We start from the raw sequence: 57,671 nt of genomic DNA on the forward strand, positions 1-57,671 counted from the left end.
CTCCAATAAAATAAACTAAATGTTGATTTGAAATAAATGCAATATCATCGTTTCTTTTAGATGAATATTCCAAGATAGGAATACGCTATCGCATTAACAATTTGACTTTGATCATTTGGGTTAAGTTTAGGGTTGTTAATAAAAGGTATTAATACCATTAAGATAAAATAATATATATTTAATTTCAAAATATTATTATACTCAAAAAAAAAATTAAATCATATTTATAAAATTATTATATATAATATTTTTATTTACAATACACTACACCTTCATCGTCCATTTATAAAAATATTGCCCCTTCTCCTAATTCCAATTAATCTCCTTTCTTTCTATTAGAACATTTACTATCTTCCCATTTTTCATTCATTGGATAAGAACTTCATTTAGATGAGACAACTGTTTATTGCTTTTTCAATTATTGTGATAATTCTAATCGCTAGCTTAAGCTACTTCATTAGTCCATACTTCCTTCTTCTTTGCATTATTTTCCTCCCACTTATTTTCCTTGGAACTTACGATCTGCTCCAGAAAAAACACGCTTTAATGAGAAATTTCCCGCTCTTGGGAAGAAGCAGATATATTTTTGAATGGTTTAGACCAAAGATTTATCAATATTTTGTTGAACCTGACTACGATGGCAGACCTTTCTCTCGAATTAATAGATCCCTCGTTTACGCCAGAGCGAAAAACGAAACATCTACCACTCCTTTTGGCACTCAAATGAACGTTTATGATGAATCTTACGAATGGATGAATCACTCTATCGCAGCTTTAGACCATCATAAAATAGATCACGATCCTAGAGTATTAATCGGTGGCCCAGACTGCCTGCAACCCTACTCTGCCAGCATATTTAATGTATCTGCAATGAGTTTCGGCTCCCTTTCCAGTAACGCTATCGAAGCTCTTAATGGAGGCGCGGCTATAGGAGGATTTGCACACAACACAGGTGAAGGAGGAATCAGCTCTTATCACAACAAACATAATGGTGATTTAATCTACCAAATCGGAACGGGGTACTTTGGCTGTAGAACCGACGATGGAAATTTCGATCCCCAATTATTTGAAAAACGGGCAGCACAGCCAAATGTCAAAATGATTGAAATCAAACTTTCCCAAGGTGCTAAACCCGGACACGGTGGTATACTTCCCGCTTCAAAAGCAACACCGGAGATTGCTGAAATAAGAAATATTGTTGCCGGAAAGGCAGTTCTTTCTCCGCCGTTCCACAAGGCATTTAATAGTCCTATCGGATTACTTAACTTAGTAAAAGAAATGAGAATTCTTTCTAAAGGTAAGCCTATAGGTTTCAAACTGTGCATAGGGCACAAATCTGAATTTTTAAGTATCTGTAAAGCAATGATCAAAACTGGCATTACACCAGACTTCATTTCTATTGATGGCGGAGAAGGAGGAACAGGTGCAGCTCCAGTAGAGTTTTCGAATTCTGTAGGAATGCCATATAAAGACGGACTTTCATTTGCCTATAACGCTCTAGAAGGTTTTGGGTTAAAAGAAAAGATTAAACTGATTGCTTCTGGAAAAATCGTATCTGGATTTGACATCTATAGATCTTTAGCTTTAGGTGCTGACGCATGTTATAGCGCAAGAGCAATGATGATGGCTGTAGGATGTATCCAAGCACTAGAATGCAATAAGAATACCTGCCCCACTGGCGTTGCCACACAAAATCCTTCACTTACGAAAGGCCTTAACGTCGATGATAAAAAATTTAGAGTTGCTAATTACCATAAAGAAACCATACATAGCTTTATTGAACTTATGGCAGCATCTGGCATTCCAGATCTGGATATGATTAATAGATCTTTCATTTATTCCCGTATTTCACCAGATAAGATAGCTAGATATGATCAACTTTATCCATATATAGAAGAAGGTTGTCTCCTTAATGAAGATACCATACCCAAAAGTTATAAAATCCATATGGATCTTTCTGACCCAGAAATATTCATGAAGCATGCTATGCTACAGAAGCTCCATCTTTAACTGGGCTCTCTTCATTAGATCATATACTTGGACCAGCTGGACTTCGTCAAATACTTCAAAGTAAGGGTGTGTTTTCTTAACTCCTTTACATAATAAGTCTTCTGCAATTGTTAATTGCTTCATAGCCTCCTCTGCCTGCCCTGTATTTAGATATGCTTCTCCCATATACACATAAGCCATTGTACAGTTACTATACTTATTAATCGCTTTCTCGAAATCTATGATTGCATCATCTAGGCATTCATGTCTTAGGTTAGCAATTCCTCTATAAACATAGACATATTCAGATGTTCCGCTCTTTTCATGTTCGATACAGGTATCAAATTCTGAAACGGCCTGATCATACATTCCTAGTTGCTTATAAGCAAGTCCTTTCAGATAATTTACATTCTCTCCCCAAACGTAATTCACCCCTTGAGAAATATCATCATAATAATGCAGATCTTCTAATGCCCTCTCATAATCTCGATAGAAAAAAAGCATCTGCCAACTTGTAAAATATAGTGCACTAAGCGGATCTAGTTGTACCGCTTTATCGATCAATGGAAAGCCTTGAGCAAACCTTCCTGTTCTAGAAAACTTGAACGATTTCTTTCGAAAATATTCTTCTTTTTCGTCATTTAAAGCAATTAGCGTATCTAATTTTTCTTGCCGCAATAAACTACCTTCGAATAACCGATTAACTTCCTTGGCTATCCGGACCTCCATGCTATCTCGCTCCTCACTTGTATACATATAATTAAGGCGATATTCAAGTGGTACTTGATTACAGCTCACTAAGATTAACAAGAAAAGACTAAGGATATATTTCATCTATTTCTCCATCTTTTATTCTAAATATCAGAAACTTAAATGCGTCTACCGTTTCATTCCTTCGTTCCCCAGGTATCCAATCGCCAGCTCCATTAAATATATCAACAATCTGATTTCTAATTTGCGGATTTAATGATCTTTCCCTGAAATCTATATCCATCTCTTCGATTTGAAGACGGCCCACTTTTCCTTCACAATTTATAACAAATTTAAGCTTAACTAAACCATTATTCTTCCCAAATTTTATTGGAGTATACCTTTCATCGAATATTTGCTTTAACCGATACAATCCACCATCAAAACTCGGATACTTAAAATAATACCAATCACTTCTATTGTTTTCATAAAGATAAGGATCGCAAACTTGAAACTCTGGAACACTATACTCCTCGGTACTTTGAGCTATTCTTTTGTAGGTCAATGTTTGAAAAGAACTATTTCGCCAAGTCTCTATTTTTAAGGTATCATTCGAAAAATAATGAATCAATTCAAGTGGGAAATAAGGTGTCTCACATTCTTTGAAATTTCCAAGCCTTTGCAAAAATTTAATGCCATTATTATCTAAAATATCCCAGCAAATTTTTTCTTTGGTTTTTAATCTTTTGTTGAATACGATTAAACCATCCTCTCTGAACTCTAACATTTCATCCCCACTAATCCACTGACCGCCTATCAGTTCCGCCTTCATCTCGATTGAATCTTTAGGAATCATTACTGGTTGAACTTTTTTATAATAAAATGGATAAAATTCTCCCATCGCTAATTCATCGCCAACCATAGCAACAGAATTCAATGGATACTTCCGATAGGGAAAATGAATAGAATCTTTTGCTATTTCTATGGGCTTAAAAGTGTCTCTCCAGCCAACTGAAAAAGCCCTAACACATTTTTCGGAATCAATTTCTAAAAAATGGTTAAAAGGGCGGAAAGCATTAATGTCTAGTTTCACCCCACCACCTAGCCAATAACCTGGTAGTAAATCAGCATCGAATGAAGAATCATCAGATTTACATGAAACAAATAATATGACAAAAATCAAGAGGTATCTCAAAGCATGCTAAACTTAATTTTAAGTTATGAATAATTCTTTACTTCATTAATCTTTAGCAGAATATTAACAAAAGTGAATCTATTAATGTAAATTTCGATATGAATACTCAACTAAAAGACATTAATGGTACTAAAATTAACACCATTGAATGGGAAACGAAAAACCCTAAAGGCGTAATACTTATTGTTCATGGTTATGCAGAACATTGTGCTCGTTATGAGCACGTTGCACATTTTTTTAATCAAAATGGATATACTGTTAGATCGTTTGATTTTTCAGGTCATGGAAAATCTGAAGGTACGAAAGCTTTCATTAGCAATTTTGATATTTACGTAGCTGAGTTAGAAGAACAAGCAAAATCAATGGTCAATGATTATCCTAATATTCCAGGTTTTATACTTGGTCATAGTATGGGAGGTGTAGTCACCGGAATAGCTGCTGCTCGCCACCAATTAAGCGGCATAAATAATATCATTTTTAGCAACCCAGGATTAGATATTGTCTCAAACCAACCAGCAATCTTAGTGAAATTAATCAGAATCCTAGCTCCTATCGTTCCGAAATTAAAAACGACTAAACTCAGTAGTGAATTTATAAGCAGAGATGCTGAGGAAAGAAAGAAATATGACAACGATCCACTAAATTACAGGGAAGGAACGCGACCAGGTTTTGCTAATGAATTTGATAAAGCGGGTCAATGGCTTCGTGAAAACGCCCACCAAATAGATCAAAACGTTTATTTGAATTATTCTTTAAGTGACAAAGTGGTATATCCTAAAGCATCAGAGTACTTTTATGAGCAGATTAGTTCTAAAGACAAATCGAAAACACATTATGAAGGATTGTACCACGAGTTACTGAACGAGCCTGAAAAACAAGAAGTCATGAATAATATGCTAAAGTGGTGCAATGATCACCTAAGCAAATAATTGATAGACTAATAAACTTCCCAAATAAGCTAGCGCACTCATATACACAAATTGTATAATCGGCCACTTCCACGATTTTGTTTCCCTCTTGGTTACAGCTAATGTACTCATGCATTGCATTGCGAAAACATAAAAGATAAGTAAGGATAATGAAGTCGCAAATCCATATATGGGTTTGCCTGTGATCGGATCTACTTCAGAGGCCATCCGCTCTCGAATGGTACTTTCATCATCGGTTCCTCCTATGCTGTAGATTGTTGCCATCGTTCCTACAAATACTTCCCTAGCAGCAAATGAAGTAATTAAAGCAATTCCAATTTTCCAGTCAAATCCTAGTGGCTTAATTACTGGCTCTATAAATTTACCCAGATGTCCAGCATAAGAATTTTCAATTTTCAAAGACGCAAGCAGTTGTTCGGATGCTTCATCATCTAACCCTTTAATCGCACTTATTTCGGTTGCTTGTGTTTCAGCCATTTTCATTTTAGCAGCAGGACCATAAGATGCTAAAAACCACAGAATGATCGAGATCACAAAAATAACCTTCCCTGCTTCGACGATAAAAGCAAGCACTTTCTCTTTGACATTATAAAAAATATTCTTCCAGATAGGCGGTTTGTAGATAGGTAATTCCATCATTAAATAGGAGTTATTATCCTTCTTAAGAATAATATTAAATACCATCGCTGAACCTAATGCAGCAACAATACTTAATAAGTAAAGTCCCATAAAAGCAAGTCCTTGTTGGTTAAATCCCATAAAGCTTCCTGCGGGAACTACAAATCCAATTAACACCGTATAAACTGGAATTCTGGCGGAACAACTTATAAGCGGCGCTACCATGATCGTGATCAGTCTTTCTCGCCAGTTGCTTATGGTTCTAGTAGACATAATCGCAGGAATGGCGCAAGCTCCACTTGAAACTAATGCAACAATACTCCTTCCATTCAACCCAAATTTCTGGAACAACTTATCAAACATAAACACTGCCCTGGACATATATCCTACCTCTTCCAACAGCGATATGAGAAGAAATAAAAACAAAATCTGAGGTATGAAAACCATGATACCACCTAAACCAGCAATAATCCCCTCTGTAAGTAACCTAGTAAACCAGCCATCTGGCAGTAAATCTTTCACTGTATTCTCACCCCATGCAAAGGCATCCTCTATCCAAGTCATCGGATATTCTGACCAACTAAAAATAACCTGAAAGACCAAAAGCATAATTCCAAAGAAAATGATCGGCCCGAATACTCGATGTGTAATGACATTATCTATAGCGTCTGTTACACTCTCACTTTTGGGATTTGCCTTCGCTTCTAATTGCCTAACAAATGGAGTGAACTTGGCAAATCGAGACATCGTCTCATTGATCTGAGACTTAATAGACTCAAAGTGTACACCATCAGTTATATTCTTAATATTGATCCGATCGGCAGCAGAAATATGCTTTAACCAGTGATGGTGGTGAGCAACTAAAAGTACTCTATATTTATTCTCCTCTTTCAGAAAAGGCTGCAATTTCTCGATTACTGCTTTATCACTTTTAGAAAAGCTATAAAACTCGTTGCTTTTTGCTTCAATAGGATTACGCAGTTTCTCTAGTGTAGTGGCCTTTAGTATGTCAATGTTTTTTTCTTCTCTACACGAAATAGGGACAATTTTCACCCCCATTTTCTTTTCTAAATATTCGCTATCATATACTAATCCTTCTTTTTCCGCGATATCTGTCATATTTAGAGCTAGAACCATCGGAATCTGAAGGTCGATAAGCTGAGATGCTAAAAGAAGGTGACGCTCCATATTCATTACATCCAGAACATATATAATTGCATCCGGGAAATTAGGATTATCAGGATTCGTTAATATTTCCGTAACTATACGTTCATCCGAAGAATTCGGATACATACTGTAAGTCCCTGGTAAGTCAATGATATCTACAAAATTATTATTGCCTAGGTCTGTAGAGCCAATTTTCTTATCCACTGTTACACCAGGAAAATTTCCCACCTGCTGTCTCAATCCAGTCAGAATATTAAACAAACTTGATTTCCCACTATTTGGATTCCCTATAAGCGCAACGATTTGCTTTTCCTTCTTCGACATTATTCTTTGATTATGATGGTCGCTGCTTCAGAACTTCGGACAGCTACATTTAGACCATTCAGCTTCAGATAAAAAGCACCCCCAAAAGGAGCTTTTCTGATCATGGTAATTTTTGCATCCGGCAAGATACCCATCGTCAGCAGCTTGCATGATAATGAGTCATTACTAAATCGCACTACCACTGCGGATTCTCCCTTCTTTAAATCTAGAATCGTTCTCACTTTTTATTTAGACTGATTTTAAATAGGCAAATATATGCTTTTTATATGGACTCCTAATAATTTTAAAGCACATCATTTCTGTAAAAATTCAATACTTCTAAGTGATTGTATCTCTTGCAATAAAAGTCCACATTATAACAAGATATTCTTATTAATATATAACCTATGGAATCTTAAAATGTTGAAATTTCCCCAATCTAATCCCTTAATATTCATATGGTATAATTTCAAATGTGTAATTAAACTTAATGGAAGAACCCCTCCTATGCATTTCTTAATATATTTGGATCATAAACAAACAAATAATTGACATGAAAAGATTAAAATTAGCTTTTCTTACCCTATTTACTTCTCTCGCTATTTTCACGAATGCACAGATCACTCAGGTCGTTCGTGGTACAGTCGTAGATCAGGAATCACAATTTCCTTTAATCGGAGTTAATGTGGCTATTCCGACTGCAGATGGCAGTTTCTTGGGAGGAACCAGTGACTTAGATGGTAATTTCAGAATAGAGGGAGTACCTTTAGGAAGAATGTCAATAACCTTCTCCTACCTCGGTTATAATGATGCCCAACTAACGGATATCATCGTGAATTCTGCGAAAGAAGTCATTCTTAATATCAAGATGCAAGAAAAGGTCATGGAGTTAGATGAGGTGGTTGTGTACGCGAAAAGAAGTGGTGAAGTTAGCAATGAGATGGCCACTGTAAGTGCAAGGGAGTTCTCTGTCCAAGAAACGAACCGATATGCCGGTTCTAGAGGAGAGCCAGCAAGAATGGCCTCTAATTTCGCTGGTGTCCAAGGAGCTGATGATTCTCGTAATGATATTATTATTCGAGGGAATTCTCCTCAAGGTGTTCTATGGAGATTAGATGGTTTCAATATTCCTAATCCGAATCACTTTTCGATTCCAGGAACGGGAGGAGGGCCAGTAACCATCTTAAATAATAAATTTCTAGCCAATTCTGATTTCTTTACAGGCGCTTTTCCAGCAGAATACGGAAATGGTATTGCCGGTGTTTTTGATCTAAAAATGAGAAACGGTAATAATGCAAAGCATGAATTTAGCGCGCAATTAGGATTCTTAGGAACGGAATTAATGGCTGAGGGACCGCTAGGAAATTCAGGAGCATCTTACCTTGCTACCTATAGATATTCTACACTCCAATTATTCCAGTTTCTAAATATAAATGTAGGAACCGATGCTGTACCAGCTTACCAAGATGCTGCATTCAGACTTAACTTTCCAATGAAAAAAGGAGGAAACTTTGCAATATTCGGTATCGGAGGCTTAAGTAGAATTGACATTATACTAAGTGAAGACATCGAAGTGGACACCAGTACGCTTATCTTCGGATCTAACGACCGGGACCAATACTTCGGATCAAGAATGGGAATTGTAGGTGCTACATACACTCAACCTATTAATATTAACACTTTTGTAAAAGCTGGAGTTTCCGCTTCCCATTCCTATGTAGATGCTAATCACAAGTACTTCGAAAGAAGTATTGTAGACAATAAATATAGAGTAGATACTTTGTTAGATGTTCTTGACTATACCTTCATAGAAAATAAATATTCAGCATACGTTTATACAAACTGGAAAGTAAACAAGAAGCTTTCCCTTAAAGCTGGAGTCAATACAGATATCTATCAACTCAATTACGACGACCAAGTTAGACTTATTGTTCCTTCTGCAACTGGAGGAGAAACTACTTTTCAAAATTGGCAGACTAGATGGGATGCAAGTGATATCAATACTTTAATCCAACCATATGTCCAAATCAAATACAGATTAAATGAAGATCTAACATTGACCTCAGGCTTAACAAGTACTTATTATAGTATAAATGCACAATCTGTATCTCCAGTCGAACCGAGACTAGGGTTATCTTATCAGATAGATCCTAAACAAAAAATAGGACTAGGACTTGGTGTGCATTCTCAGATTCAATCTAACTATTTATATTACTATGGAAACAGAGTTGATAATAGCGGAAGTCCGGAAACATACAACAAAGATATAGGGCTGACGAAAAGTAATCATTTGGTCTTTTCATATGATCGAAACTTAGCGAAGAATATGCGATTAAAATTCGAGACCTACTATCAGTATTTATATAATATACCGGTAGAAAAAGAAAAATCTTCCTTTTCATTAATCAATTCCGGCTCTGGTTTTTCAAGACTTTTCCCGAACGAACTTTCAAATGTGGGAGACGGCAGAAATTATGGTGTAGAATTGACTGTTGAAAAATTCTTCACGAGTGGGTACTATTTTCTCGTAACTTCTTCGGTTTATAATTCTGAATATAGAGGCAGCAAGCAAGTATGGACTAACACTGCATTCAATGGAAATTATGCGATGAATGGCTTATTTGCTAAAGAATTTAACATTAGTGATAAATCATCTATTAATATAGGAGGGAAAGTAACTCTTGCTGGTGGACGAAGATATGGCAATGTAGATAGAGAAGAATCAGCGAGACAACTTGAAATTATTTATAAAGATGATGATGAATTCAACGAGTTACAATTCAAACCTTATTTCAGAACGGACGCAAAAGTAAATTATAGATACAACACGAAGAAAGTGACCCATGAACTAGCAATTGATTTTGTGAATATCTTTAATACGAAAAATATATTGACATTGACCTATGCACCAGATAATCCGCTTGGACCTATTCGAGAAGAATACCAACTTGGCTTCTTGCCATTGTTTTACTACAGAATAGATTTCTAAGAAAATGGAGGCTGTCATCAAACAAAATTCTATGGATTAACAAAACAACTAACAGATCACAGCCTCCGATAACTTGCTACTAGGTAATAACCCCTATAACAAATACGCAGGTTTCGGTGGCTTTGGTTTTCAAAATTCACTTCTGGAAGATAAATATGTCTCCTTAGTGTAAGATGCTATATGACGTGGTCTTTTAGTTTTTGAAGAAATGGAGAAGCGAAAATGAAGTCGTGTAATAAATCACTTTCTGATTTTAATACTTCTTCCTTACTACCTTGCCATCCGATTTTTCCTTCATTTAGAAGCACTATATTTTCACCGATTTCCATAACCGAGTTCATATCGTGTGTATTAATAACCGTTGTAATATTATTCTCTTTGGTAATGGAGGCAATTAATCCATCTATAACAATAGAAGTTGTAGGATCCAATCCCGAATTCGGTTCATCACAAAAAAGGTACTTTGGTTCCAACACAATGGCTCGTGCAATTCCGACTCTTTTCTGCATTCCACCACTGGTTTCTGATGGATATTTATCATTCACCCCTTCAAGGTTCACTATTTCTAGACAGTAATTTACTCTATCTTTTTTCTCCTTCTCAGTTTTCTTAGTAAACATATCCATCGGGAAACGAATATTTTCTTCTACGGTCATAGAATCAAATAAAGCTGATCCTTGAAACAACATCCCTACATCCATTCGAATTTTTCGAACAGCTTCATGATCTAACTCTGTAAAATTGACATTGTCATACCATATTTTACCGGATGTTGGCGTTAATAGACCGACTAGTAATTTTAGTAAAACGGTCTTTCCTGCACCACTTTTTCCAATAATCAAATTAGTTTTCCCCTTTTCAAAAGTAAAGTCAAGGCCCTTTAAAACCTCAACATCCCCAAATGATTTTCTTATTTGCTCTATTCTTATCATACTGTTAGTACTAAGGCGATCACATAATCTGCAATCAGGATTAATATATTTCCGCTAACCACGGCTTGTGTGCTAGCTTTACCTAATTCGATACTTCCACCTTTTACAAAATATCCTTGATAACAAGATACACTCGTAAGAATGAAAGCGAAAACAATAGATTTCACAAACATTATAAAAACGTTATAACCTTCGAACCAAGAACGCAATCCCTGAACAAACTCAGCACTGCTAAACATTCCTGTAGGAACACTTGCTATATAAGCTCCGATGATACTAACGATAGCTGCCACGCATACTAATAATGGTATTACAATTAAGGCCGCAATTATTTTAGGCATTACTAAGTATGAAGAAGTATTCACACCCATAATTTCCATAGCATCGATATGTTCTTTCTGGCGCATTCCACCTATTTCAGCTGCAATGTTAGATCCTACTTTTCCAGACAATACCAGACATGAAATGGTAGGAGCCATCTCAATAATGGTCATATCTCTAACAATGTAACCTATGTAATATCTAGGAATCAAGGTACCTCCCATCTGGTAGGCAAATTGAATAGCTGTTACCGCACCGATAAAAATTGCGATAAGGAAAACAATTATAAATGACCCAATTCCTATATCGTTCATCTGTCTGGAAATTTCTTTCCAGTACATCTTGAAATTCTCTGGTCTTGAAAACACTTTTGGCAGCCAAAGAATGAACTTGCCAAAATCGCTGAATATTTTTGAAATCATATACCGATTTAAACCTTAATACAAACTCTTTTGTTTGGTAAATCTAAGAATATTAATTTCGAGCATCTAAAAAAGGCGGATAAAATATGAATGCAGTTATAACAGGAGGAACAAAAGGTATAGGAAAAGCAATTGCATCACTACTCGCAGAGCAAGGTGCTAATCTCGCAATTTGCTCTAGAAATGGAGAGGAATTAGCGACGATGAAGAAAGAATTCGAGCAAAAATATCCTAAGATTGATTTCATAATCACAGAAACAGACGTCAGTAAGAAAAACGAAGTTGAAAAGTTCGCTGCTGAAATTTTATCTAAATGGTCTCGGATAGACATGCTCGTAAACAATGCTGGCGTATTCTTACCTGGTGAGATTCACCAAGAAGAAGAAGGCAAACTAGAATCCCAAATTGAAACCAACTTATACTCTGCTTATCATCTTACAAGAGCACTGATGCCTACTTTCTTAAATCAAAATCAAGGGCATATTTTCAATATGTGTTCCGTGGCTAGTTTAATCGCTTATCCGAATGGCGGTTCTTACTCCATTTCGAAATTTGCATTACTCGGATTTTCGAAAGTACTTCGTGAAGAATTAAAAGACAAAGGCATAAAAGTGACCGCTGTAATGCCTGGAGCTACTTGGTCTAATTCATGGGCAGGAGTAGAGTTACCTGAAGAAAGGCTGATGAAAGCGGATGACATTGCTCAAGCAATCTGGTCAGCATACAACCTAAGTCCAGCTGCAGTAGTAGAAGAAATTATTCTAAGACCGCAGAAAGGAGACTTGTAATTAAGGAGTGATCCATAGCGCTTCTTTAATATTCTCAAGCTTAACATCTCCATTTTTATAGACTTCCCCTTGGATCTTACCTGATTTCTGGAGGACAATTCCATTCCAGTCCATTCCACAGTCATTGTGCAATCTGGCGTTGTCTAAAATTAGCATACCTCCAGGTTCTACTGTAATCGAGCTTCCTGCTGGCATAGATAACCTGCAAGATATTTTTAACTGGCCTCCGTCTTGAATAATAACATTACCTTCTAGATCTTTGGCCCCTTGAAAGTGAACATTACTTGAAATAATTACATTCTTATTCGGATTCAAAGTACACCATCGCTGCTCTAAAAGATCTCGTTGCTTAGATCCGATTTTAGACATATTCTTCCTCATCTTGCCAATTTGACAAGGCGTAATAGCATGTTGATTACTATTGTAATCCATCATATTATTAGAGGTTACTCCTTTGCACTTTCCTGTGGGTGTAGGTGCCCAGCAATTAGGATGTGGAGGTGTGTCTTCACAGCCATCATTTTTATTCCATGCATGACTTAGTCCCATCACATGACCTACTTCATGATTTAATAATGGACTATGGAGCCACGGTTTATCATCAGGTTTATAGATCGTTCCTAACTTGATACTTTTCCCTAATGCAATACCCGCAGCTGATGCACTGTAAGTCCTTGACTTAATGGAATCTGGATGGTGCACCATATAAAAGACATTGAGCATTGAGTCATTATCAACTTTGTATTTATCGATAACTGTTCTTTTATAATTATTTCGATTTTTGCCTTCATTGACATAAAAACATAAGGCATCATCTGCATGAAAATAAATATCTTCATCTTTTAAAACATACTGATAGAGCGGATCATAAACGGGTGTTGCATTTCCTTCAGGCAAGTTCATTTTTTTATTATAAACTAATTTCCGGTTCGCTTGATAGATTAATTGTTTAGCATAATCTTTACCCGATTCTCCATAGTAGTTACTTTTCCAATCGGAAGTATTCATGAAGTGCATATTAAGTCGGATATACTTAATGTTATCGACATGAGCATTCAGGGTATCTGGAATATAAGCGCTAATATCATTGCATGAGTTAGACTTTTTCTTGGCTTGATCTAAGTTCCATTCTGGAATATTTTCCAGCATAGGAGTAAACTCAGAAACCTGAAAAGGACACTGAAACAAGAATAATATATATAACCCGCTTAGGTATTTAATCCTCCACATACGCTAATCACTTGACCTGTAATGTATTCCGAAAGATCGGATGCTAGGTACAGACAAGTATTAGCTACTTCTAGACCAGTGCCTAGTCTTTTCATCGGTATGTTAGCAAGGAAATTTTCTTTTGTCTTATCATCTAACTCTTCCGTCATGTCCGTTTCTATAAAACCCGGTGCAATCGCATTACATCGAATACTTCGTGTTCCAACTTCTTTCGCAATAGACTTTGTGAATCCGATGATTCCTGCTTTCGATGCAGCATAGTTAGCTTGGCCAGCATTTCCGAAAACACCCACCACAGAACTCATGTTAATGATTGATCCTTTTCGTGCTTTCAACATCGGTCGTAATACGTGCTTTGTCAGATTAAAAACTGATTTCAAATTGACATTAATTACATCATCCCACTGCTCCTCATTCATTCTTAACATCAGCGTATCTTTCGTGATTCCCGCATTATTTATAAGAATATCTATTTTGCCAAAATCTTTAATTACCTCTTCTACTAAGCTCTGCGCTTGTTCATATGAACTGGCATCTGATTGGATAGCTTTCACCATCACTCCGTATTCTCCACTTAATCTTTCAGCAATGGCATTCGCCTTCTCTGCAGAAGATCTGTAAGTAAATGCAATGTTCGATCCTTGTTCCGCAAAACGTTCCGCGATAGCTTCTCCGATTCCTCTAGATCCACCCGTTAAAAGGGTTACTTGTCCTGTCAATAATTTCATTATGCTTTGTTCTTTTTTACAAAGATAAAATTTTTACGATTCCACGATCTTTGCTCCTAATAATTCGTCAGGAATATTAAAAGCGGTTACTAAATTTAGTACTTCTGGTCGTAGTTCTTGGATCAATTTATTTACGACTCTTCTGAGTGCCTTTGTCTTAGAGCCTGTCATGTAGTCATTCTCCAAATACCAACCTTTATGATCTTGGATGGTATTTAATGCAAAAAGTTGACATAATTTTGTCAGAGCAGCTCTACAACCTTCATCATCAGTCCTTTCTATCGTTGCATAAAAACTGTCTAGTATTACTTTTTCGACATATGCTTCGGCCATTTCCTGCATATGAATCTGGCATCTGAGATAAGCTTGGTAAGGGGTAATCCTCCTTTTTAAGTAATTCCTCATCCTTTGTCCAACAGTAATGGTCAGTTTATTCACTCTATAATTAAATGCACTGATATGAAAATCTTTGTCTAAAAGGTGCTCTGCATTCGTATTTCTGATGGTAATCGGGTTAAGTTCGGTTAGGCTCGTTGAAAATCTATCCGCTAGAAACCTAATAATTGCCATATATCCACCGTCATTAAAGTTATCTCTGAACTCTGACATTAGTGATTTAGCAACGAGTTGTAGCAGCACTGTATTATCACCTTCGAAAGTGGTAAATATATCAGTATCCGCTTTTAGATCTGTTAATCGATTCTCCTGCAAGTATCCTTTACCACCGCACGCTTCTCTAGCTTCCTGGACCGTATCTGTACAATGCCAAGTTGCATATGACTTAAGCCCAGCAGCCAGTGTCTCAACTTCTCGCATTTCCCCTGTACCATATTGTTTCGCATATAGCGCTTGCAAATTATGCAATGCAAAGTTCAAAGCATACGTCTTAGCAATTCTAGGTATTAACCTTTTTTGATGAGAAGGATAGTCCATGATAAGCGTCTCTTTCTCATTATCATTTGCTGAAAATTGACGTCGTTTCAAAGCATATTTTACTGCAATAGAGAGTGCAGATTTTGCACCAGTATTTCCAGCAATACCAACACTGACTCTTCCTGCTACAAGTGCACCAAGCATAGTGAAAAATCGCTTCGCTGGATTCTCTATCGGACTTATATAGTTACCATCCTCATCAATATCTCCGTATTTATTGAGAAGATTTTCTTTTGGAATAGTGACTTGATCAAACCATATCCTTCCATTATCGACGCCATTCAGTCCCATTTTATATCCACAATCCAATACTTTCACGCCTGGAAGGAGATTATGATGACGATCTCTTAAAGGTACCATCAAAGCATGCACACCTTCATTTTTTCCATTGACAATTAATTGAGCGAAAACTGCTGCCATTCTCGAATCCATTGCATTCCCGATGTATTCTTTTCCAGCATCGTATACTGGCGAATGAACGGTTATTAGTCCTGTTGAATGATTATATGTTGCTGTGGTTTCTAGGTCTCTAACATTCGAACCGTGCCCTGTTTCTGTCATCGCAAAACAACCTGGCAGTTTGAATGTCATCATATCATTCAAGTACTTTTCAAAATGACGTTCTGTCCCGAGTCCATATATAGCTCCGCCGAAAAGCCCAAATTGAACTCCAAATTTGATCAATAAACTCTGATCATGATAAGATACCGCTTCGAATACAGCAATGCTTTTAGCCACTGCTCCTTTTCCACCATATTTTTCAGGAAAGGCATAAGTACTTGCGCCTTGGTCTGCTAGGTATTGAACTTGTTCAGAAACTCTTTTCCTTTGATCAGCTTTATCTCTCAGAATTTCATAACTGAAAGCTGGATCTCTAAGAAGTTTTTTTACTCGATTGATCAACTCACCATGCTCACCATCAAGTATTGCTTGCATTTTCGTAGTATCGAAACTCCCTTTATTCGAAATCTCGCTGGTCGATTTCCCTGGTTGCAACTTCGTTTCTAGAAGGGTTTTACTTATTTCGCTTCTAATGCCGAGTGCTTCTTCTATTTCTTGCAGTGCTTGCTGCGTCTTAGGTGATTTCCATACTTCATCTTGTCGATATCCTATACTACTTTGGGCTATCTTCAATCCCATTTCACTTAATCCGAGTTTTTCATTTTCATCGAATTCAGGTGCATGTTTCTTTAATTCTTGTATCCATTCTTTGAATTCTTCTGGGCTTGGTGGTTGTGCTGGATTTAACCATTTAACCAACTGGCGTTTATCACTAAATGTTAAAAAATCTAGATCTTGAATTCTCTTTCTGATAATTTTTATTTCAGATGGACTTAGAACTGAATCTGACCATGTGACATAGAAGATTGGCAATAGAGATAATATTCCGGGAGAATACTTCGACTTTGTAGCTATACTCATAATTTTTCTTTGTTCGGTATTGAATTAACAATATAACAACATAGATGTGATATAGATTACGCAGAAGGACAAAAAAGTATGTTAATTATATGATAATCTTCTAATAAGTTGATTTACAATACTTCGACTCCGTCTGATTCTTAGCCTCTAATGATCATCTGAAAAGAATATTCACGATATACGAATCCTCCTTTAACATAAAAAGAGACTGCCTAAGTGAAAGACAGTCTCTTTTTGTATTCTTAAATAAGCAGCTTAAAACTTAAGCAACTTAATATTATGCTTTTCCGTTCAGCTTATCGAACTTAGACTTCGCTTCAACCTTAGGGAAAACATTGTTTTCAGTATTGGTATCAGCTGTTTCCTTAAGTGGATCAAGAACGATGTTCGTTACTTCTTTCTCAAAAGAAAAAGTTTTTGTAATTGATTCTTCGTCCATTCTCCATACTTCTGCTGGAATTCTTTCTATCGTTTTACTTCCGTCTTTGAAAGTAAATTCTAATATAATCGGTGTTACTAATCCACCTTTATTAGCAAACTTGATTGAATAGAAATTTTTCTTAGATGCTTCAGCGATGATTTTACTATCATCTACTTTATTTCTGTATTCACCGTACATTCTAGCATCCGTTTCAGCAAGTACAAATGGTTTCGGTCCTTTAGAAAAATCAGTTGCAGCTTCTGCTTCTTTCTTTTCCTTAGGCATTTCTACCACTTCTTCTACTTTCGATTTTTTCTTTTTCTTCTTTTTCTTCTTCTTAGATGTTTCTTCAACAGGCGTTTTATCAACAGATGCCATTTGTGGCTTAGCACCTATTTTCATCCATCTTACATCTTCTATTTCTACATCAACATGGTCTACAGTATAGAACCATCCTTTCCAGAACCAATCTAAATCAACAGCAGATGCATCCTCTAATGTTCTAAATAAATCTGCAGGTTGAGGTCTTTTGAACGCCCATCTTGTAGCATATTCTTTGAAAGCAGCATCGAATAATTCTTTACCCATGATGGTTTCTCTTAAAATATTCAATGCCGTCGCTGGCTTCGCATATGCGTTCCATCCGAATTGCTTAATCTGCTCAGAGTTCGTCATAATCGGTCTGATCTGATCTTTCGGCATACTCATGTATGGAGTAATATTAGCTGCAGGTCCTCTTCTAGAAGGAAAATCTACATATTGCTCTTGCTCTGTTAAGTACTGTACAAAAGTATTTAACCCTTCATCCATCCAAGTCCATTGTCTCTCATCAGAGTTAATGATCATCGGGAAGAAATTGTGACCTACTTCATGAATGATAACACCGATCATTCCATATTTTGTTCTATCTGAAACTGTACCATCTTCATTCGGTCTTCCGAAGTTGAAACAAATCATCGGGTATTCCATTCCGATAGATGCTGCGTGAACAGAAATCGCTTTAGGATAAGGATATTCAATTGTAAATTTAGAATAAGTCTTCAATGTTGCAACAACTGCCTTAGTAGACTCTTCTTCCCAAAGTGGATTTCCTTCTTTAGGATAGTAAGACATTGCTAGAGGAGCACTATTTTCTAATTGTACCGCTTGAGCATCCCAAATGAACTTTCTTGAACTAGCAAAAGCAAAATCTCTCACCATCTTAGCATCAAAAACCCAAGTTTTATTTTTGCTATCTTTTGTTTTTTCATTTTCAATGGCTTCATCTTCAGTTACAATGATTACTGGCTTATCGAATGACTTCTTAGCCATTTCGAATCTCTTCAAATGTTCTGCAGACAAAACGTCTTTAGGATTCTGAAGTGTTCCTGTAGATGCTACAACATGATCAGCAGGTACCGTGATTGCAACTTTGTAATCACCAAATTCTAAAGCGAACTCACCTCTTCCTAAGAATTGCTTATTCTGCCATCCATTAGCATCATCATAAACAGCTAATCTTGGAAAAAACTGTGCAATGGTGTACAAGTAATTGTCGTCTTTAGGAAAATACTCATAACCACTTCTACCACCTTCACTCATTCTGTCGTTGATATTGTAGTTCCAAGAGATTCTAAATTTGAATTCACCACCTGACTTAATAGGTTGTGGTACATCAATTCTCATCATCGTCTGATTGATGATATAAGGAAGTTTATTTCCTTTATCATCTGTAACAGATACAATATTAAAACCTCTTTCTAAGTCTGGAGTGTCCATATACTGAGAAAAGATCTTAGCTGGAATTGTATCATTTTCTTTTGCTCCACCTACTGCCATTGTTTTGTAAGTATTGGAGTTCTTGTTTCTCATGTTTTGATCTAACTGGATCCATAGATAATTCAGTTGATCAGGAGAATTGTTGTGGTAGTGTATTTTTTCTGAACCTGTAATGGTTTGTTTAGCATCGTCAAGTGTGATTTCCATATCATAATCCACTTTTTGCTGCCAATAAGATTCACCCGGAGCACCGCTTCCTGTTCTGTATTCATTCGGAGTTGGTAAGTTGGTTCCTAATTGTTCGAACTTGCCTTCCCATTCTTTTTGAGCATTTATATTCAATGCAAAAAGAGAAAGTGTCAAAAAATAAAATATTTTCTTCATATCATTGTTTAAATTACTAATAGTTCCGTGAAAATAACCCGAAACTTTATTAACACATAATCTGTTGACATAAAATGAACATTATCCTTTCAATAATAACTTTATTTACATTTCAGCTCCATGAACTTCATCTGAGCATGTCTCATATTTCATATAATGAAGAACATCATCGGATCGAAATTCAGAACCGAATTTTCTATGATGATTTAGAAAAGAGCTTGAGAATATCACTGGATAATGAGAAGTTCGACATCTTAAAACCTGAAGAGAGTAATCTTGATTATGATTCATTATTCCAAGATTATAACAATAGAAATTTTGAAATCGCTATAAATGATTCACCTATTGAATTGTCTTTATTAGAATATGAAATTAAAGATGATGCGATCGTGATGTATTTATTCAAATCAGATGTTCCAAAAATAAACACACTAAAGGTCTTCTCCCATATTTTGTTTGAAATATTCGACGACCAAGACAATGTAGTCTCTGTTCAAGTTAACAAAAAGAGAAAGTCTAAAAAATTTAGTTACGACTCTAAACCCCTAGAAATAGAAGTAAATTAAAAAATTTGAATCTTTTTCATCAAAAAATGTGACTATCCAATCTTTGATCGTCTTAAGGATATAGAACGTGTTTATTATCCAGAATTTTGAGACGAGTGAATTTTTAATGAAGCCTGGAAACTTCTAATGATCATCGGTCAATCTCGATAACAACTAATTGCCTAATGCCATGTCATTTCACACCCTGTTGAATGACATAAGAACATAAAACCATAAAAGTGACCGCAGCGCTAAACTACCTAATTAGCGCTGCTTTTTTTTGCGACTTTTTAAGAAGAAGATATTAAGTATAAATAGTCAACGAAGTCCTAGAATGGCTTTGTAGCTCTTCTTGCTTTTCGATTCTTTATAGATAACATCAAATCAAAATTCGTATTAATAAAATAGACACCCGTAAGCATAACGCCCATGGCTACTAAGGTTTGAAAAGTTATCACTTCATTTCTAATAAACCAACCTAGAAATACAGCTACAATAGGATGAACATAAGTGGCTGTTGCGACTTTTTCAGGAGATACTTTCTTGAGTAAGTAATTAAATGCTGAATAAGCGATAATAGAACCGAAAATGATTAGATAGGACCAACTGTAGTAGATTTTAGGAGCAAGATCTGTTAACACCAAGTCATTAAAATCTCCATTGAAATAGCTTACAATAAATATTAATACTGCCGAAATAAGCATTTGCAAGGCAGCAACCGTAAACATGGACTTTGGCAAATCGGCTTTGCTTATAAATACCGATCCCAGTCCCCAACACAGAATCGAAAATAATATGGCAGAAATGCCTTTAATATCATCTGGACCAGCAACAACTTCTTGCTGGCTAACCAGAATATACATGCCCACCATTCCGATAAAACATCCAATAAATTTTGTCCATTTGGGAAGGGATTTATTAATTGCCCACATAAGAAGGACTACCACTAAAGGTTCTATGGAAATTACCAAGGCGGTTACTCCTGAATCAATAAATTGCTCAGCCCATACCGCGCCAGTTAAACCAATTCCAAGAAAGAGAATAGAAGAAATCGCAAGGTTTCGCCACTGTTTCTTAGTGGGCATTTCCCACTTTCCAATAAGTATCGTGATAAGAAGTAAAATAGCGCCAGCAATACCTATTCTAGACCAAACAAGAAAGAATGGTGGAATGGATTCAATGGCAATTATATTCGCGAGATATGTGCTTCCCCAAACAATGTATACAATAAAGAAGCAAAATAAAATTAGAAACTTCTCAGATTTCAAGTCTACTTCATTTTCGGTCTTCTACGCTTTCCTCCACCTCCCATCGATCGGAAACCTTTTCTTCCCATGGTAGTTGCGGCTTTCGCTTGACCTCTGTTAGAAAATGCCTTATCAAATTGCTGAATTTGCTCTTTAATCTGCCCTTCAGTTACTTTAAGTTTCTTCGCATCATTCAAATAAATCTTAGAAGCGTTCCACTTATTTTTCATGGCATTAATATTTGCCAACTGAAGCAACACCATTGCTTTTTCGTTATCAGTAGGAAGTTTTAATGCTAACGCTTTCTGAAAAAGGTCTTCAGCTTCATTATTCTCTTTCCGATTCATGGCAATAGATCCCTTCATGATATAATAAATAGCTCTATTGGTTACATATAAAAGTTTAGGTGACAATGTCATTCCCAATCTCTTCTCTGCACCATCAAAATCAGTAACTTGAACAAATTTTGCTGCTGAATTCACTGTACCTAGAAGTAAGTAACTTGCAAGTAATCCTAATGAAACAAGGATAAACCAGATGCCGTACCATACGCCAAATGCAGCTGTCAGCCAAATCCCTAATATCATTGAAACAATGATTAGAGCTATCTTTAAGTAAACATTAATCGTTAACATTCTTCTCGTTTAATTTCTCTGCGAAGGTACAATATTCTTATTGAACATCATCTTATTCCCGCTGGTTTGCAGAAAAGATCCTTCTTTAAAAATTTTCTTAAATTTTTTCTCGAAAAAAAAGTCAGCTTTCTTTCGATCCTTTTCATAATGGTATAAATGATTCCAAATTAAGACTCCATCATCCGTCAAGCTTCTCTTCAGTTCTACCATAAATGCTTCTGTCAAAAATTCTTCAGGAATCAAGTCCTCCACAAATACATCCATGGCAATCATGTCATATTTCCGGCTGTTTAATTCCATGAAAAGATATGCATCTGCGGAAACTAATTCAATATTTGAATGAATAAGATCCCCCATGTACTTCTGGTATAAGTAGGTTACTTCTTCATCATATTCAATACCCGTAAATCGAGCATTAACTCCCATTTTCTCAAACATATATGGAATACTCCCAAGTCCAAAGCCAAGGATAAGAACATCTTTGTTTTCGAACTGAGTTAAATCCATTTTCTGGAAGGTGTCCCAGAAATTATCATACTTATCTGCAAAAGAATAGATGGCATTTTCAACACACAATTGATACCGTCCTTTAGATAAACATACATGTAAGCCTTCGTTGACTTCTGAATCAACACTTTCTATATGAACATCCGTAAAGTAACTCAAGCCCCTCTTCCACCATGGTTGCTTCATTTCTCCCAGGATCTATATTTCGCTGAATCGCTATATATGGTTTCGATAATTTCCTTATCTAGCTCATTTAATTTCATTCCGCGCCTTTTCATCACTCGTTCCATTGTATCAAAAGCTTTATCAAGTTTATAGGTTTCATATCCCTTAATACTTCCCCATGCAAAGGAAGGAATAAAATTCCTTGGATAACCAGTACCGAAAATATTAGATGCAACGCCTACTACGGTTCCTGTATTAAACATGATACTAATACCAGACTTCGCATGATCAGCCATGATTAAACCACAAAACTGCTCTCCAGTCTGAATAAATCTTTTCTCTTGGTAATTCCAAAGTTTGATATCCGTGTAATTATTTTTAAGATTAGAAGTCTGGGTATCGGCTCCGATATTACACCATTCCCCAATTACAGAATTACCCATGTAACCATCATGGCCTTTGTTACTATAACCTAAGATAACACTATTATTTACTTCTCCACCGATTTTAGACCATGGACCTACCGTAGTTGGACCATAGACTTTTGCACCCATTTTCACTTTAGAATTCGCGCATAGAGCAAAGCCACCTCTTATCATCGATCCTTCCATTACTTCAGCATCTTTCCCTATATAGATAGATCCATTGTTAGAATTCATTATGGCACCTTCTACGATTGCACCTTCTTCTAAGAAGATTCTACCTGTTCCGATAATCGTATTCGAATGACTAATAGGTTGTGTCGTTCTATCTTTGGTAATCAGACTGAAATCATTTTCGATTTCACTACCATTTAAAGTATAAATCTTCCATAATTCATCTACTAATTGAATAGATGTATCCTTGGAGATATCATATCCTGAAAGTTCGGAGATAGGAAGATCATCTTCTAATAGCTTAAACTGAACATCATCTAAATTAGCAGCTAATAACTCATCGTTATAAATGACAGCTTGATTAGTTTCTAATTGTGAGAACAATTCTACTAATTTCTTAGTGGGAAGCAATGCACCATTAATAACTAGATTCCGATCTGTTATCTGAATTGGATACTTTTTCGAAAGATAATCTTGAGTTATATAAGAGGCCTTCGTATCCAATAGAAGTTCCCATTTCTCTCTAATGGTTAAAATACCAACTCTAAGTTCACACACAGGTCGTGTATAAACAAGTGGAAGCATCCTGTCCCTAGAATCATCATCAAACAATATTAAGTTCATACCCATATTAGTAAAATAAAAAAGCCCTGATGAAAGTTCAGCAGGGCTCTAAAAAGTATACTTTTTTTATCTTTTATTCGGCAGAAGCCTCATCAGCCTGTGCAGCTGTGTCCTTCTTAATTCCGAAATTCTTAAATTTCTTATTGAACTTGTCAATTCTACCTGCTGTATCAACAAATTTCATCTTACCAGTAAAAAATGGATGAGACTGAGAAGAAATCTCCATTTTGATTAATGGATATTCATTTCCATCCGTCCATGTAGTAGTTTCTTTACTTGGAGCACATGATTTAGAAATAAATTCATAGTCACATGAAACGTCTCTGAATACTACTTCTCTATAATTCTCTGGATGCGTACCTTTTTTCATACTTCTTTTTTTTCCTTAAGACTTTAGCCTTAATTTTATTTTGGAGTGCAAAGATAATTTTTTTTCCTAAAAAATAAAGGATTATTTAGAAAAAATCTTACGGCACGAATGCATCTTCCAAATGTTTCAATTGAGGAAGTCGATTTTTACCCATTAATAATGATATTACATCGAATCTTATTTCCCAATCATGATTAATTTTATCCATAAATTTGTATCCAGCTTCCATAAACAACTCCATCTTCTTTTCTGAAACAAAAGACTCTGGTGGACCATATGCTAAACCACTTCTGGTCTTCACTTCTACAAATATCAGGACACCATCTTTTCTTACAATAATATCAATTTCCGCTTTCCGATATCTATAATTCGTTTCTAATACTTCATAATCATTAGCAATCAGATAATCGAGTGCCATTTGCTCTCCTTGCCTGCCTAATTCATTATGACTTGCCATTATATTTTCCCTTCATCCGCAAAACTATAGTAAGAATTACCCGCTATTATTAAATGATCGTACACCGAAATATCCAAGCTCTTTCCAGCATCTACGATTTTTCTTGTAATCTGCAAATCCGCATTACTAGGTACCAAATTACCAGATGGGTGATTATGCGCTAGGATAATTCCTGTTGCTAAAAAATCTAATGCTTTCTTATAAATTACCTTCGGATCAACTATGGTACCTGTCACACCTCCTATACTTATCCTTTGTTTTCCAATAACGATATTTCCTCGATTTAGAAATAAAATCCAAAACTCCTCCACATTTAAGTCCCTGAAATGCAGTTCTAACTCATTATAAGAATCTTTCGAGCAGGTAATTTTACGTCTTTTTGTTACATGGGCAGCTTTTCGATTAGCCATTTCCATTACAGCTTTAATGCTTATTGCCTTTGCAGGTCCTATTCCCTTAATCTTACATAGGGTTTTGATATCCTTCTCTGCTAATAAATTCAGGTTATTTTTGGACTCAGATAAAATATTCTTTGCCAACTGTAAGGCACTAATCGAACGTGTACCCGATGAAATAATGATGGCAAGTAATTCGGCATCTGTTAAATCTTTCGCTCCTCTTCGGTATAGTTTTTCTCTTGGTCTATCTTCTACTGCCCACTCCTTTATATTCATCGCTTTTAATTTAATCTAGCCAAAAAAAACTGGAAGATGTATTGACGAGTGCCAATTTCTCTTCCAGCTATCATTAAATAAACCTTTACATTATTAGTGTAAGAATAGACGAAAACGTTACCTTAAATTTCAATTTATTTTAAAATAGTTTTGAAATGGCTGAAAACATTGACCTAATTTGCCCCAATTGTAAGCATGAAAATCACGAAGGATTTCAATTTTGTGAACAATGTGGTCAAAAGAATAAACCTCTAAAAATCACTTTCTATGGTTTTATTAAGGATTTCTTCGATGTGGTTTTCAATTTAGATAATAGATTCTGGAAAACAATTAGCAATCTTTTTATACCTGGCAAACTAACTAAAATCTTTTTTCAGGGTAAACGGAAGTCCTACTATCATCCTCTTCGGCTATACCTTGTTGCTATCCTTTTTCTATTTACGATTTTTTCACTTCTTAAACTTGATAGTTCTATTATTCAGTCGAAAACAATGAATCTTGGAAATGCTTATCAAAAACAAAAGCTCGTAAAAAATCAAAAAGAAATTCTAAAAAACACGTTGGATTCATTAAAAGATTCAAATGCCTTTTATAAGCAGAACGGAGTAACTGACTCCATTTCTAAGGAATTATTCTTGATTTATCAGCAGGATACTTTTTACATTGACAACAATGAAAAATCTGATTCAACCAGTGTTAATATCTTTGGGCATTATCGTTTCTCCAAAGATGAGCTTTATGAGGAAGACATTGATTCTGTTATTATAAAAAAAGAAGTTACAGGATTCACACGAAAACTGTTAGTCAAGCAGTTCATAAAAGGAGCTAGAGACTTGGGTTCTTTTAACAATTACCTCTTCGCAAATCTAACTTGGTTGTTAATAGCACTTATCCCAATCTTTTCCTTGATATTGAAATTGTTTTATGTCAGGAGAAAGCGATATTACATGGAGCATTTCGTATTTCTACTTCATCTTTTCACGGGAATGATTTTTATTGCTGGGATCTTAATGATCTGCATCATTCCGTTTGGCGATAAATCTCTATTTGGATTAATTATGGCAGGAGTTTCTTTGATCTATCCATATCTAGCATTCAAACTTTACTATGAACAAAGTGTATTAAAAACGCTTATCAAATATGTGGGAATCGGATTTTTCTTTTTATTTGGATTTCTATTTACTTTTTTAATCTTCCTTCTTGTTTCCGGTGCCTTTTTCTAACACCAAATAAACATTTAAGAAGATATTTTCCTCATAGCAATTCTTACGACCACAAAAAGTACAGCAAGAATAATGATTATGTAAGAAAACGGAAATCCTGTAAAAGCTATTATCCTAGTTCGATCGAGTGCCCACATTAACCCAAAAATCACTAGTATGATCACCATCAATGCTGGTAATTTCCCAAAACCTGGTATCTGGTCCAAATTGACATTTTTCTTAACCAAGAAAATAGTAAGAAACATCGATACTAAAGGAAGAATCTGAGTATAGATATTCATCTGACTGATCGGCATTCGTTCAAACAGAAACTGATACACGCTTAAGGTAATTGCAAAGATACCAGGTACACAAGCCAAATAGATTATACCACAATAAAAATACTTCCAAGGTGAAGCATGTCCATCACCTCGTCCCAATAGCCAAGCCAAAAGCGCACTTAATGGCAATGCTATGAAGTAAAACAAAATGATGGATGGGTTCTGACTCATCAGCCCAAAAAAATCACCAAGGGTCATATTCTTTGTTTATAGATCTAACAATAATGTTGTAGGATCTTCTAATAATTCTTTCACCTTTACTAAGAAGGTAACGGAAGAACTACCATCGATCACTCTATGGTCATAAGACATGGCTAGATACATCATCGGCCTGATCTTCACTTCACCATTTATAGCCATCGGTCTTTGTTGAATAGTATGCATTCCTAATATCGCTGATTGGGGCTCATTAATAATAGGTGTACTCATCATAGAACCAAAAACTCCACCATTTGTAATCGTAAATGTTCCTCCCTTCATTTCATCCAAAGTTAACGTGCCTTCTCTTGCTTTAACCGCTAAAACTTTAATAGCCTTTTCGATCTCTGCGAATGAGAGTGATTCAACATTATGAACTGGAGGCACAACTAATCCTGTAGGAGTAGAAATTGCAATAGATATATCTACATAATCATGGTAGATTAATTCGTTACCATCTATCTGTGCATTAACTTCTGGCATTTCTAATAATACCTTAGCACAAGCTTTAGCGAACAAAGACATAAAGCCAAGCTTCACACCATTCTTCTCAACGAATTTTTCTTGATATGCTTTTCTTAACTTCATCACTTCCGTCAGATCAACTTCGTTAAAAGTCGTCAACATCGCTGTGTTGTTTTTCGCAGAAACTAAACGTGTAGCAATCGTCCTACGCATTCTACTCATTTTCTCTCTTCGAATACCTCTACTGAATGCTGGTCTTGCTGCATCATTCGAAGCAGGTGCACTTTCAGCAGCTTTTGCTGGTTGAGCTGATTTTGATGACGCTGCTTTTACCGCATCTTCTTTAGTGATTCTTCCATCTTTTCCGGTGCCTGAAACAGAACCTGAATCGATGTTTTCTTCTCTTAGTATTTTAGCAGCAGCAGGAGACGGATGACCTGTTGCATATGTTTTATCATTTGATTTCGGAGCTTCTTTTACTTCCGCTTTCTCTTCTACCGCAGGCTCACTTTTCGCAGGAGTAGCTTCTTCAGCCTGCCCACCACCCGGAGCAGCTACACTCGTATCGATTTTAGCCACTAAAGCACCTATTTCTAAATCATCATCTTCCGCAGCAACATAGATTAACTTACCTGAAGCTTCTGCTGGAAATTCTAAGGTAGCTTTGTCCGATTCAAATTCACAAATCGGTTCGTCTAAATTAACATACTCCCCATTTCCTTTTAACCATTGAGACAATGTTACTTCTGTGATCGACTCCCCGATAGTCGGGACTTTCATTTCTACGATACTCATATTTAGACTAGTTTAAATATTATTTTAATGTGACTTAAATTAAAAGTAATTCTTATTCAAATATGAACTTTTTTTTTTACATTCCGAATACAAAGCTTGCCTAGTTTTAAATATAATTATCTATAACTCACAATAAAGGTCACAGGATTCTATTAGTTTTTCTTGAAATTATGAATAGCTCAATAATCAATATGCAATAATACATTTGAATTTTAATGAGTTAAAGAGTTAATGGGGTAATATGTTAATGAGATAATTAGTGATTACATGCCAACTAATAATTTCTTGTTTATATCAATATTTAGTCAATTTAAATGCAGGTTGATGCAATCTTATAAAATGAATTCCACCTCCCCCTAGACTTACAGCGAACGCATCTATCATTACCACTTTTGGTCAAGAATAACAGATAGCAAAATTTGAGCTACCTCTAGATCTTCATTATTGAATTTCTCAGGCATTCCTTCTCTCCAACAAAGGTGACCTACTATTACCTTGATAGAAATAATGAAATTGAGATAACTTAGTGCCCCATCACCAAAGTTTCTCCAACTGGAATAGTACCTCCATTTTTATAATCGAGCGTTTCAATGAATTCATACACATAATCACCTGGATCCAATATCGAAAAAATTGTTACTGGAAGAGACATACATCGTTTTGTAATTCTTCTTTTACTGACAAATAAATGCATGAAATTTCAGCTTTTTTATTGAGATGTTCGTTATAAGTATTGAGTTGAAGAGCAATTATTATTCCGATGACTACAAGCAAGATTTCACCAATAGCGTAAATTAGATATTTCGAAAATTTGTTTCACGGATTAATGTCTGCCGAATTTTTCTTAAAAAATTTTATCATTGCGATAAAAAATTTGTTAATCAAGCATTATTATTAGTTTCCATTTCACAAGTACAACTGTCTATCCACCATCTACCATTTTCAAAGTGTAGCTGTATGCTGTTTAATCCTCTTAAATTTGACGCTACTTTGGGATCAGTTCTTATTTCAAATGCACTCCATACTTGAGCCATATTACCAAATTGACTTACAACACGTTTATTTCCTTTTCAAAAAAATTCCTGCTTTGGAGTCAAAAGCAAAGGAATATATTCCACTTCCAATACATGTGAATCAGCTATCCCATTTTCATCTAATTTCGTGATGACAGCATTTTTAGAATGGATGTATTTTATCCCTTTCAAATTGCCAAGGTTCACTATTTGAGCCAAAAACTACCTCATAATATGCATTTTTAATATGCTCTATTGATTCTACATCTTTGGCATATTTTTCCTTGAAGCTTTGCCCAAAATTTGGAGAACAAAACTAAATTGCAAATACTATAACAATTCAATTTGAATTTTTCCTATTTGTCAATTTTAAGGTGGTTAATAATCAAAGGTGATGAAGCATTTTATCAAATCGTGCTTACCAAATAATAGAACACAATAATTAGAAGCAATAAAAGTTGAATTCCTAAGAGCCTTATAGCCCATTTCACATTCTCAAATTTCCACGCTGAAATTTTCGAAATGACAAAGATCTGTTCTCCCATTTGCTGAAATAATCTTTCTTCATCCAAGCTGACTTCATAAAATGTTTTACTGAAATCTTTTACACTACCGAATTTTGAGATCACATCTCCAAAAAACAGGATGTTTTTATCAAATTTTCCTTCGATTCTTGGAATAAAACACTGAATGCAATAAAAAATAGAACTTGCGGTAACACAAAACCAAAAGCCCGCTAAGACGTATAAGATTACATCTATAGACTTCCCAGCAAACAGAGTTTCAACACTTTTAAAAATAAAATTGAGCAGTATTCCATAAAATGACAGAATCAGTCCTGCTTTTAATTCTGAGGCTTTGATAAGGCTGGTAATATAATTGATACTTCCCCAATAATGATCCACCATGTCCTCTGCATGGCTATCTCTCTTAATCGACAATTCATTTAATTTATCCTCTGGGTTTATGTGTTCCATATTGTACAAATTAGTATTTATAATTATTCTAGAACTTCAAATACTGATAAAGGAAGGGCTTTGTTCTTCAAATTTATCTCACCTACCTTCTTGCATTTAAAGGATTCCTTTACTTTTTCATAACATTCTTCTGATATGATAATTTGGTTTTCTTTAGCAGCATCCTGTAATCGAGCAGCAGTATTCACCGTGTCCCCGATTACGGTAAAATCCAACCTTCTTAGACTTTGTGAACCGATATTTCCACAAACCATTTCACCACTTTTGATTCCAATAGAAACCTTAGGCTTATACTGTAAACCTTCTTTCACAGCTGGTAAAGAATTCACCTTTGTACATACTGCCAAGGCTGCATCTATAGCTCGATCTAAATGGTAGTCGCCTCTAAAAACAGCCATTATAGCATCACCTATAAATTTATCGATGTACCCATCTTGAGCCATTATCTCTTTAACCATTTCATCGAAATAAGAATTTATCATCGTAACTACCGTATCGGGAGGCGCATTTTCACTAATGGTCGTAAATCCACAGATATCTATAAACATCACTGTACCTTCTATGGTCTCATTGGCCATTATGATGGATTCATACTCTTTTTTATTCATAAAATTAAGCACGTTCTCATCCACATACATTTTCAATATGTTATTTTCTTTGATGGCTTGTAATGTCTGTTTTATGTGTTTCGCATGTTTTAGAGTCTTTTCCATGGTCACGGTTAGGTCCTCAAAATTGATAGGCTTAGTTATAAAATCAAATGCGCCTCGGTTCATCGCCGTTCTTATGTTATCCATATCTCCATAAGCAGATACGATCACGGATTTGATAAGTGGACTGGACTCACTTAACTCAGACAGCAAGGTCAAGCCATCCATCTCTGGCATATTGATATCGCTCATCACTATGTCAATTTCTGGTTCCTTAACAATCTCTTCCAATGCATGTCGGCCATTTTCAGCAAAATAAAATTCGTATTCGCCTCCACGGATTTGCTTTCTAAATTTCTGTTTGATGAGTATTTCTAGATCAGACTCATCATCTACTACTAATATTTTTGCCATAATAAATTAATTACTTAGTAATTTTTGTTTCAGCATTTTAAAATCAACCGGTTTGGTTAAAAAATCATCTGCTCCTAGACTTTTTGCTGTATTAAAATTTTCATCGTCGCCATAAGCCGTAACCATCATAACTACGGGCGGTGGAGCAATATACTTGGATTTAATCCGCTTCAATAATTCAAGTCCACTCATGCCAGGCATGTTGATGTCACTTAGGATTAAAACTGTCTCATGCTGCAAACCATCTAATGTCTTCAGTGCTTCTTCTCCAGAAAAAGCAAATACAAATTTCAGTTCTCCCTTACGAATTTCTTTCCTGAATCTTTGTAGGAATAAATCTTTTACATCCATTTCGTCATCAACTACTAAAATTTTCATAATTATATTTTTGGTAAGGTTATAGTGAATGAGGTTCCTTCGCCCTCTTTAGTGTCTACTTTTAATTCTCCTTGGTGGCCTTTGGTTACAATTTCATAACTCATGCTTAGCCCAAGGCCTGTTCCTTCGCCTGTAGGTTTGGTCGTGAAAAAAGGTTGATAAATTTTGTCAACTACATGTTTCGGAATTCCAATGCCATTATCTTTCACAATAATTTTCACTTTATTGTTTTCTGCTAATGTTGAAATAGAAACAGTTGGAGTATATGGTTTTAAATCATCATTTGTTGAATTTCCATGACCTGCAATGACTTTTTCCTGTGAAAGCTTTTTTTCATTGACCGCATAAAAAGCATTGGTAATCAAGTTGAGAACTACTCTGCCAATATCTTGAGGAATTACATTTACAAGACCGATGGATTTATCAAAATTGGTTTCTAAATTCGCATTAAAAGATTTGTCTTTTGCCCTCCGTCCGTGATAAGCTAGGCGCAAATATTCATCTGCCAATTTATTGATATCCGTTGCTTCTTTTTCTGCTGCGTTTTTTCTACTGTGCTGTAACATCCCTTTGACAATTGCATCTGCACGTTTACCATGGTGGTTTATTTTTTCAAGGTTTTGTTTGATGTCCTCAGCAATAAGTTTAGCTTCATCGAGGTCACCGTTTTCCATTTCTTCATTCATTTCGTCGATCAATTCATTGCTCACTTCACTAAAATTATTGACAAAATTTAATGGATTCTGAATTTCATGAGCAATGCCTGCGGTAAGTTCACCGAGAGATACCATTTTTTCAGATTGAATGAGTTGGGCTTGCGTTTCTTTGAGTCGTGCCAATGTTTTCTGAACTTCTGCTTTCTGGGAAGCCAACAAAATATTTGCTTTTTGTTTTTGCCGAAAACTGCGAAAAAGGATAAGCCCTAATGCACTTAAAACCGCCAATATTCCTAAGAAAGAATAAGTTCTGAATTGACTCTCACGTTGTATTCGCTTCTTTTCTTCCCAGCTAGCCTTCTTCTCTCTATTGAGCAGCTCTTGCTGAAATGCCGCCATTTGTGCAATCCTTTTCTCTCTTAGTTCAATACCTTTTTTATTAGCAAGTTGTAAATACATTAGGGTGCTGTCTGGCTGGCCTACTTGAATAAAGTGCTCGTAAAGTTGTTCATACACTCCTGCAATATCGAATTCGAGAATTTGCACTTCTTCCATAATTTTCATAATCTCCAGCGAATTCATAGCATACAAGTAGCTGGAATCTGGCTTGCTTAGTGCAGTGTAGGTCTTCGCTAAACCATAGTAGGTTAAGGCTTTGCCGGTATCATTATTCCTTTTTGTAGCATCAGATAATCCACGTGAGAACGAATGCTTAGCAGCAGCATAGTTTTTAGACATATATTCAATCATGCCATCAAGAAAAAGCATGGTAGAATAATTATAGCCGATCTGGTCGGCAGGATAGAGCAATGTCTTCTTAATGGTGAGGCTTGCCGAATCCAAAGCATTGTTCTCCATATGAATGAGTGCAATACCAGTTAAACCATAAGTAGTATTAATTGCATCATCCCATCTAACTGCAATTTCATAAGCTTTTAAATAATTGAATTTTCGTTCTAAATCATTCCCAGTAGCCCCCATAAGGTGACCATAATTAAAATATAAATTGGCAAGGCTGAAATAATAGGACCTTTCAATTTGCGAATTTTTAGTCTTTTCAAAAAGGCTCAACATTTCCTTGGCTTCCCAGAATTCAAATGCTTGATGGTAAGTACGATACGATTCAGCATAACGACCTGTATTATTTGCATTCCAAGCTTTCGAAATATATCTCCCTATAATTCTCTTACCTAGTTTTATTTTCAAAGAATCAATAGAAGCAGCCCTAAATTCAATTGTCAGACTATCTATTTCATGATCTTTATATTCCTGAGGCTGACTAAAACACCAATTGATTCCAAAAGTGACCAGCAATATGAATAGAATTAGTATTTTCTTCATGCTGATCTATTTGGCAAGGTTATAGTAAATGTCGTTCCTTCGCCTTCCTTTGTATCAACCTTAAGCTCTCCGCCATGTGCTTTCTTAACGATGTCATAGCTCATACTCAAGCCTAATCCGGTCCCTTCTCCAGTTGGTTTCGTCGTGAAAAATGGTTGGAATATTTTATCGACAACTTCTTTAGGTATGCCGTTACCATTATCTTTCACGCTAATTTTCAGCGATTTATTTTCTGCCAATGTTGTAATGGAGACCGTTGGTAGGTAGGTCTCATCGCTTTTCGATTTTCTATCATTGACCGCATAAAAAGCATTGGTAATCAAGTTTAAAATGACTCTTCCTAGATCTTGCGGAATAACACTGACCAATCCCAGACTTTCGTCAAAATCAGTTTCCAGTGTGGCATTAAAGGACTTGTCTTTAGCGCGTAATCCGTGATAAGCAAGCCTGAGATATTCATCTGCGAGCTTGTTGATGTCTGTGGGTACCTTCTCAGCAGAACTTGATCTACTGTGTTGGAGCATCCCTTTCACAATGGCGTCCGCTCTTCTACCATGGTGATTGATTTTCTGTAGGTTCTGCTTGAGGTCGCCAGCGATCAACTTTGCTTCTTCGAGGTCACCTTTCTCCATCTCTTCATTCATTTCATCGATCAACTCACTACTCACTTCACTGAAGTTGTTCACAAAGTTTAGCGGATTCTGAATTTCATGGGCAATGCCAGCTGTAAGTTCACCGAGAGAAGCCATTTTTTCGGATTGAATCAGTTGGGCTTGGGTGGATCGTAAATCTTCAAGGGACGCTTTGAGTTCTTTCGTTCTGACATTGACTTTATGCTCCAGAAGCTTATTTTCCTTTGTCAATTTTCTCGCTCGAAATACGATGTATCCTCTGAGAATACCAAGAACGATTAATCCGAAAAGAAGATAAGCCCACCATGTTTTCCACCAAGGAGGTTTGATTCGGAATTGCAGATCTACAGGTGACGACCATAGCTGATTCACTCCCCTAGAAGCGACTTTGAACGTGTATTGCCCTGGTTTAAGATTGTAGTAGTTTTTTGTACTGGTATTGGAATTTGCAAAAGTCCAATCTTCATCGTTTCCATCAAGAATATACCGATAGTTTAGCTTATCAGTGTTATAAATATCACTACTTCCGTAATGAAACCTGAGACTATTGCGATCATAAGGAAGCAAAAGGCTATCCTTATTGGCCAGTTCATCCATAACATAAGTATTCGATATGTGAATTGAACTTAATGTACTATCCAACTCAGGAGCACTATCCAGAATCATGAGTCTAAACTTGATTTCTTCATCTGCAACACCTGACCAAAACTGACCATTCTCTAGAAATGTGGGTGATTCCACCAGATAGTCACTACCCAGAAAGGCATACCCACCATTAAAGTTCACATAGCCTTTTTCTGAAGTTCTAAAACCAGATTTATTTATGGGGATCAAACCATTAACGGTTCCTGCATAGATCAAAGAATCTCTTTCTACGATGTCGTAAATCTCGTCTGGAATCAATCCGTTTTCAGCTGTAAGGTTGGTTAAGGTGTTCTCATCAAAATTTATAACCCCTAAACCTCGCAGGGTCGCAATCCACAGTTCACCATCTTTTGTTAGTCTAATGACAGCAGTATTATTATCACTAAGACCTTCATTTTCACTCAGAAAACTGAGGGTTTTATTTTTCAAATCCACCTTTCCGACACCTTTACCGTTGGTTGTCGCTAGCCAAATTATTTCATTTTCATCGAGTATAAAATTGACTCCAATTCTATTTATTAAGATGTCTGAATTTTCACCAAGCACCAATTTTTCTAACTTATTCAGAGATAGGTTATACCTATATAGCCCTGTCACTGCATACAAATACATCGTACTGTCCCCGACCATTTCCAGATCCCAGACTTCCAATGCTTCATTGGACTTTGATAGATATTGACTAATTTTATTTTTCTTTCGATCATAGATAGAAAAACCACCCGCACCAGCTCGAAATATATATTTATCATCAGATACCTCTTTTATTACTCCTACATTTCCTCCTACTTTATTTTTTAGCAGCTCATTACTTAAAGTTTTTATGGTTTGTTTACTTGGGTCAATTATATTAATTCCACCACTTGTACCAAGCCATAATTCGCCTCTTGAATTTTCTATGATTTCCCACACTTCATCATGAACTAGACCAGAAGATGCATCGAAATAAATTGTCTTTGAAGTGAAACGATTTGCAATTTGAACACCTTTTCCCACTGACCCGAACCATAGGGTTCCGTCCTTTCTTTTGATACCACTTACACGTTCGTTTAACGTGGTCACTTCATTGCTCGTTCGAATCTTTTTAAAAGAAGTAAGTTCCTTATTTAAAATAAAAATGTCATTTAGACCTGCTACCCAGAAATTCCCATCGTCATCCTCTGCTATCGAATGACCGGAATGATCATAGCCATGATCACTCGTGAGGCTAGAAATGGTTTTTTTATCGACGGAAATCTTTACCAGCTTGGTCTCTTCAGCATTTTCAGCATTGTAATAAGAATCAAGGCATATCCATGTGGATCCACCGGTATCTTCATATATATAAAAAACTCCTGTATGCCGATTGCGAAGTCCATCGATTGTTATATCTTTTACCGACTGCCTTTCCGGATCAATGACCATCAGACTGTCCCTCGCCCCGAGCCAAACATTGTGTTGACTGTCTTCGAAAACTCTCGCAGCCAGATTGTCCGTATTTTTAATTTTACGTAAATTTTCAAGCTCAGGGTCGATGGTGTAGAAGCCGCTGCCCCATGCAGCAATATAAATCATTCCCTCATGGTCACACATGACATCCCCGCCGAATAAATTAGTCTCATTATGGGTAATCTTGTATTCAATATTATTTTTAAAATCTAACATGTAAATGCCGCTAGTTCCTGCTGCTAACCATAACCTTCCCTGCTGATCATACGTCATCCCGAAAATTCGATTATAGCTATAGATAGAAGCTTTTTCACCCTCATGTAGAATTAGACCCTCTGCTATCTGGCTACTGCCTGAACCTATCCATAATGATCCATCTTCATTCTCCAGGAAACTTAAAATCCTGTTCGTGTTTAATCCGTTATCTGTAGTTAATTTCAATAGATTCGCGTTCGCATCTTTCACGACTGAAGGTGGCGGCATTCTTATAATGTCGGGCTTTCTTATAGGTGATTGAGTAATCGTATAAGGCACGGAATCATAAGCTAAAGGTGCCTCTATGAAATTCTCCCAGTCGAAATCCTCTATGTTCATTGGCTCCTTCAGCGGACGGAACTGATTCAGATCGAAAGACTCACTCGGAAGAGCATCCACATCTAAGGAGAAGGTAATGGGGGGGAGCAATTCCTCGTTTTCGATCACTTCCCATTTGAAAGGCTCAGGATCTGTAAATTTGAGCGGGATGGTTTCGGGAATCTTGTAATTGCCTACAGCTGTTTCAGATTCAGATTTGCTCGTCTTAGTGCAGGATGACAATAAGAGACATAATATCAAACTTGTGTTTATCGCGTACTTATTTACAATATTTATTTTCATATTAGGCTAATTCTTGGGGTTATCTATTGGTAATTCAATAATAAATGTTGTTCCCTTACCTTCTTCCGTTTTTACTTTTAATTCTCCGCCATGCCCTTTAGTTACAATATCGTAACTCATACTCAGCCCTAATCCAGTTCCTTGGCCTGTGGGTTTCGTTGTAAAAAAGGGTTGAAATATTTTATCCAGGATGTGATTTGGGATTCCGTTTCCGTTGTCCTTCACTATAATTTCAACCTTATTTTCCTTTTGCTGAGTTTTAATTGAAACAATAGGAATGTACATGTCCAGTCCTTCTGACCCTGTATTATTTTCATAATCTGAATTCACTTTTTCTTCAGAAAGTTTTCTTTCTTTCACCACATAAAAAGCATTGGTAATTAAATTTAAAATCACTCTTCCTATATCTTGGGGAATCACATCTATCATTCCGATGGATTCATCATATTCCGTCAAGAGTGTTGCATTGAAAGTTTGGTCTTTTGCTCTTAGTCCGTGATATGCCAAACGTAAGTATTCATCGGCCAACTTATTGATGTCTGTAGGTTCCTTTTCAGCGGTACTTTTTCTACTGTGTTGCAACATTCCTTTTACAATGGCATCTGCACGCTTTCCATGATGGTTTATTTTCGATAAGTTTTGTTTAATATCTTCAGCAATTAACTTTGCTTCTTCCAGATCTCCTTTTTCGATTTCTTCGTTCATTTCCACAATCAATTCATTACTCACTTCGCTAAAATTATTTACGAAGTTCAGCGGATTCTGAATCTCATGGGCAATGCCAGCGGTTAGTTCTCCGAGCGATGCCATTTTTTCGGATTGGATCAATTGGTCTTGGGTAGCCTTTAAGTTTTCCAGTGAATTTTTTAGTTCGCTAGTTCGCTCAGTAACCAAGCTTTCTAATTTCACATTTTGATCTGCTAAAAGTTCCTTTTTTTCTTGAGAAATCATTAAAACTTTATTGGCCTCCAGTTCAGCATCCTTAAGAATTTCTTTGAATCGTACTGCAATGTATAACATCAGAAATATTGGGGCACTTAACAATGAAAACGAGGTAATAAGTTTATCATAATGATAAAAGAAATCAAGCGAGAATTTGTGTACATTGACATAAAATATATTTGCTATTATCGGCATTACTAAAGCTGCAATCACCGCCAACTGCCCAGCGTTAATTGACTTCCAATGTGTGTAAAGAAGATAAGATACATAGACCAACATTACAGAAAATGAGATTCCGAAGGGAAAAGAAATACTAAATATATGCGCAATTGTACTTGTAAAGGTCACCACAATTAAAATCGTAATAGATAGCCAGGTAATCTTTTTTAACAAAACCCATTCTAGAATTAATAAGCCAAAAGTTGCGATAAATGCTTGCAGGGTAATCGTGATAAGAAATCTCGTTTTTTCTTCGTCATAGGAAATTTCGTAAAATGTATTATAGAAAATACCTATTGCAGTTAGCAACACAAAAGTAGCCATTGTGGCTATCATTATAAAAATGGTTTGATTCTGATTAAGCAATACTAAGAACCAAAACAACAGAAACAAAAGGAATGAAATGCCAATATTTAATGTGCCATAAATATGTGTGAGTTTAAGTTGCCTTGTTACAGCATCTGCATATTCTGGACCAGTCAGATTTAGAAATCTTTTTAAATTCTCTTGTTTCAATCTAATTTCACGCTGTGTAAAGGTTGTTTCATAATCTACAAAATGAACTGCAATGAGATATTCTTCGCCAGCATTGAGATTAATGCTTGTAGGGTATTTTAAAATTGGATTATAAGCTTCATACTTTTCATTAGTACTGCCAAAGGAATGATCAAGTTCACCATTTATATAGACATCAGTAGCAGCCCAAAGTTGTCGGTTCAGTCCTAATTCTAAATTAGAGAGTGATGAATCTATTCTAATTCTTATTCTGAACCATCCTTCTATTCTACCACTTTCATCTTCATAATTCGTATTGATTTCACTGATTTTCTTCGGCTTCCAATCACGGGTATTCACTTCGACTTCTCCCCAATCTCGATGATCACCTTTTTTAAATACCCAACCATCTAATGTCGACAAAGGAAGAATCTGGTGAGTTTGAAACATATCTTTTGATAATAAGACAGATTTTTCTTGTGCCATTAAAGTTGACAGCCCCATAAAAATCATTAAGATCGCATATGTAGTTATCGCCTTCATGATCCTTCTACTATTGGTATTATTATGCTAAATTCACTTCCCTCTCCTTCTTTTGTATTCACTTTCAAGTCACCACCATGTCCTTTAGTCACGATATCATAACTCATACTCAATCCTAATCCGGTTCCTTGACCTGTAGGTTTTGTTGTAAAAAAGGGTTGAAATATTTTCTCCACTATGTGCTTGGGAATCCCATTTCCATTATCACTTACCGTAATTTTAAGGGTATTATTTTCTACCAATGTTGCTATAGAAACTGTAGGATTAAATTGATGAACAGAATCTTTAACTTCAGCTAACTTCTCGCTAACTGCATAAAAGGCATTGGTAATTAAATTCAGAATTACTCGACCAATATCTTGAGGGATAACATCAATCAAACCAATAGATTCATCAAAATTGGTTTCTAATGATGCATTAAAGGATTTGTCTTTCGCTCTCAAACCGTGGTAAGCCAGTCGTAAGTATTCATCGGCCAACTTATTGATATCAGTAGGTTCTTTTTCCGCTGAACTTTTTCTACTGTGCTGGAGCATACCTTTAACAATAGCATCTGCACGTTTTCCATGGTGGTTTATTTTTTCTAAATTTTGCTTAATGTCATTTGCTATTAGTTTTGCTTCTTTCAGGTCACCATTTTCAATTTCCTCATTCATTTCATCTATCAATTCGTTGCTCACCTCACTAAAATTATTGACGAAGTTCAACGGGTTCTGAATTTCATGGGCAATTCCAGCGGTAAGTTCTCCGAGGGATGCCATTTTTTCGGATTGAATAAGTTGTTTTTGGGTGGCTTGTAAGTTGCTCAATGCTTCTTCAACGCTTTCTTTAGCCTTCTCTAATTTTGTAAAATCTTCATAGCGTGAATAAGCGATGGAAAATGACTCAGCAAGATTTTTCACCAAATCGATTTGGTCTTCATTCAAAGGTTCTAAGTTCCCAACATACAGCATACCTTGGGCAAATGGAACAAAATGAAGGTCTAATGATTCCGGTGCATCATCTCCGTCTTGATATCCTTCTTTATTTTCGATCTTACCTAAATCTTGAAGTGATGTAGTCCATAAGATAAATTCCTCTCTATTCCAATGTGTTTTGTAAACTTCCTTGTTTCTCCATGAACTAACTGAATTACTTGTTAAGTCACTCGTCGCAAAATCCAGATTCATCAGACCCAATGATTTACCCTTTGGGTCAGAAAGATATACTTGTATGTTTTGGTATACCTCATTTATGATAAATACACCACATCGGAAAAAAGGAACTCCAAGATTGATCAATTCTTGCCATATTATTGGCGTAATCCGATTTAGATCTTCAGTGGATCTCATACTGGCAATTTCGCCGCGAACCCGATCCAAAGATGATTGTTTATTCGCTTCTCTTGCTCTTTTTTCTGATTCTATTAATTCGCGGTACCGTTGATAGGTTAGTCCGAAAACTTTGGCAAATCTTTCATAGATTTTTCCATGCTTATCTGATATTTCATTTATTGTAAATGCGAAAAGTGCACCTTCATTAAACATGAAACAAGTATTAAAGTGCCGACCCTTAGTTATATTTGTGACGGGTAAATTATAATTTAGCTCTCCTCTGATCGCATCGTAATACTCTTCTCCGTCCTTGCCTACTAATTCATATTGGGTTTTAGTTAGTCCTTTTTTCCAACCTTGAAAAACACCTTCCAATAAGGGATGAATCGTCATATTAATTTGACCAGAAACACTAATAATCTGATCTTTTTTTGTAGTCGAAGTGGTCCAGACGTCCATGACTTTATTATCATGTATAATTAAAATGCCACAACGCATGGTTTCTATTTCTAACTTTTCTATCTCTTTAAAAAGGACTGTCGTTGCTTCACCGATATCCTCACTACTACGCATGGACATGGCTTTGGAACGTACTCTTTCCAGTGCGGCTTCGATTTGGGATTCACGAGTCTGCGCTTCTGCTTTTTGCAAATCTAGGAAACGAGTATAAGTTTGATTGAAAACACCAGCAAATCTTTTTAGAACACCAGTTGCTTCATCTGAAAGTGGTTCTTCAGTAAAAGCAAAGAGTATTCCTGCTGAGAAACAAAAGCTAGTGTGGAATTTCCTCGGGGGGAATGTTGCCAAATCTACTTGAAATGGATAATCTGGAGCATCGTTTAATGCGCTATAATATTCTATTACTTCATTGTCATTCAATTCATAGACAAGACCTCTTTTTCTATTTTTCCATGTCTTTTTAATCTCTACCAACAAAGGATGAATGCTCATATCCAACAAACCCATTTTCAGATCAACTTCTCCATTTTCGGAATGAGTAACCGACCAAGTTTCCATATTCTCCTTATCCTGAAGGATTCCTATACCACAGCGAATGGATTTATCCAGTCCTAACTTTAAAACCTCATCGAATAAAGTAATTACAGTTGAACTTACATCCTCACTACTGTGCATCGCCATGGTTTTAGATCGAACTCTTTCTAGAGCAGATTCGATCTGAGCTTCTCTTGCTTGAGCCTCAGCTTTCTTTAGATCAAGAAAACGCACATATGCATGGTCAAAGACTTTTGAAAAACGCTTAATGATATCAATTTCATTTTCTGATAAAAGTTTTCCTTCAAAATCATTGATGTTAAACAATGCGTTCTTAACCGCTACCATAGTAATCGTATAGCTCGGGCTTTCGAATATCATGTTCTTAATATCATCAGGTACATTTCTGATGGCAGAATGTTCAAACAGATATTCATAGAAAGCATTTTTTTCTTCTTTGGAGTACTTTCCAACAAATAAATCCAATTGCTTTTCAAAGGAATAGTATAATTCTCTGGCAATTATGTTTTCGAAAAAAGGAAGACGATAATTACTGATTACTAATCCAGCTTCATTCTCTCCGCATACAAAAGCATTAAAACCTTTTGAACCATCAATAGGAATTGCGATGCCCACCGCTGTTGACGGAATTTGTAATTCTTTTAATTTTTCGAAAAGAATAGCTACTACTTCATTCAATTCATCACTCTTGTTCATCGCTAAAGAACGAGAACGAACTTTTTCCAAGGCATGCTCTAACTGTGCTTCTCTTGCTTGGGCTTCAGCTTTCTGTAAATCTAGAAAGCGAGCATATGACTGTTCGAATACTTTTGCAAAACGCAAAAAAACATGATGCGATTTCGGTGTTTCCTCATAAGTAATGAAAATAATATAACCAAATTTGAAAAAGGCTACATGATCAATTTGAGAGGTAGGAAATGGAATGCCAGCAGCTTTCATTTTTAGTAATTGGCCTCCAACTCCAGGCAAAGTACACAAGTATTCGTAATGTGTTGCACATTCATTTTCTCCAATTTCATTAATCAATAAGCTTTCTCCCCTTTGACCAGCATTATAATAGCGGAGAAATATACCTTCCCTCGGGGTTCGATATTGTGGAAAAACATCTTCGCCATTGCTTCCCCACTCGATGGAACCACCTGGGTCTTCATCATAAATATTAAATGCACAAAACCAGGTTTTGACACCTAGAGCCTGAACCTGTTTTACTAACTCAAGTGATAAGTCTCCCAGTTCTTCACTTTTATGCATTGCCAAAGACTTAGACCTCACTTTTTCCAATGCAGCTTCTATTTGTGCTTCTCTTCGTTGTGCTTCAGCTCGCTTTAAATCTAAAAATCGAATGTATGCCTGTTCAAATACTTTTGCGAATCGGACGAATATCTCTTTATTATCATAAGCCTCTGTTGTAATGACCAAGAGGTAACCGTATCTGAAATAAGCTGCATGCCATTTTTGCCATTTGGGAAAACTAATGCCATCATCCAACATTCCTTGAAATACAGGTTGAACAGAAGGAACCGACAGCATATATCGGTAATGTTCCTCTAATTCTTCGCCCCCTTTTTCAATGGTCAATAGATCTAATTGGTCTAGAAACCCTTGATACATGGAAATATGTGTCGGATCATCAGTATTTGGTATATTTAAATTCGGCAAAACCCCACTATGGTTAACAAACCAAAATTCATCCGTGTCAGCATTTTCCTCACAGAATGCAAAGCCAGTTCCCCATAACTCTCCATCTAAACCAGTTAATTGTTCATACAAAACCAATGCTACCTCACTAATTTCCGCACTTTGTTGCATCGCCATTGTTCGGCTTCGCACCTTTTCTAAAGCAGCTTCTAACTCTAATTCCCGATTTCTCTGCTCTAATTCTGCAGTACGCTCCTTAACGGCATTTTGTAGCTTTTCGTTTTCAGCTTTAAGTGCATCGAAGCCGAACGCCTCTCCTTCCTCTGTTTTAGAATCAGGGAAAGAACCATGCTGGTGCAAAACAATCCAACTCTCGCCATTTTTCTGCATTAATGAAGACAGCCTAATGGGCGCATAAAACATCCATTCATCTTCTGCCTTTACATACAAATCTCCAAGTTCATGAGCCATGAAATAAGGAGGATAGGGAATGACATGCACTTTTTTATTTCGCACCTCAGCATTGCCCACCATCTGATCGATCATCTCTTTTGTATAATCCAGGATATCTTTTTTGCTATTCCAGATTTCTTCTTCGGTGGTGCCTATGTTTTTATAGTCCACAGTAATATAGGACGCCCATTTCTGCAGATTACCTTCAAAATAGGTATCCCAGTAGTTTTGCAAAAATTCCTTTATATCTGTTTCTATTTGGCTATTTATTATCATTTATGTTTTAGGGCGTATGTTATGCTAGGATGTTACTAATCTGAGAAAGAAGCTTAACTTTTCAATTTGATTGAACTTAAGCTTCCATTCTAATTGGAATAATTATTCAAAGGCACTTGGGCGGGTTTGAATTCCATCCCTAATTCATTCTTAGCCAAATCATTGCGGTAGATAACTTTAGGACTCTTTACAGGATTTTCATGATTAAGCATTCGAGTGATATCAGAAATAGGGTAACTTTCACTGGTCAATAAATAATTCTGCCCATGAATTCCCTTTTTAATTGCAGCTTTATAAACTCCTTCAGCAACATCTTCCACATCAACCATTGCAAACTCTATGTCCTTATCATAGAACATTTGAATAAATGGATTCGGCGCCATTTTATTTTTAAATAAAAACTGTAAGCCTCCCGAAGTTGAATCTTCTCTATTGGATAATGATTTTCCCATCACTCCTACTGGTGAAACCGTCGTTATTTCGAAGTTTAGCTTCGGGTGCTGAGCAATGAATTTCTCCACTGCTTGATTCGCAATAAATTTGGCTTGAGCATAAGGATGGCTTTCGTCACTCATGAAAGAGTCTTTCTCATCAATCTGCTCATTTGCATTTTTGTTGCTAGGGAAAAGCGGAAAATCCGTATTGAATGCTGCAACTGATGCTATAAAAATTACTTTTTCTATCTCTGGCATTTCTTGAATGACTTCTAGAAAATTCTCAGTTCCTTGTATCGTTGGATCAAATAGTTCCGTTTTAGGATCTTGAACATCTAATTTAAAGGGTGTACCACCATGGACGACGATATTACATCCCTTTAAAAAATCTACCAGTTGAGTTTTGTTTTCAACATTTAAAGGAACAATTTCTAAATGCTGAGCATTCGGTAATTCTTTTAAATGTTCATATTTATCTTTTTTGGAAATGTCTGTAGCTGAAACTTTTACTTTGAATCCATTTTCAAGAAATTTTCTTGTATTGTAACTCCCAATAAACCCAGAGCCACCTATTATTCCTACTTTTTTCATTATATTTTATTTCTATTTTTTGATTTAATTTTCTTTGTAACCTTCGATTTCTATTTCAATCATGAAATCAGGTAATGCCAGTTCTTTCACCCCTACCCAAGTTCCAGTAGGGAAATGATTTCTATAGATTTCGTCCAGTATTTGCAGAGTGCGACATTTTAGAGAGCATTGCCGCATATAAAATGTTGTAACCAGTTATTTCTGATTCAAATTATAAATAGCTTCTGCAAATTTTTGCCCTAAATCTATGTAGCCGTTGCTATCGTAGTGCCAAGCATCATAGTAATTATATCGTTGTGTACTTCTTACAATCGTGACATTTTGTTCTGTACGTGCAAATTTTTCTTGAGCATACTGAACAAGTTCACTATATCTATACGTTTTACCTGACTTTGTATTCCCCGAATCTGATATTTTTCCAATAACTATAGGCAAGTCATCTCGATGTAGTGCTGCACGTACTAGGTCCATTAAGCGTTTTAAATTTCCGTAATATCGGAAAGCAACCTCTTCTCTATACGCATCACTTTCTCCTTGCATCCATAAGATCCCTGATTGAATCAAATAATCCTCAATTCCATCATTATCGATGTCTTTGACACTCATCGCCATGTTGATCGTTTTCAAAAAATGGTCATATTGATTGATTCCCTTAGTACCTTTATAATCCGGCTCCCATGAACCATATCGTCCAGCTGCTACGCTATCGATTGATGTTCCACCTCTTGAATATTTGATTATTGCTATTTTCTCGTTTGGATAGTATTCTTTTAGTCTTTTTGCAAAAGAAAGTTCTATTCCGAAATACTCTGACAATTTATTTTCATCACCATTGGATGAGAATTCCCAACCATGGCCTGGTTGCAGTTCAGTCCATAAGCCTAATCCTCCATTTGCATCTTCATCAGGGGCAGGATTTCCATGAAATATCCACACATTTTCGAGATTTGATGTTATGGAATCTGGTAATTCAGCATTCAAGCCAAACCCATCCATATTTGACTGACCTCCTAAATAAAAAAGTCTAATTGTGTCTCTTTCGGTTTGCTGACAAATCCCGATTATTGGAAGAAGTAATGCGATAAATGCTAATACTTTTTGGTTCATAATTATCCTTTTAATTATTTACAACTATATGCAAGGGAAGGCACTGACCACATCAAAACAATAAATATTGGCAATAATAAATATCGAGACAAATGAAAGAATTGGGTTTTCATAATTGGGTATTTTAAGGTTATAAAAGTGCCTACTCTATGCGGTTTTCGACATCCCCGTGATTTTTTGGCGTTATTAAATCTTTAATTATTTGTCATAACAATTGATGGTCTAAAACTACAACTTGAAGCAGCTTACGAATAGGAGAAAAGGACTGAGGTCTAGGACTTTTTAGGATTTTAATAGGACAAACTGCGCATCTATAGGATTATCTAGGCTTTTTATTTATTTTCACTATAGTATGAACCCGAAATTCAAAAAATCATTGCTGATTATAGCAATCCTATCTATTTACTTGTGCAGAAACCTTCTAGCTCAAGTAAATAATCAAATTGAAACCATCACCACTGAAGATGGTTTATCCCAAGGAATGATCTATGATATTTTACAAGATCGAGAAGGATTTTTATGGATTGCAACTAAGGATGGGCTAAACAGATATGATGGTTACCAATTTAAAGTATTTACTAATGATCCCAACGATCCTTGGTCAATATCTGGTAATACCATTATTAAATTATTCGAAGATTCCGCAGGACGAATTTGGGCATGCTCTGACAATGCAGGTATTAATATTTATGACAAAAAAACAGGTCGCTTTCATCATATTCGCCAAGATCCTAATGATCCTTTAAGTCTAACTGGAAATTATGTTTCCGCCATAGCTGAAGATACTTCTGGTTATTTTATTACTGCCATTGACAAAGAGGAAATAAATATGTTCCGACTTGAGGATGATTTTTTTACTGCTCAAAAAGCGCCTCAAATCATTCGAATTCCGATACCCACTCATTTAAGCAAAAATAAACCTACAACAAATGAAATATCTCTAGATTTTTATACACTTCGTGGAATTGTTAAAGATACAAAAGATCGAATTTGGGTAGGTGGAAACAATGCCATATATCATTTCAATGCTCAAAAAACAGAACTGACTTTAGCCGTAGATGGTTTTACATTTGAAACAGCTAGTGCACGTGCGGACGGTTCGATATGGGCAAGCAATGGCAGTTATGATTTATTTCTTTGGGATGGAAGTAATACTCCTTCCTTAGTTGGAGAGTTCGCTCATATCCGAGATCTAAGAGAAGATGACCAAGAAAATTTATGGATCGTCACTCTTGATACATTATTTGGATTGAATACTGAGGACCTGATGACTAAACCATCAATAAAGTTAAATTCCGATCTTTGTTTTTATAGCTGGAAACCTGAAAACAGAGAATTTCCTTTCAATTCAATGACTTCAGATCGCTCAGGTATTCTTTGGGTAGGTTCATCAGGGTTTGGAATTTATAAAATTAACCCACAACATAATGCCTTCACTCATCAACTCGAAGATTTGAGTTTTAGAAAAATTGTAGTGGATAGTGATGACGAATTGTTTTTACAAAATTATGCTTTCCAATGGTTTAAAAATGACGGTCCATATTTAAAATATAACCGATTAAATAATGAGGAACCCAATGTAGATGCACTCTTATTTAGCAAATCAGGAGACATTTGGACCAGACTAGAATTTGTGGAGCAATCCTACTTGCAAGTTCAAAGGTTTAACCCAAGTTCGAAGGAAACTCAGGTTTTTGACATCAGCTGGCATCATCATCAATTTCAACCGATGATAGAATGTGAGGATGCTTCCATTTGGATGGCTGGGTATGATCATGTACTGACACAAATTGATCCTAAAACAGGGCAAGTCAAATCATATAATGTAAAAAATGGTCAAAAACTTCAATTAGAAGCGGGTGAAAAACTAAAGCCTTCTATAGCACTTTCAACAGCATTGTATGAAGATTCTGATGGCAACTTGTGGGTTGGTTCAGAAAATGGATTTACAAAATGCATAAGACCTACATATAATCAGAACAATTTACAAGTTAAAGCCTATGTGAATATCCCAGGTGATCAAACTTCATTAAATTATAATCATGTTAGTTCCTTTCTGGAAGACCCCAAAAATCCAGAAAAGTATCTTTGGGTTTCAACAAAAGGTGGAGGGTTAAATCGCCTAAATAAAGAAACAGGTGCTTTTATACACTTGACTCAAGAAGATGGCCTACCAGATAATGTTATTTATGGTATCCTTTCTGATAATGCTGGGAATATCTGGGGTAGTACCAACAAAGGTATTTTTTGTATGAGTCAATCGAATTCCTCAATTGCAGATTCATTAAGTGAATTTAGATTTAGAAATTTTTCTAAGTCAGATGGTTTGCAGGAGAATGAGTTTAATACGGGTGCTTTTGCGAAATTATCAGATGGGCGACTTGCTTTTGGAGGTATAAATGGATATAATGTTTTTGACCCTAAGAAAGTTTTAAATGATGAATTTTCTCCTCCAACTTATATCGTCAACATATTGGTCAATAACAAGCCTGTATTTCCTGAAGATGAAAGTGAAATTTTAGAAAGCACCATTGAAAGTACTAATAAAATAACGCTATCTCATAAAGAGAAAATTCTAACCTTAGAATTTGCATCACTTGATTTTAGTGCACCTGAAAGAAATAAATACAGATACCAGTTAATTGGAGCTGATGATACGTGGATTGAAGCAGGCAATCGTAGATCTGCTACTTTTCTAAATTTACAGCCCAAGGAATATATTTTTAGAGTTCAAGGATCCAATAGTCAAGGAATATGGAGTGAGCATATTGCTGAATTACAAATCAATATCTTGCCTCCTTGGTGGAAGACTTGGTGGGCATATCTCCTTTATATTTCAATGATCGCTGCAGCTATAGGAACGTATTATCGATTTTCAATTAAAAGAGCAAAGCTTCAACAGCAACTTGCATTTGAAAAGAAAGAAGCAGATCGGGTGAAGGAGCTGGAAATGCTTAAGTCGCAACTCTATATGAACATGACTCATGAATTTCGAACTCCTTTGACCATTATTCTAGGCATGGCCAAACAGGTTCAGGACAATCCTAAAAAGCATTTTAGCAGTGGTCTAAATATGATCATTCGCAATGGCCAAAATCTGCTAAATCTGGTCAACAAAATGCTGAATTTATCTAAACTGGAAAGTGGTAAAATGTCCTTGGAATTGGTTCAAGGAGATGTTGTTCACTTTTTAGCGGTTATCGTTGAATCCTTTCGTTCCTTTGCTACCAATAAAGAAATTCAATTGCATTTTTTACCAGAAATTAATTCTTTAGATATGGATTTCGATGGTGAAAAATTACAACAAGTTGTATCTAATTTGATTTCAAATGCTTTCAAATTCACGCCTGTAGGTGGACATATTTATTTTAATTTAAGAGAAGAAAATGATTCCTTGGTCATTCGAGTTAAAGATACAGGTAATGGGATTGCTACAAATGATTTAGACAAAGTTTTTGATCGATTTTATCAAGTGGATAATAGTATTACTCGTCAATATGATGGATCTGGAATTGGGCTGGCACTTTCGAAAGAATTGGTCGCATTAATGCAAGGATCTATTTCTGTACAAAGTCCGCCTGTAGGAGCGAAAAAAGGATCAGAGTTTAAAGTTGTATTGCCAATTCAGAAAAAAGCTGAAAAGAAAAATGCTATTACAACCTTGAAACCTACTGAAAATAAAATAAGTATTCCTCAAGAAAAAACAAAAGAAATCAAAATTCCTGAAAACCCGACGGCAATTAAAACGACTCAAGCACAGACCCAGCATTCACAGCAGCCTTTTATTTTAATAGTGGAAGACAATGAAGATGTTGCATCGTATATAGCTTCATGTTTATCTGAATACCGACTATCGATTGCAGTCAATGGTCAGGAAGGTTTTGAGGTCGCCAGTGAGGTAATACCTGATTTGATCATAAGTGATGTAATGATGCCGATCATGGATGGATATGAATTTTGTCGTAAACTCAAATTGGATAATCGAACTGATCACATACCGGTAATAATGTTGACGGCACGCGCAGATCAGGATAGTAAACTTGAAGGCCTTGAACTTGGTGCTAATGCCTATTTGGCCAAACCTTTTGAAAAACAAGAGTTGCTTTTAACCATTAAAAATTTATTTGATCTGAGGGATAAATTAAGATTGTATCATCAAACAAGTGTAGGTATAGTGAGCAATAATAATTTAGAAGAAGATACACTTTATGGAAGTAAATTAGATGATGCATTTGTTTTGAATGTCAAAGAATACATTGAATCTCACATTAGTGATTTTGATTTAAATGTTGAACAATTAGCGCAAAACTCTCATCTGAGTCATTCTCAATTTGGTCGAAAATTAGATGCTTTAACTGGTTTTTCACCAAACCGTTTTATCCGATTCATTAGACTAAAAAAAGCAAAAGAATTGTTGATGGATCAAAACTCAAGCGTTTCTGCAGTAGCTTACGATTGTGGTTTCAGTGACCCAAGTTATTTTACTCGAGTGTTTAAAAAAGAATTCGGTAAGACACCTCTTGAATGGAGGATGGCAGACTCACCCACATCATAATTCTTAACATTGACCTATATGATCTGCGTTAAAAGTTACTTTTTTACTAACTGACTTGCTAACCTTAGATTATACTTAATGCAATCGGGAACTGAAACACCTGAAATATAAGAGCCACTTAATGTAAATCCAGGTATACTTTCTGCTTGCTTGATCAGTTGAAACTTTAAGCTTTCGTAAGGCTTATTGAATTGAGGAATCCCCTGCTTCCATATCGTCATCTCTTTGTGAATGGGAGCTCCATTAATTTTTGTCAATTTTTGAAATTGACCTAAAACCTTATCCACTTCTCGATCTAAGCGCTCTTTATTATCTAGCCACTTAGCTTTTGGCTTCATAAAAATGGTATAAGAAACCAAATTACCATTGGCTCGAGATGGAAATAAACTTGAATTGTAAATAGCTCCTTTAAGAACTGGAGATTCATACTGACTGCATAAAAAACCAAATGCATTCAACTCCTCTGCTACACTAGACTGGTCAAAGGCTACATGAATCAAAATCATCGGATTATATTGAATTTCGTCCAGGTTTACACTTAATTCTTGATGGCTTTTAAAAATGATGTTACTCAAATTATAAGCAGGAAGGCAGGAAATCAATTGCTTACAAGTTCTTTCTCCCTTTGCTGTTCTCAAGTAAAAAACATCGTCTACCTTTCTGATTTCGAGCACTTCATTTCCTAATTCCAGGTTGGATAATTGAGCAGATAAAGTACGATTCATATGCTCCATACCTCCTTTTATTCCATAAATTTTACGTTTCTGGGTTTTATCTTTTTGCTTCATAAGCCCTCTGATAAGACTTCCAGATTCTTGCTCCATTTGGAAAATATTCCCCATTACAGCTTTCATTTCCATCTTCTCAATATCTCCAGAATAGATTCCTGAGAACACCGCACTGATGATATTCTCTGTAATTTCTTTTCCGAAGTGGTATTCGAAAAACTCCCTGACTGTAGGGTTCGGTATCTTGACCGGTTTCTTAAATAATTCTTTAAGCAAATTCACTTTAGCTCCACTGCTTAAAAATTTAGCGGTCAATATCTTACCTGGATGATTCGAAATATTGTGAATTTCATCATTGACTACGATCTGTCTATTCTTCGCAACCGTACTAGGTTCTACAAGTAAATCCTCGATGTTAAATCGTTGAAAAAAAGTGAGCAATTCCAAATCTACAGCTAAAGTATGTGCAGCTCGATCCCAATAACAATCATCATTATAAATTGATTGTAATACACCTCCCGCCTTATCGCTCTTCTCTATCAAGCTGACTTCCTCTCCCCTAGATTGCAATTCTAATGAAATAGCTAGTCCACTAATTCCTCCTCCCAGAACAATGTAATCAAAATGTGTTTGCTTCACTTAGACTTTTTTTAGGGTCAAAATCTGTGATCCATTGAGCTAGTAAAGCTGCCCATTCATCATCATCATTTAAACACGGAACCATCTTAAATTCTTCGCCTCCATTATGGAGAAACTCTTCTCTTCCCTCCATTTCTATCTCCTCCAAAGTTTCCAAACAATCAGAAACAAATGCGGGACAAACAACCATAAGTTTCTTCACGCCTTCACTCGGTAGTGACTCTAATCGCTTATCAGTGAAAGGCTGTAACCAAGGATCATTTCCTAACCGAGACTGAAAACTGCTCTGGACTTTAGATTCAGGCAATTGCAAATTAGCATTAACAAAATCTGTCATTTTAAAAGTCTGGTGACGATAGCAGAACGCCTGACATGGATGCTCTTTTTCACAACAGTCATCTTCCACCAAACAGTGTTCTCCAGAAGGATCGGTCTTTCTAACATGCCTTTCTGGAATACCATGGTAACTGAAAAGAATTTGATCGTAGTTTTCTGGATGATGTTCACCTATTTTATCACTCAGCAGCTTGATATATGCCTTACTATTATAAAAAGGTGGCATAACTGTTAATGCAACATCATGCCCTATGATCGGCATAGCCTCTCGCACTTTCACTTCCACCGTCTCGTAGGAGCTCATCGCATAATGTGGGTATAGCGGAATCAATAAAATCTCAGTTAAGAACGGATTCTCATCTTTAATTTTCTGGATGGTATCATTGATAGAAGGATTCCCATATCGCATTCCAAGGTATATAGGAATATCTGTCAATGCTTGAGCCTTCTGCTGCAATCTCTTAGAAATAACAATTAACGGAGATCCCTCGTCCCACCATATTTTCTGGTAGGCTTTCGCACTTTTCTTGGGTCTAAAATTGAGAATAATCCCTTTCACTAAAAGTGCTCGTTTCCAATATGGCAGGTCGATTACCCGCTCATCCATTAAAAACTCATCCAAGTATTTTTTAACATCTTTAGTCTCTGTGGAATCCGGCGAACCCAGATTAACGATTAGTGCAACTCTTTTACTCCCCAAGGCTTTATTTTTATGTTTCTGATGGTAAAGAAAGATGAAAGGAGTGACATTTGTTGAATACCAGAATAGTCTTTTACAATTAAATGACACAAAACCATTTGAATAAGGGCTTAATAAGCATATTTTTGCCCATCGTACAATAAATCCAGATTATTTGAATTGGTCAGTTATAGGTATTAATTATCAGAAAGCTAATCTTGAGCAGCGACAGAAGTTTGCCTTGGATGAAGATCATATTCAAGAAACTTATGAATACTTTCTAGCGTCTGGGATTACGAATGCTTTAATTGTTTCTACTTGTAATCGTACTGAATTCTTCATTCCGCAAGATGCTAATGCCAAGGCTCTGGAAATACTTTCTAAGCATATCTATAAAGATTACTATGATGAGCAATTGTTTCACTTCAAATCTGATGCGCAAGCAATCCATTATTTCTTTAGAATTTGCAGTGGATTAGAATCACAGATCGCTGGAGATTTTGAAATCCTCGGCCAGGTAAGAAAAGCGTGTGGAATTGCTAAGGCGAATGGAATGATCACTGGAACCTGGGAGCGAATCATCAATAATGCATTGAGTTCCGCAAAGAAGGCGCGGACGACTACAGGTTTTTATAGTGGTGCCAGTTCCACCAGTTATGCATGCATAGAACACATAAAAACGACATCGCTAGATCTAAAAACAGCTAAATATCTTATCCTTGGTGCTGGAAAAATAGGGAGTCATACCATAGACCACTTATTAAAATTTGCACCTTCTAAAAATATAACCATTACCAATAGGTCTTTCGATAAGTCATTAGCACTTGCGAATAAAAAAGATCTAAAATTGATGCCTTTCAAGCACTTAAGCATGGAGGCTGAACATTATGATGTAATTATTTGTGCGACGAATGCTTCAGAATATATATTGACTGAAAAGATATTTAAGAGTAACAAGAGACACCATATTGTGGATTTATCCGTTCCTATGAATGTAGATCCATCATTGGGAAAATTGGAAAATATAGAATTAATTAATGTGGACCAATTATCAGATAAGGTGAATGCGAATATGCGGAAGCGTGTTGCTGAAAGGAGAAATGTAGAACGTATTATTGCTGAAAGTATCTTAGATCTTAATGCATGGTTTACTATTAAATCGGGGATGCCGATGCTTTCTGAACTAAAGAAAGAATTGCAACAAATCAAGCAAGACGCTTTATCTAATGTTATCGCTGAAGATAAAACACATTCTGCTGCATTTCTTGATGAATACACCGACCATCTCTTTAACCACCTGTCACAACAGTGGATTAAAAAGGTAAGAAATAAAACATTAGATGCTCATTAAAATCGGAACGCGAAAGAGCAAATTAGCACTTTGGCAAGCAAACTACTTAAAAGGGGAAATTGAAAATCTTGGCCTTAAAGCCGAGCTAGTACTCATTGACTCCTTAGGAGATATCGATAAAACTTCAGAACTAGGTAAGCTTAACCAAACAGGCATTTTTACGAAAGCTCTAGATAATGCCCTTCTCGATAAAGAGATCCACCTGGCTATTCACTCCTTAAAAGACTATCCAACCGTGCCACCAGATGGAATTACCATCACAAGCACTGGACAACGAGAAGATCCCAGAGATGTATTAGTGAATAACGATGTAGAAAGAGATATAACAGCTTCAGTATTTAATATTGGAACAGGTTCTATCAGAAGGAAGGCGCAGTGGAAGTATAAATATAAGAATACCATATTTCACAATCTTCGAGGAAATGTACCAACGAGGTTGGAAAAACTGTGGGACTCTGATTGGGATGGAATCATTATGGCGCATGCTGGTCTGAATAGATTAAGTATGCTGAATGATCAATGCACAACTCTTGACTGGATGATACCTGCTCCATCACAAGGAGTTCTGGGAATAAGCTATCGGACTGATGATCCATTTATAGCAAAATTAACGGCTCAGTTACAAGTAGAAGAGGTAGAATTATGCAGCCAAGTCGAACGCAAATTTCTCAATTTATTAGAAGGAGGATGCTCAGCCCCGATCGGAGCACTTGCCAAGATCAAAGGAGACCAAATTGTATTCAAAGGCAGTCTTCATGACCCAAATGGATACGAAGCTTTTTTCGTCGAGAAAACGGTGGATAAAGGTGAATGTTTAAGCCAGGTAAGTGACTGGGTGAATGAAATCTTAGTTGCAGGAGGTGATAAAATAATGCTTAAAATCAAAGCTCAATAATGAATAATAATTTTATTAAGGTTTTAAAGGGAGAAGATGTAGATCGTCCTCCAGTATGGATGATGCGACAAGCGGGAAGGTATCTGCCTGACTACATGAAATTAAAAGCTAAGTATAGTTTTTTTGAGCGAATTGAAACGCCAGAACTCGCAACAGAGATTACCATTATGCCTGTTCACCAAGTAGGTGTTGATGCAGCGATTCTGTTTTCAGATATTTTGGTAATTCCGAAAGTGCTAGGGATCAATGTAGAATTAGTTCCAGGAAAAGGACCACTATTAGAAAGTACCGTAACATCTGAAGCTGAATATCAAAAACTGAATGGCGAAGATATTATCAGTAGAATGCCTACCGTAGAGGCTTGTATTAAAATGATCAAGCATGAACTTCCAGCAGATATTCCGTTGATTGGTTTCGTGGGTTCTCCATGGACGGTTTTTTGCTACATGGTTCAAGGAAAAGGATCTAAGGATTTTTCTGAGGCAAAATCATTTGCTTTCAATCATCCTGAATTAGCCCTGAAAATATTAGATAAAATAACAGAAGCAACCATCACTTATTTAGGTCATCAGATCGAAAGTGGTATTGATGTTTTCCAAGTTTTCGATAGTTGGGGAGGCTTATTAGATAGACAAAACTACCTAGCGTACAGCCTGCCATTTATTCATAAAATCTGCAATGCTTTCCCTGGAATTCCAAGTATCGTATTCGCGAAAGGTGGATGGCACTTGCTGGAAGATCTGAATAAAATAGACTGCCAAGGCTTAGGTCTGGATTGGACGATTAGCGCTGATTATGCGAAGTCTAAGATTTCTTCCGATAAAGCAATGCAAGGAAACTTAGACCCATCTATGCTTTTGTCTTCAGATGAAACACTAGTCAAGAGAACCAATGAAATGATAGAATCTTTCGAAGGGCATCGATACATTGCCAACTTAGGCCATGGAATACTACCGAATATCCCAGTAGAAAAGGCTAAGCTATTTGTGGATACTGTTAAAGCATATCGTTATTAATGATAAAAGAACAATTCGAAAATAAAATAAAAGCGCTCCAAAAGGAGATTGTTCTAGCATTTCTTGAAGAAGATGAGGATTTACAATTACTAGAAGACACCTGGGATCGTCCAGGAGGTGGAGGCGGAATATCCAATATTCTATCTAATGGAAAGTATATAGAAAAAGGTGGTGTGAATATCTCCATGGTTCATGGCATTCTGCCAGATGAAATGAAGAAGAGGTTGAATGCAGTTTCTGCTACTTTCTATGCTTCAGGAATTTCTTTAGTCATTCATCCGGTTAATCCATTCGCACCAACGGTTCATTTCAATATTCGATACTTCGAATTGTATGAAAAGGATGTAATGGTGGACGCTTGGTTTGGTGGAGGAATGGACATGACGCCATATTATATATTCGAGGAAGATGCCGTTCATTTTCATACGACGCTGAAAAATGCTTGTGATCTACATAACGAATCCTACTACTCTACTTTCAAGGCGAAATGTGATGACTATTTTTTCAATAGCCACCGTGATGAGCATAGGGGAATCGGAGGAATATTCTATGATTACTTAAAAGATCAACCACAAGAAAAGTTAGCATTTACTAGTAAAATTGGTGATGCATTTCTGAAAGCTTACTTACCTGTATTTCAGAAAAGAAAGGATACGCCTTACAATGCTGATCAGAAAATATGGCAAGAAATTCGAAGAGGACGATATGTTGAATTTAATCTAATTCATGATCGAGGAACCTTATTTGGCCTAAAAACCAATGGTCGAACAGAATCCATCTTAATGAGTCTTCCACCTACAGTGAGATGGGAATACAACCACCATCCAGAAGCAGGAAGCGAAGAAGCAAAATTATTAGAAGCACTAAAACCCAAAGACTGGGTAACACTAAAATAATACAACATGCCGAATCCATTTTCAAAGAGCGAATCCCTGTTTGCAGCATCTAAAAAGTATATTCCAGGCGGTGTTAATTCACCAGTGAGAGCCTTTAAATCTGTCGGCGGAACACCCGTTTTCATTGACAAAGCTAAAGGTGCATACCTCTATGATGTAGATGGGAATTCATATGTGGACCTCATCAATTCTTGGGGACCGATGATTCTGGGGCATGCACATCCTGAAGTGATCGAGGCTGTAACACAGCAAATAAAGAAGTCTTTCACTTATGGAACACCGACTAGCTTGGAATTAGACATGGCTAAGCTAATGTGCGATATCGTGCCGGGCTTGGAAATGGTTAGAATGGTTAATTCAGGTACGGAAGCTTGCATGAGTGCAGTTCGACTTGCCAGAGGTTATACTGGTAAAAAGAAGATCGTCAAGTTCGCAGGCTGTTATCATGGACATCATGATAGCTTTCTCGTAGAAGCAGGAAGTGGTGCCTTAACACTAGGAAGC

At 36.2% G+C, this 57,671-nt stretch carries 44 protein-coding genes and 1 pseudogene (1 of these 45 running past the window's edge); 12 read left to right on the forward strand and 33 right to left on the reverse strand.

Going from position 1 to position 57,671, the window contains the following annotated elements; genetic code table 11:
• The first annotated feature begins 390 nt into the window (after positions 1-390).
• Positions 391-2,010: an FMN-binding glutamate synthase family protein gene (locus tag L2586_RS07275; protein WP_348535582.1), complete on the forward strand. Its 1,620-nt coding sequence runs from the start codon at positions 391-393 to the stop codon at positions 2,008-2,010.
• Here L2586_RS07275 and L2586_RS07280 read toward each other — a convergent pair.
• Together L2586_RS07280 and L2586_RS07285 are read right to left on the reverse strand one after the other, a co-directional pair.
• Entirely contained in the window at positions 1,990-2,823 is an 834-nt protein-coding gene (locus L2586_RS07280) for a tetratricopeptide repeat protein (RefSeq protein ID WP_235292183.1), read from the reverse strand. The two genes, L2586_RS07275 and L2586_RS07280, sit on opposite strands and share 21 nt — an antisense overlap.
• Positions 2,807-3,874, reverse strand: a complete 1,068-nt coding sequence (locus L2586_RS07285; RefSeq protein WP_235292184.1) for a hypothetical protein — start codon at positions 3,872-3,874, stop codon at positions 2,807-2,809. Before L2586_RS07285 ends, L2586_RS07280 begins: the two co-directional genes overlap by 17 nt.
• 98 nt (positions 3,875-3,972) lie before the next feature.
• Between L2586_RS07285 and L2586_RS07290 the strand changes: the two genes are divergently transcribed.
• Entirely contained in the window at positions 3,973-4,803 is an 831-nt protein-coding gene (locus tag L2586_RS07290; protein ID WP_235292186.1) for an alpha/beta hydrolase, read from the forward strand.
• On the opposite strand, the gene feoB is transcribed toward L2586_RS07290, so the two are convergent.
• Positions 4,792-6,912, reverse strand: coding sequence for a ferrous iron transport protein B (feoB, locus tag L2586_RS07295; RefSeq protein WP_235292187.1), 2,121 nt, complete (start codon positions 6,910-6,912; stop codon positions 4,792-4,794). The two genes, L2586_RS07290 and feoB, sit on opposite strands and share 12 nt — an antisense overlap.
• Entirely contained in the window at positions 6,912-7,133 is a 222-nt protein-coding gene (locus tag L2586_RS07300) for a FeoA family protein (protein WP_235292188.1), read from the reverse strand. The genes feoB and L2586_RS07300 overlap by 1 nt, the downstream gene beginning before the upstream one ends.
• Positions 7,134-7,444: 311 nt before the next feature.
• On the opposite strand from L2586_RS07300, the gene L2586_RS07305 reads away from it, so the two are divergent.
• Complete coding sequence (locus L2586_RS07305; protein ID WP_235292190.1) at positions 7,445-9,880, forward strand: TonB-dependent receptor; 2,436 nt, start codon at positions 7,445-7,447, stop codon at positions 9,878-9,880.
• 176 nt (positions 9,881-10,056) lie between these two features.
• Here the strand turns inward: L2586_RS07305 and L2586_RS07310 are convergent, their stop codons facing one another.
• The gene (locus L2586_RS07310) at positions 10,057-10,812 is read right to left on the reverse strand and encodes an ABC transporter ATP-binding protein (protein ID WP_235292191.1); all 756 of its coding nucleotides are present in this window, start codon (positions 10,810-10,812) and stop codon (positions 10,057-10,059) included.
• Positions 10,809-11,555, reverse strand: a complete 747-nt coding sequence (locus L2586_RS07315; protein ID WP_235292193.1) for an MlaE family ABC transporter permease — start codon at positions 11,553-11,555, stop codon at positions 10,809-10,811. Before L2586_RS07315 ends, L2586_RS07310 begins: the two co-directional genes overlap by 4 nt.
• Positions 11,556-11,641: 86 nt before the next feature.
• Between L2586_RS07315 and L2586_RS07320 the strand changes: the two genes are divergently transcribed.
• Complete coding sequence (locus L2586_RS07320; RefSeq protein ID WP_235292194.1) at positions 11,642-12,343, forward strand: SDR family oxidoreductase; 702 nt, start codon at positions 11,642-11,644, stop codon at positions 12,341-12,343.
• On the opposite strand, the gene L2586_RS07325 is transcribed toward L2586_RS07320, so the two are convergent.
• The 4 genes from L2586_RS07325 to L2586_RS07340 all read right to left on the reverse strand — a co-directional run bounded on the left by L2586_RS07325 (position 12,344) and on the right by L2586_RS07340 (position 19,219).
• Positions 12,344-13,573, reverse strand: coding sequence for a M43 family zinc metalloprotease (locus L2586_RS07325; protein WP_235292195.1), 1,230 nt, complete (start codon positions 13,571-13,573; stop codon positions 12,344-12,346). It abuts the gene before it with no gap.
• Positions 13,552-14,301: a 3-oxoacyl-[acyl-carrier-protein] reductase gene (fabG, locus tag L2586_RS07330; protein ID WP_235292196.1), complete on the reverse strand. Its 750-nt coding sequence runs from the start codon at positions 14,299-14,301 to the stop codon at positions 13,552-13,554. The genes L2586_RS07325 and fabG overlap by 22 nt, the downstream gene beginning before the upstream one ends.
• 33 nt (positions 14,302-14,334) lie before the next feature.
• On the reverse strand, positions 14,335-16,656 hold the full coding sequence (locus tag L2586_RS07335; protein ID WP_235292197.1) for an acyl-CoA dehydrogenase family protein: 2,322 nt from the start codon (positions 16,654-16,656) through the stop codon (positions 14,335-14,337).
• Between the two features lie 277 nt (positions 16,657-16,933).
• Positions 16,934-19,219: a M1 family metallopeptidase gene (locus L2586_RS07340; RefSeq protein WP_235292199.1), complete on the reverse strand. Its 2,286-nt coding sequence runs from the start codon at positions 19,217-19,219 to the stop codon at positions 16,934-16,936.
• 74 nt (positions 19,220-19,293) lie between these two features.
• Here L2586_RS07340 and L2586_RS07345 point away from each other — a divergent pair, with 74 nt between their 5' ends.
• Positions 19,294-19,785 carry a DUF6702 family protein gene (locus tag L2586_RS07345; protein ID WP_317218951.1) on the forward strand — a complete coding sequence of 164 codons (492 nt, stop codon included), beginning with the start codon at positions 19,294-19,296 and terminating at the stop codon, positions 19,783-19,785.
• A 308-nt stretch (positions 19,786-20,093) separates the two neighbouring features.
• On the opposite strand, the gene L2586_RS07350 is transcribed toward L2586_RS07345, so the two are convergent.
• From L2586_RS07350 to radC, 7 genes are all read right to left on the reverse strand, one after another.
• On the reverse strand, positions 20,094-21,032 hold the full coding sequence (locus L2586_RS07350) for an EamA family transporter (RefSeq protein ID WP_235292201.1): 939 nt from the start codon (positions 21,030-21,032) through the stop codon (positions 20,094-20,096).
• Positions 21,033-21,034: 2 nt separating this feature from the next.
• Positions 21,035-21,598 carry a tetratricopeptide repeat protein gene (locus tag L2586_RS07355; protein WP_235292203.1) on the reverse strand — a complete coding sequence of 188 codons (564 nt, stop codon included), beginning with the start codon at positions 21,596-21,598 and terminating at the stop codon, positions 21,035-21,037.
• 57 nt (positions 21,599-21,655) lie between these two features.
• The gene (locus tag L2586_RS07360; protein WP_235292205.1) at positions 21,656-22,339 is read right to left on the reverse strand and encodes a spermidine synthase; all 684 of its coding nucleotides are present in this window, start codon (positions 22,337-22,339) and stop codon (positions 21,656-21,658) included.
• A complete protein-coding gene (locus L2586_RS07365) occupies positions 22,336-23,538 on the reverse strand; it encodes a GlmU family protein (RefSeq protein ID WP_235292206.1) in 1,203 nt (400 codons plus the stop codon). The genes L2586_RS07360 and L2586_RS07365 overlap by 4 nt, the downstream gene beginning before the upstream one ends.
• A gap of 73 nt (positions 23,539-23,611) precedes the next feature.
• Positions 23,612-23,908: a type B 50S ribosomal protein L31 gene (locus L2586_RS07370; RefSeq protein WP_235292208.1), complete on the reverse strand. Its 297-nt coding sequence runs from the start codon at positions 23,906-23,908 to the stop codon at positions 23,612-23,614.
• Positions 23,909-24,005: 97 nt separating this feature from the next.
• Positions 24,006-24,365, reverse strand: a complete 360-nt coding sequence (locus tag L2586_RS07375) for a YraN family protein (protein ID WP_235292209.1) — start codon at positions 24,363-24,365, stop codon at positions 24,006-24,008.
• The gene (gene radC, locus L2586_RS07380) at positions 24,365-25,039 is read right to left on the reverse strand and encodes a RadC family protein (protein WP_235292211.1); all 675 of its coding nucleotides are present in this window, start codon (positions 25,037-25,039) and stop codon (positions 24,365-24,367) included. Before radC ends, L2586_RS07375 begins: the two co-directional genes overlap by 1 nt.
• Positions 25,040-25,194: 155 nt before the next feature.
• On the opposite strand from radC, the gene L2586_RS07385 reads away from it, so the two are divergent.
• Positions 25,195-26,262, forward strand: coding sequence for a DUF3667 domain-containing protein (locus L2586_RS07385; RefSeq protein WP_235292213.1), 1,068 nt, complete (start codon positions 25,195-25,197; stop codon positions 26,260-26,262).
• A gap of 14 nt (positions 26,263-26,276) precedes the next feature.
• On the opposite strand, the gene L2586_RS07390 is transcribed toward L2586_RS07385, so the two are convergent.
• The 14 genes and pseudogenes from L2586_RS07390 to L2586_RS07445 all read right to left on the reverse strand — a co-directional run bounded on the left by L2586_RS07390 (position 26,277) and on the right by L2586_RS07445 (position 46,072).
• Positions 26,277-26,780, reverse strand: coding sequence for a hypothetical protein (locus L2586_RS07390; RefSeq protein WP_235292214.1), 504 nt, complete (start codon positions 26,778-26,780; stop codon positions 26,277-26,279).
• Positions 26,781-26,789: 9 nt separating this feature from the next.
• Entirely contained in the window at positions 26,790-28,040 is a 1,251-nt protein-coding gene (gene odhB, locus L2586_RS07395) for a 2-oxoglutarate dehydrogenase complex dihydrolipoyllysine-residue succinyltransferase (RefSeq protein ID WP_235292215.1), read from the reverse strand.
• Between the two features lie 523 nt (positions 28,041-28,563).
• Positions 28,564-28,734, reverse strand: coding sequence for a hypothetical protein (locus tag L2586_RS07400; RefSeq protein WP_235292217.1), 171 nt, complete (start codon positions 28,732-28,734; stop codon positions 28,564-28,566).
• Positions 28,677-28,814 (reverse strand): hypothetical protein, encoded by a 138-nt coding sequence (locus tag L2586_RS24795; protein WP_348535581.1) that lies wholly within the window; start codon positions 28,812-28,814, stop codon positions 28,677-28,679. Before L2586_RS24795 ends, L2586_RS07400 begins: the two co-directional genes overlap by 58 nt.
• A 646-nt stretch (positions 28,815-29,460) precedes the next feature.
• Positions 29,461-30,030, reverse strand: a complete 570-nt coding sequence (locus L2586_RS07405; RefSeq protein WP_235292218.1) for a Pycsar system effector family protein — start codon at positions 30,028-30,030, stop codon at positions 29,461-29,463.
• Between the two features lie 23 nt (positions 30,031-30,053).
• Positions 30,054-31,094 carry an adenylate/guanylate cyclase domain-containing response regulator gene (locus L2586_RS07410; RefSeq protein ID WP_235292220.1) on the reverse strand — a complete coding sequence of 347 codons (1,041 nt, stop codon included), beginning with the start codon at positions 31,092-31,094 and terminating at the stop codon, positions 30,054-30,056.
• 6 nt (positions 31,095-31,100) lie between these two features.
• Positions 31,101-31,472: a response regulator gene (locus L2586_RS07415; protein ID WP_235292222.1), complete on the reverse strand. Its 372-nt coding sequence runs from the start codon at positions 31,470-31,472 to the stop codon at positions 31,101-31,103.
• A 2-nt stretch (positions 31,473-31,474) separates the two neighbouring features.
• On the reverse strand, positions 31,475-33,469 hold the full coding sequence (locus tag L2586_RS07420) for a sensor histidine kinase (RefSeq protein WP_235292223.1): 1,995 nt from the start codon (positions 33,467-33,469) through the stop codon (positions 31,475-31,477).
• Positions 33,466-37,047 (reverse strand): sensor histidine kinase, encoded by a 3,582-nt coding sequence (locus tag L2586_RS07425; protein ID WP_235292224.1) that lies wholly within the window; start codon positions 37,045-37,047, stop codon positions 33,466-33,468. The genes L2586_RS07420 and L2586_RS07425 overlap by 4 nt, the downstream gene beginning before the upstream one ends.
• 6 nt (positions 37,048-37,053) lie before the next feature.
• Positions 37,054-39,246 carry a sensor histidine kinase gene (locus tag L2586_RS07430; RefSeq protein WP_235292226.1) on the reverse strand — a complete coding sequence of 731 codons (2,193 nt, stop codon included), beginning with the start codon at positions 39,244-39,246 and terminating at the stop codon, positions 37,054-37,056.
• A complete protein-coding gene (locus tag L2586_RS07435; RefSeq protein ID WP_235292228.1) occupies positions 39,243-43,940 on the reverse strand; it encodes an ATP-binding protein in 4,698 nt (1,565 codons plus the stop codon). The genes L2586_RS07430 and L2586_RS07435 overlap by 4 nt, the downstream gene beginning before the upstream one ends.
• A gap of 89 nt (positions 43,941-44,029) precedes the next feature.
• Entirely contained in the window at positions 44,030-44,965 is a 936-nt protein-coding gene (locus tag L2586_RS07440) for an NAD-dependent epimerase/dehydratase family protein (RefSeq protein WP_235292230.1), read from the reverse strand.
• Between the two features lie 24 nt (positions 44,966-44,989).
• Positions 44,990-45,097: pseudogene (locus tag L2586_RS24800) on the reverse strand (RidA family protein); the annotation flags it as partial.
• 63 nt (positions 45,098-45,160) lie between these two features.
• Positions 45,161-46,072, reverse strand: coding sequence for a sialate O-acetylesterase (locus L2586_RS07445; protein WP_235292232.1), 912 nt, complete (start codon positions 46,070-46,072; stop codon positions 45,161-45,163).
• Between the two features lie 352 nt (positions 46,073-46,424).
• On the opposite strand from L2586_RS07445, the gene L2586_RS07450 reads away from it, so the two are divergent.
• Positions 46,425-50,627, forward strand: a complete 4,203-nt coding sequence (locus L2586_RS07450) for an ATP-binding protein (protein WP_235292233.1) — start codon at positions 46,425-46,427, stop codon at positions 50,625-50,627.
• A gap of 35 nt (positions 50,628-50,662) precedes the next feature.
• Here L2586_RS07450 and hemG read toward each other — a convergent pair whose 3' ends face one another.
• Together hemG and hemH are read right to left on the reverse strand one after the other, a co-directional pair.
• On the reverse strand, positions 50,663-51,994 hold the full coding sequence (gene hemG, locus L2586_RS07455; protein WP_235292235.1) for a protoporphyrinogen oxidase: 1,332 nt from the start codon (positions 51,992-51,994) through the stop codon (positions 50,663-50,665).
• Positions 51,975-53,030, reverse strand: a complete 1,056-nt coding sequence (gene hemH / locus L2586_RS07460) for a ferrochelatase (RefSeq protein ID WP_235292237.1) — start codon at positions 53,028-53,030, stop codon at positions 51,975-51,977. Before hemH ends, hemG begins: the two co-directional genes overlap by 20 nt.
• A gap of 154 nt (positions 53,031-53,184) precedes the next feature.
• On the opposite strand from hemH, the gene hemA reads away from it, so the two are divergent.
• The 5 genes in view from hemA to hemL are tightly spaced (at most 6 nt apart) and all read left to right on the forward strand, a layout consistent with a single transcriptional unit that may run on beyond the window.
• Positions 53,185-54,360, forward strand: a complete 1,176-nt coding sequence (gene hemA / locus L2586_RS07465) for a glutamyl-tRNA reductase (protein WP_235292238.1) — start codon at positions 53,185-53,187, stop codon at positions 54,358-54,360.
• A complete protein-coding gene (gene hemC, locus L2586_RS07470) occupies positions 54,350-55,255 on the forward strand; it encodes a hydroxymethylbilane synthase (RefSeq protein WP_235292240.1) in 906 nt (301 codons plus the stop codon). The genes hemA and hemC overlap by 11 nt, the downstream gene beginning before the upstream one ends.
• A complete protein-coding gene (gene hemE, locus L2586_RS07475; RefSeq protein ID WP_235292241.1) occupies positions 55,255-56,271 on the forward strand; it encodes a uroporphyrinogen decarboxylase in 1,017 nt (338 codons plus the stop codon). The genes hemC and hemE overlap by 1 nt, the downstream gene beginning before the upstream one ends.
• Before the next feature lie 2 nt (positions 56,272-56,273).
• A complete protein-coding gene (hemF, locus tag L2586_RS07480) occupies positions 56,274-57,167 on the forward strand; it encodes an oxygen-dependent coproporphyrinogen oxidase (RefSeq protein WP_348535587.1) in 894 nt (297 codons plus the stop codon).
• Between the two features lie 6 nt (positions 57,168-57,173).
• On the forward strand, positions 57,174-57,671 hold the start of the coding sequence (gene hemL / locus L2586_RS07485) for a glutamate-1-semialdehyde 2,1-aminomutase (RefSeq protein WP_235292243.1). The gene runs 780 nt beyond the window's last position; 498 of the gene's 1,278 nt are visible here — the first part of the coding sequence; the start codon lies at positions 57,174-57,176; the stop codon falls past the right edge of the window.

Source organism: Portibacter lacus, assembly GCF_021533215.1.
In the GTDB taxonomy this organism is placed as follows: domain Bacteria; phylum Bacteroidota; class Bacteroidia; order Chitinophagales; family Saprospiraceae; genus Portibacter; species Portibacter lacus.

What these genes read in the sequence shown, in the direction of transcription:
- L2586_RS07275 (WP_348535582.1), top strand. Translation starts at nt 391, where the DNA reads ATGAGACAACTGTTTATTGCTTTTTCAATTATTGTGATAATTCTAATC.
- L2586_RS07280 (WP_235292183.1), bottom strand. Translation starts at nt 2,823, where the DNA reads ATGAAATATATCCTTAGTCTTTTCTTGTTAATCTTAGTGAGCTGTAAT.
- L2586_RS07290 (WP_235292186.1), top strand. Translation starts at nt 3,973, where the DNA reads ATGAATACTCAACTAAAAGACATTAATGGTACTAAAATTAACACCATT.
- feoB (WP_235292187.1), bottom strand. Translation starts at nt 6,912, where the DNA reads ATGTCGAAGAAGGAAAAGCAAATCGTTGCGCTTATAGGGAATCCAAAT.
- L2586_RS07305 (WP_235292190.1), top strand. Translation starts at nt 7,445, where the DNA reads ATGAAAAGATTAAAATTAGCTTTTCTTACCCTATTTACTTCTCTCGCT.
- L2586_RS07310 (WP_235292191.1), bottom strand. Translation starts at nt 10,812, where the DNA reads ATGATAAGAATAGAGCAAATAAGAAAATCATTTGGGGATGTTGAGGTT.
- L2586_RS07315 (WP_235292193.1), bottom strand. Translation starts at nt 11,555, where the DNA reads ATGATTTCAAAAATATTCAGCGATTTTGGCAAGTTCATTCTTTGGCTG.
- L2586_RS07320 (WP_235292194.1), top strand. Translation starts at nt 11,642, where the DNA reads ATGAATGCAGTTATAACAGGAGGAACAAAAGGTATAGGAAAAGCAATT.
- L2586_RS07325 (WP_235292195.1), bottom strand. Translation starts at nt 13,573, where the DNA reads ATGTGGAGGATTAAATACCTAAGCGGGTTATATATATTATTCTTGTTT.
- fabG (WP_235292196.1), bottom strand. Translation starts at nt 14,301, where the DNA reads ATGAAATTATTGACAGGACAAGTAACCCTTTTAACGGGTGGATCTAGA.
- L2586_RS07335 (WP_235292197.1), bottom strand. Translation starts at nt 16,656, where the DNA reads ATGAGTATAGCTACAAAGTCGAAGTATTCTCCCGGAATATTATCTCTA.
- L2586_RS07340 (WP_235292199.1), bottom strand. Translation starts at nt 19,219, where the DNA reads ATGAAGAAAATATTTTATTTTTTGACACTTTCTCTTTTTGCATTGAAT.
- L2586_RS07345 (WP_317218951.1), top strand. Translation starts at nt 19,294, where the DNA reads ATGAACATTATCCTTTCAATAATAACTTTATTTACATTTCAGCTCCAT.
- L2586_RS07355 (WP_235292203.1), bottom strand. Translation starts at nt 21,598, where the DNA reads ATGATATTAGGGATTTGGCTGACAGCTGCATTTGGCGTATGGTACGGC.
- L2586_RS07360 (WP_235292205.1), bottom strand. Translation starts at nt 22,339, where the DNA reads ATGAAGCAACCATGGTGGAAGAGGGGCTTGAGTTACTTTACGGATGTT.
- L2586_RS07365 (WP_235292206.1), bottom strand. Translation starts at nt 23,538, where the DNA reads ATGAACTTAATATTGTTTGATGATGATTCTAGGGACAGGATGCTTCCA.
- L2586_RS07370 (WP_235292208.1), bottom strand. Translation starts at nt 23,908, where the DNA reads ATGAAAAAAGGTACGCATCCAGAGAATTATAGAGAAGTAGTATTCAGA.
- L2586_RS07375 (WP_235292209.1), bottom strand. Translation starts at nt 24,365, where the DNA reads ATGGCAAGTCATAATGAATTAGGCAGGCAAGGAGAGCAAATGGCACTC.
- radC (WP_235292211.1), bottom strand. Translation starts at nt 25,039, where the DNA reads ATGAATATAAAGGAGTGGGCAGTAGAAGATAGACCAAGAGAAAAACTA.
- L2586_RS07385 (WP_235292213.1), top strand. Translation starts at nt 25,195, where the DNA reads ATGGCTGAAAACATTGACCTAATTTGCCCCAATTGTAAGCATGAAAAT.
- L2586_RS07390 (WP_235292214.1), bottom strand. Translation starts at nt 26,780, where the DNA reads ATGACCCTTGGTGATTTTTTTGGGCTGATGAGTCAGAACCCATCCATC.
- odhB (WP_235292215.1), bottom strand. Translation starts at nt 28,040, where the DNA reads ATGAGTATCGTAGAAATGAAAGTCCCGACTATCGGGGAGTCGATCACA.
- L2586_RS07400 (WP_235292217.1), bottom strand. Translation starts at nt 28,734, where the DNA reads ATGCATTTATTTGTCAGTAAAAGAAGAATTACAAAACGATGTATGTCT.
- L2586_RS07405 (WP_235292218.1), bottom strand. Translation starts at nt 30,030, where the DNA reads ATGGAACACATAAACCCAGAGGATAAATTAAATGAATTGTCGATTAAG.
- L2586_RS07410 (WP_235292220.1), bottom strand. Translation starts at nt 31,094, where the DNA reads ATGGCAAAAATATTAGTAGTAGATGATGAGTCTGATCTAGAAATACTC.
- L2586_RS07415 (WP_235292222.1), bottom strand. Translation starts at nt 31,472, where the DNA reads ATGAAAATTTTAGTAGTTGATGACGAAATGGATGTAAAAGATTTATTC.
- L2586_RS07420 (WP_235292223.1), bottom strand. Translation starts at nt 33,469, where the DNA reads ATGAAGAAAATACTAATTCTATTCATATTGCTGGTCACTTTTGGAATC.
- L2586_RS07425 (WP_235292224.1), bottom strand. Translation starts at nt 37,047, where the DNA reads ATGAAAATAAATATTGTAAATAAGTACGCGATAAACACAAGTTTGATA.
- L2586_RS07430 (WP_235292226.1), bottom strand. Translation starts at nt 39,246, where the DNA reads ATGAAGGCGATAACTACATATGCGATCTTAATGATTTTTATGGGGCTG.
- L2586_RS07435 (WP_235292228.1), bottom strand. Translation starts at nt 43,940, where the DNA reads ATGATAATAAATAGCCAAATAGAAACAGATATAAAGGAATTTTTGCAA.
- L2586_RS07440 (WP_235292230.1), bottom strand. Translation starts at nt 44,965, where the DNA reads ATGAAAAAAGTAGGAATAATAGGTGGCTCTGGGTTTATTGGGAGTTAC.
- L2586_RS07445 (WP_235292232.1), bottom strand. Translation starts at nt 46,072, where the DNA reads ATGAACCAAAAAGTATTAGCATTTATCGCATTACTTCTTCCAATAATC.
- L2586_RS07450 (WP_235292233.1), top strand. Translation starts at nt 46,425, where the DNA reads ATGAACCCGAAATTCAAAAAATCATTGCTGATTATAGCAATCCTATCT.
- hemC (WP_235292240.1), top strand. Translation starts at nt 54,350, where the DNA reads ATGCTCATTAAAATCGGAACGCGAAAGAGCAAATTAGCACTTTGGCAA.
- hemE (WP_235292241.1), top strand. Translation starts at nt 55,255, where the DNA reads ATGAATAATAATTTTATTAAGGTTTTAAAGGGAGAAGATGTAGATCGT.